Genomic DNA, 57,671 nt, shown 5'->3' with positions numbered 1-57,671 from the left:
GGTGGTCCCGTCAGAGGACGGGACGGCTGCGCTCGGCGTGGTGACGGTGGACTCGGCCTCGGCGACGGTGGCTGCGGAGACCGTCGCGCAGCTGCGCAGCGACCTCGACGCGGCCGTCCCGGAGGGTGTCACCGCCCAGGTCACCGGGCCGGCGGCCATCCAGGCCGACCTGGCGTCGGTCTTCGACGGCGCCGACATCACCCTGCTCGCGGTGACCGCGAGCGTGGTCGCGGTGCTGCTCATCCTGACCTACCGCAGCCCGGTGCTCTGGATCGTGCCGCTCGCGGTGGTCGGGGTGGCCGACCAGGTCGCCGCCGTCGCGGCCACGCACGTCCTGTGCCTCGCGGGCGTGCCGTGGGACGAGTCGACCATCGGCATCCTGTCCGTGCTCGTGTTCGGCGCCGGGACCAACTACGCGCTCCTGCTCATCTCCCGTTACCGGGACGAGCTGCGGACGCACGCCTCCCGGCACGAGGCGATGGCCGTCGCCCTGCGGCGCGCCTCCGAGGCGATCCTCGCCAGCGCCAGCACCGTCGTCGTGGGCGTGCTGTGCCTGCTGCTCTCCGTCTTCCCCACGACCCGCGGCCTGGGCCTGGCGTGCGCCGTGGGTGTGGTCGTCGCGGCGATCGGGGTGCTGGGTCTGCTGCCGGGGGCGCTGGTGGGGCTGGGGCGCTGGGTGTTCTGGCCGCTCGTGCCCCGGCAGGGTCAGGCTGTGCTCAGCGAGTCGCGCTCCGTCTGGCGCCGCGTGGGCGATGCCGTCGCCAAGGCGCCGGCGGCCTCCATCGCGGCGACCCTCCTCCTCCTGGCCGGTATGGCGTTCGGGCTCACCCAGTTGCGCAGCGGCCTCGCGCCCGAGGACCAGTTCCTCGACACCCCTGAGGCGATCTCCGCGGCGGAGCGGCTGGCCGAGTCCTTCCCGGCGGGCACCGCGGACCCGCTCCTGGTCGTGACGCGGTCCGACGACGTGGCCGAGGTCGAGCGCCTGGCGGCCACGCTCGGCGAGGTGGACGGCGTGACGTCGGCGAGCGCGGTCCCGCCGGTGGAGGGCATCGCGCAGGTGCGGCTGGTCCTCGGCGCCGAGCCCGGGAGCGAGGCGGCGGTGGCGACCGTCGAGGCCGTCCGTGCGTCGCTGGACGACGCCGACCTGGCCGCCGACGCCTACGTCACCGGCGGCGAGGCGTCAGCGCTCGACGCCGACGCGGGCAGCGTCCGGGACCGGTGGGTGGTCATGCCGCTCATCCTCGTGCTCGTGCTCGGGGCCCTGATGCTGCTCCTGCGGTCGGTGCTGGCGCCCCTCATCCTCGTGACCTCGGTCGTCGCGACCTTCGCCGCCGCGCTGGGCGTGTCATGGTGGCTCTTCACCGGGGTCTTCGGCTTCTCGGCGATCGACGCGAGCATGCCGCTGCTCGCCTTCCTCTTCCTCGTCGCCCTGGGCGTGGACTACAACATCTTCCTCATCACCCGGACCCTGGAGGAGGCGCGCGGTCACGGTACCCGGGACGGCGTGCTGCGCGCCCTCGGCGCCACCGGCGGCGTCATCACCAGCGCCGGCATCCTGCTGGCGGCGGTCTTCGCGGTGCTCGGCGTGCTGCCGCTCGTCGTGCTGGCCCAGATCGGCGTGGTGATCTGCATCGGCGTGCTGCTCGACACTCTCGTGGTCCGCACGATCCTCGTCCCGGCGATCGTGCGCGTGCTCGGCGAGCGTTTCTGGTGGCCACGGCGCGTCGGCTGACGTGGGCCTGAGGCTGTGAGGCTGTGAGGCAGTGAGGCTGTGAGGCGGTGAGGCGGTGAGGTTGTGAGGTTGTTGTGAGGCAGTGAGGCCGATCGGATGTTGTGCGCAAGCCACTCACCGGAGTGGCTCGTGCACGCCATACCCGGAGAACGCGTGCGTGTCGACGGCGCTCGAAAACTGAGCAGTTTCGGCGGTCGAAGAATGAGCAGGTTCAGTCTAGGGCTTCTTGCTCGGCCTTGATGCTGGGAAGGGTCTCGACGCCGCGGTCGCGGAGCCGGTAGGAGGCGCCTTTGAGGGCGATGACGTCGGCGTGGTGGACGATGCGGTCGATCATCGCGGCGGCGACGACCTGGTCGCCGAAGACGCCGGCCCAGGAGCTGAACGGCAGGTTGGACGTCAGGATGAGGGAGGCGTGCTCGTAGCGGGAGGAGACGAGCTGGAAGAAGAGGTTGGCGGCGTCCTGCTCGAAGGGTAGGTAGCCGACCTCGTCGACGATGATCAGCCCGTACCGGCGTAGCCGGGTGAGCTCGGCGGCCAGGCGGCCGCGGTCGTGGGCCTCGGACAGGCGGGTGACCCAGTCGGTGGCGGTGGCGAAGAGCACCCGGTGGCCTTGCCGGGCGGCGGCGACGCCGAGGGCGGTGGCGAGGTGGGTCTTGCCGGTGCCCGGTGGGCCGAGCAGGACGACGTTGCGGTGCTCGACCAGGTAGGCCCCGGAGGCGAGGGCCTGGATGGGGGTGCGGGCGGTGGGTTGGTGGTCGAAGTCGAAGTCGTCCAGGGTCTTGACCGCGCCGAAGCCGGCGGCGCGGATCCGTAGCCGGGCGCCGGAGGCGTTGCGGGCGGCGACCTCGCGTTCCAGGACCGCGGCCAGGTAGTCCTCGTGGGTCCATCCGGTGTCGCGTGCGTGGTCGGCCAGGCGGGCGGCGGCCTCGGTGATCCGCGGCGCCTTCAGCGCGGCGGCCAGGTGGGTGATCTGCTTCAGCGTCTCGGTCCCGGCCGAGGTCTTGGGTGTCATGGTTGGCTCACCTCGCCCAGCCCGAAGGCACGGTCGTAGTCGGCCAGGTCCCGCACCATGCCCTCATCCGTGGAGCCCGGTAGGGTGGGGTGCTGGTAGTCGTGCCGCAGCGCGGCGGCGGTCGCGACGTGGGCGGGGTCGGTCACCGTCATGCTCCGGGCCCAGCGGCGCGGGTGCTCGGCGACCAGCCGTCCGCCGTGGCGGACCCGGACGACCTCGAGGTCGGCGGCCACGTCAACGCGGGCGCCGATCGCACGAGGATCGACGGAGTAGTCGCAGGTGTCGACGCGCACGTAGTAGTCGCGGCCCAGGCGGACGTGGTTGCGCCAGCCCAGGTGCAGCACCGCCGGCGGCAGGGCCAGCATCGCCTCCTTGTCCGCCGCCAGCAGCTCGCTCGGGCGCGCCTTGATCGTGCGCACCACCCGGGCGTTGGCCGTGGTCAGCCAGTCGGTGAACTGGGCGTTGAAGTCCGCGGGTGACTCGAAGTGCCGACCGGGCATGAAGGAGGTCTCGAAGAAGCCGTTGCGCCGCTCGACGATGCCCTTGGACTCCGGATCCTTCGGCGGCAGCAGCACCACCTTCGTCGCCAGCGTCCCGGCGAACACCGCCACCGGCTCGGTGACCGTGCGGCGTCCGATGCCGGGCTCGTTGTCCCAGATCAACCGGCGCGGCACCCGCCCCAGCTCCTCCAGCAACGACCACGTGCCCAGGAGCAGGTCAGGTGTCTTACGGGTCGGGATCATCCGGGCGAGCATGAACCGCGAGTACCCGCACGTCATGACCAGCACCGGCAGCAGCGTGCGCGAACCGTCCTCGAGCAGGATCTTGCGAGGCGGGAACCACAGGTCGCACTGCGCCACGTCCCCGGCCGCCCACGTCAACCGGTCCGCCGGGTCGATCGGGCGATGGTCAGCCCGGATCCGGTTGACGTTGTCCCGGAACCAGCGGATCGAGCCGGTCCACCCGACCCGCTCGGCCAGCACCGTCGCGGGCATGTCCGGGGTGTCCGCCAGCAGCTGACGCACCCGAGCCTCGTACGGCGTGAACGACGTCGGGCCCCGCTTGCGTTCGTACTTCGGCGGACCCTCGGAGGCCACGGCCGCAGCCACCGTGTTCCTCGCGATGCCCAACCTCCTGGCGATCGCGGCCTTCGGCACGCCCTCGGCGGCCAGCCTCCTGATCAGCGCCCAGTCCTCCATGGTGATCACACTCCAATCGTCGAAGAGTGCTCACTTTTCGAGCGCCGTACCTGCTCAGTTTTCAAGCGCCGCCGACAAGGTTCCCGACTGAGCACGCCCCGACGTGGGTCGCCCCGGGGTTCGTCGGGGCGGCCCACTGCTGGCTGAAAGGAACTGCCATCACCACGACTGTCCGTCTCGAAGGCATCGAGGTTCGTCGCCACCGCTTCACCCTGGGTCCCGTGACGGCAGACCTCGGAGCTTCACGAGTGGGGCTGATCGGGCTCAACGGTGCGGGAAAGTCCACGCTGATCGAGTCCCTCGCCGGGCGCCTGACGTTTCGGGGCACTCTGCTCTTCGATGGTCGGCCGATGGCGCATCTGCCGCCGACGCTCACCGGCTACGTCCCGCAGCAGGTGGCTCACCCCGGCCTGGTCTCGGTCCGAGAGTGCGTGGCCGCGGCTGCCGATCTCAAGAAGGTCGCTCCGCAGCGTCGGGAGGAGTGGGTCTCCTCGGCCCTGGCGGCGGTCGACCTTGAAGGTGAGGCAGGACGGCGGGCGAGCAGGCTCTCCGGGGGTCAGAGTCGCAGGCTTGCCTGTGCCATGGCGCTCGTCCATCGTCCCGAGATCCTGCTTCTCGATGAACCCACGGCAGGTCTGGATCCGGTCCAGCGTCGCGGAATTCGTGACTTCCTGCACCAGCGACCCACCGGAACACTGACCGTGGTCAGCACGCACATCCTGGAGGACGTCGCCGACTGGGCAGAGCGCCTTCTCGTGCTCAGGTCGGGAGAACTCGTAGCGGATGTGGCATTGACGTCCATCCCCGCGGCGGAGCGGCTCGCGCAGGTGGATGCCCTACTGCAGTCACTGGCGGTGACGAGGCAGTGATCGCGAAGGCAAGGCGACACCCCGCGGCCCTGCTCCTCCTGCTCGCGGCAACGGCCGCGTTGACCGGGGGAGCGCTGTCACGTCCGGGTTCGATCAGCCAGGACGCCGTGTCCGTGCTCGACCAGGCCGCTTCGCTGCTCTATCTGGTGCTTCCCGTGCTTGCAGTCGTGACCACGTGGACGCTCCTGCACGTCCAACGGCCAGCAGTCCTGGAACATCTGGGCCCTGCGGAGCCCGTCCGGTGGCGCGCGAGGTGGGTCGCCGTCCTTCTGCTCGTCCCGCCGCTGGCACCGATCCTCATGTGCCTGGCGATCGTGCTCTGGACCCGAGACTGGGCCGCCGACCTGACGAGCCTCGCCGCGTACACCGCCGTCCAGGTTGCCTGGCTCTGGCTGACGGCCGGCATGTCGGTTGCCGTCGCGCGAACTGAGGTGGGGCCGCGCATCGCCCCGGTCCTCGCCGGGCTCCTCCTCCTGCTTCTCATCATCCTTGCGCCGTCAGCGCTGTATGCGCTCGGAGCCTCACTCGTGCTCGCGGGCACCACACCTGTAGAAGCCACGTGGACCTCCTCGCTGGCCACCGTGGTTCTCGCAAGCCTGGTCCTGGCCGGAACGACCGTCCTCGGACTCCAGGCGCGCCCGGGGCGATGGTCGCTCCTGGGCGTCTTGCTGGCGCTCGTCGTCGTCGCACAGGTGTTGCCGGGGCGCACTCTTCAGCAGGCGTCCCTGCCCACGGAGTGTGTCGCAACGGACCCGGTGGTCTGCAGCTTCCCCCAATACCCGCAGTGGCGCGATGTCACGGCAGGAGCCGCGGCGCGGATCAAGGCGCTGGCCACGGAGGAGAGGATACCGGTGGCGGTATCCAGGATCGAGCAGAACGCGGCTGACGTCGAGTCTGCGGATGATGGCGTTCTACGGGTGCGTCTCGCGACCCGCACCGCCGCGGCGAGCGGGGTTCCTCCGCTTGAACTCGCTGACGCGATGCTGGGGCCCTACACGTGCTACGAACAGGATCTGGCGGACAGCCCTGACATGGACGAGCGCCGGGCGGTTGCTCACTGGCTCGCGGCTGAGGCGAACGACGACGAGACTCTACGGCGGACACTGGGCCAGGCGTGGCCGCAGTACGCGAGTATGGACAGGCAGGAGTGGCAGTCGCTCGGCCAGCGCGTCGCGACCAAGATCACCTCATGCCTGGGCTGAGCCTCACGGGATTCTCCCTCCGGGCGTTGGCGGGGGAGCACGTTCTCCTTGGTGTGATGACGTGCGCCGCGGTTCTCACGGCCCATCTGCAGCTCCCCCTCCTGGGCGTGGTTGACGCACCCGTCACTGCTCAGGTGGCGTGGAGCTGTCTGCTGGGCAATTCGGTCGGCTTTGCCCTCGGACGGGTCCTACCGGGTCACGACGACGTAGCGTCCCCGAGCCATTTCAGCTGGTCGAGCACCCGCGCAGCTGTGGTCGTGGCTGTACCCACCGCGGCGGGGGTCCTGACCGTGCTCCTGGGTCACCTCGCCGGAGCGACGCTCGACGACGGCCTGCTCGCGCTGGTCAGGAACACGATGTCCGCCGTAGGGATCACCCTGACTCTTCGCGTCTTCACCTCGGCGCTGTGGGTTCTCGCGCCCTGGGTCTGGTTCGCCGCGTGCCTCACAGCTGGGACCGTCGACGGCCAACCCCGGCCCTGGGCCATCCTCCTGCGCGACTCGGCTGAAGCCTGGCCGCCGACGACCGCCTTGATCGCCGGCGGGTTGCTGGTGTTCATACTCGCTGACGGGAGCGGCAGGGTGTTCGTTCGTCGTGGGTAGGCCAGTGGCTCACAGGGCGCGGGCCATGCGCCTGACCGCCTCGGCCATCAGCTCCTCGCTCGTGCCGTAGTTGAGCCGGGCGAACCCTGACCCGCCAGCGCCGAACGCCGGCCCGGGAGAGAGCTGCACGCGCCCCCTCTCCAGGAAGGTCGCGGCCGGGTCGTCGCCGAGGCCGAGCTCGCGGCAGTCGAGCCAGGCGAGGTATGACGAGTGGCCGGGCCGGTAGCGCACGCCCGGCAGGTGCTCGGCAAGGAGGTCGGCCAGCCGGGTCGTGCGCTCCTGCAGCTGGCGGCGCACCTCGTCGAGCCAGTCGCGGCCGTCGGTGTAGGCGGCGATCGCGGCGTACTGCCCGAGGATCGAGGGCGCCCAGTCGACCTCCTCGCGAATCTGCGGCCAACGTCCCTCGACCGCGGTGATGCCGACCGCCAGCTTCAGGCCGGCGGTGTTCCAGGCCTTGGACGGAGAGTGGACCGCGATGCCGACCTGACGGGCCGCGTCCGACACGGACAGCCACGGCACGAAGCCCGTGGGGCTGCCGGGGTGGACGAGCGGCGCGTGGATCTCGTCGGCCACCACGACGGCCCCGTGCTCGAGCGCGAGCTCGGCCAGCGACGCGAGGTCCTCGCGCGGGTAGACGTGGCCCAGCGGGTTGTGCGGCGAGCACAGCAGGACCACGCGCGCGCCTGAGGTGAGGGCGCGCGCCATACCGTCGAGGTCGAGGCGACCGCCCGAGGCGACGTCCAGCATCGGGACCTCGAGCGGGGTCAGGCGCAGCCCGGCCAGCCAGGGGTAGAAGGAGAGGTAGACCGGCGGGTTGATGATCACCGGGTCGCCGGGCTGCGTGAGCGCGCCGAGGATCTCCTTGACCGCGTGCCCCACGTCGGAGAACAGCCGCATCCGGCCGCCGCCGTCGGCCGGGTCCCACCCCCAGGTGTCCCGGGCGAAGCCCGCGAAGGCCTGGGTCACCGGGGCCGGGTCGCCGGCGTAGCCGAAGTCGGACCGGCCGATCGCCAGCTGCAGCGCGTCGGCGACGGCCGGGGCCGTCCGCACGTCCATCTCGGCGGTCCAGGCCGGGAGGACGTCGGCCGGCACCCGGCTCCACTTGGCGGAGCGGTGCTCGCGCAGCTGCTCCAGGGTGAGGTCGAAGGGAGCGGTCATCGTGGGCATCAGGCCACGCGGCCGCTCGGGGCGTTCTCGGCGGTCCGGCCGGGGTCGCGCACGACCACGTCGCCGAGCGCCTCGTCGATCGCGGCCAGGGTGCCCGCGTCGAGCCTCACGCCGGCGGCCCTGACCGTGTCCTCGAGCTGCTCGGGGCGCGAGGCGCCGACCAGCGCGGCGGCGACGTTCGGGTTCTGCAGGACCCAGGCGATCGCCAGCTGCGGCATCGTCAGCCCGGCCTCGTCGGCGACGGGCCGCAGCTTCTGGACGGCCGTGAGGATCTCGTCCTTCATGAGGTCCGCCATCATCCGGCCGGCCTTCTCGTCGGCCGCGCGGCCCTCGGTGGGCGTCTGGCCCGGGAGGTACTTGCCCGTGAGCACGCCCTGGGCCATCGGGCTCCAGACGATCTGGGAGATGCCGAGCTCCTCGCACGCCGGCACGACCTCGGGCTCGATGACGCGCCAGAGCATGGAGTACTGCGGCTGGGAGGAGATCAGCTGGAAGCCCAGCTCCTTGCTCAGCCGGTGGCCCTCGCGGATCTGCTCGGCGGTCCACTCCGAGACGCCGATGTAGAGCGCCTTGCCCTGGCGCACGATGTCGGCGAAGGCCTGCATCGTCTCCTCGAGCGGCGTCTCGGTGTCGTAGCGGTGCGCCTGGTAGAGGTCGACGTAGTCGGTCTGCAGCCGCTTCAGCGACCCGTTGATCGACTCCATGACGTGCTTGCGGGACAGGCCGGTGTCGTTCTTGCCGCCCGGACCGGTCGGCCAGTAGACCTTGGTGAAGATCTCCAGGCTCTCGCGGCGCTCGCCCTTCAGCGCCTCACCGAGGACCGTCTCGGCCTTGGTGTTGGCGTAGACGTCGGCGGTGTCGAAGGTGCTGATGCCCAGGTCGAGGGCCTTGCGCACGCACTGGTGGGCGACCTCGTTCTCCACCTGGCTGCCGTGGGTGAGCCAGTTGCCGTAGGTGATCTCCGAGATCTTCAGACCGCTGTTGCCGAGGTATCGAAACTCCATGGCCCGACCCTACGTCCGGACCCCGACAACCCTCGCAGTCAGTCCTGCACCCGCCCCTGCCGGGGCGTGGGATCGCCGCCCCGGCGCCCGAGCTCGGCCGCTGCGCGGGCCAGGCCGCCGTGCTCCAGCCCCGCGAGGTATGACGTGCCGCTCCAGACCGCGCGCCCCCGCCGCGCCACCCGCACCTCCAGCCGCCCCGCGAGGTGCTCGAGAGCGCCAGGGGTGTTGCGACCCTGCGACGGCAGCGGCACCGGCAGGACGTGGGCGGCGGACAACGGAGCCCGGCCGTCCACCTCCACGCGCCAGCCCGGACGCGGTCCACCCCGTGCAGCAGCCAGCGCTCCTCGTCCACGCTCGCCCGCACGGGCGAGACCCCGGGATCGCCCAGGCGCAGGACCCGACCCGACGGGAGGCGGACGACGAGCGCGGTCACCTCGGTGCGCAACGGCATACCGAGGGGGTTGACCTGACCGCCCGCGAAGGCGACGGTCGCGCCCGGCTCGGCGAAGCCGTGCGCCTGCCCCCACCACCACGCGTCGGGGAAGCCCTCCGCACCCCAGTTCTTCTCGCCGTAGACGGCCGCGCCGTCGAGCAGCCAGCGGGTGTCGCCCAGCCGGACCACCCCGCTGGCGCGACCGGCCAGGAGCCACGGGTGCCAGTACTGGTTGAGCCGCGGCACCACCTGGAAGCCGCTGGACCCGCCCAGCGCCCGCCGCGGCCACGGCGACACCGGGTCGACGCGCAGGTCGACCGAGGCGCCGGGACCCAGGTCCACCGCCAGCCGGGTCGCAGACGCCGCGAAGCCGTCGCACCCCGCACCGAGCCCGTCCGTCGCCGCCCAGGCGCCCGGCCGCACGTCGGTGCGCAGGAAGCCGTCCGAGGACGCCAGCCCGACCGTCGCCCACGGGCCCTCCGCTCCCTGGTTGACGCCGATGAGCGCGACCAGCACGCGGCGGGTCGCTGGGTCCGTCACCCGCCAGTAGTAGCCCTCCATCGCCACGCCCGGGTGCGCGAGCGCCGGGTCCTGCCACGGCAGGTCGGCGCCGGTGCCTCGGTAGCGGGAGAGCAGGCCCACGGTCCAGACGCTACCGCCGGAGGGCCGGCCTGCACCCGTTGCGAGGTGCTGCTGTCCGGCTCGCCGCGTTACGGTGTCGGTATGACGCAGCACGGGGGAGAGCAGGAGCGCCGCGACTGGCTCGCGACGCCGTTCCAGGACCGGTCGGACGCGGCCTTCCAGCCGGTCCCGCCACCGATCCCCGGGCCGGAGACGCCCGGTGCCGGGCTGCCCGAGGTGGTGCCCCAGGCGTCCGTGCCGGTGTGGGCGGCCCAGCCGGCGCCCGCCCCGGCGCGGGTCCAGGGGGACCAGATCGTCGCGGTCTTCGGCGACACCCAGCGGACCGGCCTGTGGACGGCCGCGCAGCGCACCACGGTGCTGAGCGCCTTCGGCGACACGCGTCTGGACCTGCGCGAGGTGATCAGGCCGGGGGAGACCCTGGAGATCGAGTCCTGGACGCTGTTCGGTGACGTGCGCGTCGTCGTGCCGCCCGGCACCGAGGTGGTGGTCAGCGGCGGCACCCTCTTCGGCGACGTGAAGACCGAGCGAGACCCGCGCGAGAGCGTCGCACCCACCGGCGCGCGGCTGGTGCTCAAGGGCTACACCCTCTTCGGCGACGTGCGCGTCCGTGAGGCCGGCCCGGACACCGGCAAGCCGCCGCGTGGGTGGCGCTGGACCGCCCGCCGCTGATCCTCTCCCGCCGGCCTCGTCCCCCGGTCGTACCAGCACCGTCACCTCTCGCGACCGCGGTCCGACGACGTGCGCGGCCGCCCGCGACCACGGTGTGGGTATGTCGATCGCCCAGCTTCTCGCTCAGCTCCTCACCTCCCTGCTCACCGTCCTCGGGATGCTCCTGATGGTCGGCCTCGCCGTCGTGCCGCTCTGGCTCGAGCACGACCGCGGGCACGGAATGCCGCGGGGCCGCCGGCGCGTTGCCTGAGACCCGCCGACCAGGAGGTCCCGTGACCGCAGCCCCGCACGCCGACGTCTCGCCCGCCCTCACCCTTCCCCCTCTCACCACCCAGCACGAGCACCTCGTCTCGCTCGGGCTCGACCTGCCGGACCTGCCCCCGGCCTGGCGGGGGACCTGCTCGTGGTGCACCCACGGCATACCCCGCTCGCGGAGCTGGTGGCCCTCGTGCGCCTCGACGGCCGCCCCGGCTTCGTCGTGGAGGACCTGACCGACCTCGCCGACTTCGTCCCGGCGCCGGGTGAGGAGGTCCCCGACGCGGACCTGTATGCCGTGGTCGCGCCGGAGCGCGGGGACGAGTACGCCAACCTCAGCCCCGACGAGGTCGACCCACAGCTGCGCGCCCGCGGCCGAGGCCTGATGACCGCGGCCGAGGGCGTCGCGTGGGCGCTCCAGGTCCCCGAGGTCCTGCAGCGCAAACGGTGCTTCATGACGACCGGCTCCCGCAAGGCAGGGTCGCGACCGGGCCGGCTCGACCCACGCGTGCCCGCCCTCTGGATCAGCAACGGCACCGGCCGCGACGGCCGGGAGCGCCGGCACGCCCCCAAGCTCGGCTGGTGCTGGGCCGGCAACCGCCACACCTGGCTGGGGATCGCGTCGGTCGGCGGCCGCGCCGCCTGAGCGTCGCTCAGCCGGACAGCTCGGCCGGCAGACCGGCCTGCCGGAACGCCTCCTCCGAGAAGAAGCCGACCACCGCGGTGACCACGCCGTCGACGATGTCGAGCACGAGCAGCTGGAAGGGACGGTGCACCCCGTCCTCCCCGCGGAAGTACATCCCGGCCGCCGGCTGCCCGTTGGACACGGTGGGCACCATGAGCAGGTCCTGCGGGTTCTTCGCGGGGCACTGGGTGCTGATGAGCTGGGCGATCGCCTCCCGGCCGAGGTAGTAGCGGTCGAACGGCGGCATCTGCCAGGAGGCCTGGTCCGCCATCACGTCGACCACGGCGGGCACGTCATACCGCTCGAACGCCTCGCAGAAGCGCGCGAAGACCGCCTGTTCCTCGTCGGTGAGCTCGCTGACCCGGCGCCCGGCCCGGGAGGCGCCCTCGCCGATCGTGGCGCGCGCCCGCTGGAGAGCGGAGTTGGCGGCGGCCACCGTGGTGCCCAGCGCCTCGGCGGTCTCGGCCGCCGACATCTGCAGCACGTCGCGCAGCACCAGCGCCGCGCGCTGGCGGGGCGGGAGGTCCTGGAGCGCGGCGACGACGGCGAGCTGTATGCCCTCAGTCACCACCGCGACCTCCGCCGGGTCGGGCGCGGCCTCGCCCCAGACGAGGCGGTCGGGCAGCGGCTCGAGCCAGTCGCGCGAGCGGTCCTCGACGACCGGCGTGCTGGGATCCCCGGGCGGCTGGCCGATCCCGCTGGGCAGCGGCCGGCGGCCCTGCTTCTTCAGGGCGGTCAGGCAGGTGTTGGTGGCGATCGTGTACATCCAGGTGCGCACCGAGCTGCGGCCCTCGAAGGAGTGGAACGCTCGCCAGGCGCGCAGGTAGGTCTCCTGGACCATGTCCTCGGCCTCGCCGGCGGACCCGAGCATCTTGTAGCAGTGAGCGAGCAGCTCGCGCCGCAGCGGCGCCGTCAGCTCCTCGAACTGGGCGTCCGTGGTGGTGCTGGTCCTCGTGCCGGTCGTGGTGCTGGTCGTGCTGGTGGTGCCGGTCCCGCTCATGAGATCTCCTCGAGTGCTGCGGCCACGTCCATCCACATGATCTCCCAGACGTGGCCGTCGGGGTCGGCGTAGGAACGCCCGTACATGAAGCCCAGGTCCTGGGTGCGGACCCCGGTGCCTCCGGCGAGGACCGCCCGGTCGACGAGGTCGTCCACCTCCTCGCGCGAGTCGGCCGACAGGCAGAGCAGCGCGGACGCGGTCCCTGGAGGTGCCGTCGTCCCGTCGTGGAAGCGCCCGAAGTGCTCGCGCCGCAGCAGCATCGCCCAGCTCGTCGGCCCGAGCCGCAGCGACAGGGCGTCCTCGTCGCAGAAGTCCTCGTCGAAGCGGTAGCCGAGCCGGGTGAAGAAGGTCCGGCTGCGCGCGAGGTCGTCGACCGGCAGGTTGACGAAGACGAGGGGGTGCTCGGTGCTCATGACGGGTCCGACCGTCGGCCGGGGCAGAACTCATCGCCGTGCTAAGATGTATGCATCATGCAACTATCTGAGCAGCTGGCGCGAGCCTTCACGGCGATGGGCCGCGCGATCTCGCAGCTGGGGGGCGAGCTGCCCCGCGCCGACTTCGTCGTGCTGGTCCGGCTCGCCCAGACCTCGGACGCCGGCGACCCCTGCCGGCTGCGCGACCTCGCGCACGCCGAGGGCCTGGACCAGTCCACGATGAGCCGCCGGATCGCCTCTCTCGCCGAGCGCGGCCTCGTCGAGCGCCGCCCCGACCCTGACGACCGCCGCGCCCACCGGCTCCAGCTCACCGAGAGCGGGGCGGCGGCGCTCGCCGCCGAGCGCGCGCGCCGCGTCTCCCTCGTCACCGACGCCCTGGCGGGCTGGGACGAGTCCGACAAGGCCGAGCTCGCCCGCCTGCTCGGCAAGCTCACCGACACCCTCGACTCACGAAGGACACCATGGCGCCATACCGGATGAGCAAGGAGCACCAGCGCGTGTTCGTCGGGCTGATGCTCGGCATGCTCGTCGCCTCCATCTCCCAGACCATCGTCGGGCCGGGCCTGCCGCGCATCGTCGCCGAGCTCGGCGGGATGGAGCACTACAGCTGGGTCGCGACCGCGGCGATGCTGGTCAGCGCGGTCGCGGTGCCGATCGTCGGCAAGCTGTCCGACCTCTACGGCCGCAAGAGCTTCTACGTCGGCGGCATCGTCGTGTTCATGCTCGGCTCGGTCATCAGCGGCCTCGCGCCGAACTTCTGGACGCTGGTCGCCGGCCGCGCGGTCCAGGGGCTGGGCATGGGCACGCTCATGCCGCTGTCGCAGACGATCATCGGTGACATCGTGCCGCCCCGCGCCCGCGGCAAGTACCAGGGCCTCATGGGCGCCATCTTCGGCCTGACCTCGGTCGCGGGCCCGCTCGCCGGCGGCGTCATCACCGACCACCTGGGCTGGCGGTGGCTCTTCTTCGCGGCGCTGCCGTTCGGGCTGGCGACGCTCTTCTTCATCGTCCGCTTCTTACACCTGCCCCACACCCGCCGCGAGGCGAAGATCGACGTGGCCGGCATCGTGACGCTGACGATCGCGCTGGTCGCGATCCTGCTCGCCACCAGCTGGGGCGGCACCACCTACGCCTGGTCCTCGCCGACCATCCTCGGCCTGTATGCCGTGGGTGCGGTCTTCGTCGCGCTGTTCGTCCGCGCGGAGCTGCGGGCGGCCGAGCCGGTGCTGCCGCTGCGGCTTTTCCGTTCCCCGGTCATCTCGTGGGCGAGCGTCGCGGCCTTCGGGCTGGCGATGGTGATGTTCGGCGCGATCATCTACATCCCGGTCTACGCCCAGGGTGTCCTCGGGGTCGATGCGACCAACTCCGGCCTGATCCTCATGCCGATGATGGTGAGCTTCGTCGTCGTCGGCATCCTGGCCGGGCTGCTGGTCACGCGGACGGGGCGCTACAAGCCCTTCATGCTGGCCGGCGTCGTCGTGATGGGGGCGGGTCTGTGGCTGCTGACCCAGCTCGAGGTGGACTCGAGCCAGGGGGACATGACGGTCGCGATGGCGGTGCTCGGCCTGGGCCTGGGGTTGTGCATGCAGCTCTACACGCTCGTCGTGCAGAACGTCGTGGGCCCGGCCGACATGGGCGTGGCCACCGCGTCGACGCAGTTCTTCCGCAACGTCGGCTCCACGGTCGGCATCGCGATCTTCGGCACCGTGATGACCTCCGGCCTCGGCGCGGCCATCATGGGCCATCTGCCGCCGGAGGCCGCGGCCAAGGCGGGAGGCGCACTCAGCCATGCCGATGCCGGCTCCGCCCTCGACCCGGCCGCGATGGAGGGTATGCCGCCCGTCGTCCTGGCCGCCGTCCGCGCCGGGCTGGCCGACCGCCTGCACGAGGTGTTCCTGCTCGGGCTGCCGATCCTGGCCGTGGTGCTCGTCGCGACGGCGCTCATCCCGCACGTCCCGCTGCGCGAGACCGTGCACACCCGCGAGGACGCCGAGCGCGAGCTGCTCGACGCGATGGGCGACGCCGGGCGCTGAGCGCGAGCTGCGACACGATGGGCGACGCCGGGCGCTGAGCCGGCTCGGGCGGGTCATGGCCTAGGGCTGCTGCGCCCCGGGCTGCTGCGCCCCGGGCTGCTGCGCCCCGGGCTGCTGCGCCCCGGGGTCGCCGCGCCCTGGCGCCCGACGGCCCTCCGCTGGGCCATACGTCCCGGCGACACGCCCGTGCTGGTGCGGCTCAGGCGTGCACGTGCGCCGGTGAGCCGGTCCTCGTCGGCGCGCCGTCGGCACGGATCGACCGATCACACGGATCGACCGATCAGGCGGATGGACCGATCAGGCGGATGGACCGATCAGGCGCCGTTCGCCTCGACCCGCCGCGCGGTGAGGGCCACGCCCGCCGCCGAGAGCACCGCCACCGTCGCAACGTAGCCGGACAACGGAGGCTCGATCCGCAGGGTCCGACGGTCAGGCCCGCCACCTGCTTTGACCAGTGCCTCACGCGCCGTCCAGGCGAGGGCCTCCTGGGCCCCGCCATCGTCGCCGAACCGGTCGACCCGCTCGACGTCCACACCCACCGGCGCATCCCAGCAGGTGGCGACGACCACGAGGAGGCCGGCGTGCGCGACGGACAGGTGCGGCCCGCCGGCGACGACCGGGCGGCCGTGCTGCTTGCCGCACTCCTCGCACGTCCGGTCGATCTCGAACGGCCCGACGACCTGGTCCTCGCCCCGCCCGAGGACCTGGCCCCCGTCCAGCCCCCGCGCGGCGGCGACCGCCTCCTGCAGCAGCGCAGCAGCGACGAGGCGCCGGCCGCGGTCGCCCGGCCGTCCCGGCTCGAGGGCGCGGGCGCGCTCGACCGGTGGCAGCCGCTCGGCCAGCGCCACGTCGGCGGAGCGCAGGTCGGCCCACCACACGTCCACCCGGACGCCTGTGGGATCGGTCACGGAATTACTCCCAGATTTGGTCGCGATTTTGAGTGAGGCTAGCCTAAGTCGTGTGTCGACCCCCGTGCTGAGCGCGTCCGTCGCGCCCCGCACCGGAGCGCGACGCTCCCCGCTGCCCCCGGTCGGCTCCGTCGACCCCGGCGCCCCGGCGCTGCTGGCACCTGCGGGAGAGGTCGTCGACCACGGCACGCTGCGCGCGCGCGTGGAGGATCTCGCCGCCGGTCTGCCGGACGCGACCACCGGCCGCCGCCTCGTCCACGTCCCCCTCCGGGCGACCGTCGAGGACGTCGTCGGCTACCTCGCGGTCCTCGAGGCCGGGCACGTCGCGCTCGTCACCGCCGACGGTCCGAGCGGGCAGCGCGTCGCCGGTCACTGGGCCCCCGACCTTGTCGTCCAGGACGGCGAGGTCCGCCCGGGTGACGGCAGCGCCGACGCCTGCGCGCGGCATACCGGGAACGGGCCCCGCCACCTCCTCCACCCCGACCTCGCCCTCCTGCTCTCCACCTCCGGCAGCACCGGCTCGCCCAAGCTGGTGCGCCTCAGCCACGCCAACGTCACCTCCAACGCCGCCGCCATCGCGGCCGCCCTCGGCCTGACCGACGCCGACCGGGGCGTGACGAGCCTGCCGCTGCACTACTGCTTCGGGCTGTCGGTCCTGCACAGCCACCTCACCGTCGGCGCCTCCGTCGCGCTCACCGACGCCTCGGTCCTCGACGACGCGTTCTGGGCCACGGTCGACGGGCAGGGCGTCACGGACATCGCGGTGGTGCCGCACATGGTCGAGCTGATGGAGACCACCGGCGCCCTCGAGCGCCCCCACCCGAGCCTGCGCCTGCTCACCCAGGCCGGCGGGCGGATGGCGACCGACCGCATCGTGCGCACCGCCGCCCTCGGGGCCGAGCACGGCTGGGGCCTGTCGGTCATGTACGGCCAGACCGAGGCCACCGCCCGCATCGCCGTCCACGCGCCCGCCGACGTGCCCGCCGCCCCGGACGCGGTCGGCCGCCCCGTCCCCGGCACCGAGGTCGTCCTCGACGCCACCGTGCCCGAGGCCGACCCTGCCACCGGCGCGGGTGAGGTCGTCGTGCGCGGGCCGGGCGTCATGCTGGGCTACGCCGAGCACCCCGACGACCTGGCGCTCGGGCGGATGATCACCGAGCTGCGCACCGGCGACCTCGGCCGCCTCGACGAGCACGGCGTCCTGCGGATCGTCGGCCGCCGCTCGGGCTTCGTCAAGGTCCTCGGCCTGCGCATCGACCTCGCCCGCGTCGAGCGCGCCCTCGAGGGCGAGGGTCTCGTCGCGTGCGTCACCGGCGACGACGAAGGCCTGCGCGTCGCGGTCGAGCCCCGCGCCGGCACCCCGACCACCGATCTCTCCGGTATGGCGCGCCGCGCCGCCGCGCACGCGTCCGGCCTGGGCGTCGGTCACGTCCGGGTCGCGGTGCTGCCGCTGGCCCGGCTGGCCAACGGCAAGGTCGACCGCGCCGGGTGCGACGCGCTGGTGCGCGGCAGCGACCCCGACGAGTGCGTCGACGCCCGCCAGCAGCTGGACGCCCCGACCCTCGAGGTCCGCGTCGGCGCCGCGCTGGCGGAGGTGCTGGGGCTCGACGAGATCGGCGTCGATGTCGACCGGTCCTTCGTCGACCAGGGCGGCGACTCCCTCTCCCACGTGCAGGCCTCGGTCCGGCTGACCGCGCTGCTCGGCGAGCTGCCCCGCGACTGGCACCACCGGCCGCTGCGCGAGCTCGTGGAGAGCCCCGCCCCGACCCTCGCCGCGCCGGCGAAGGAGAGCTGGCTGCGCCGCCGCCTCGGCGCGCCGGTCCGGCTGGAGACGTCGGTCGTGCTCCGCGCGATCGCGGTGATCACGATCTGCGGCACCCATGCCGGACTGTTCCGGATCCTCGGCGGTGCCCACACGCTGCTCATCGTCGCCGGCTTCAACGCCGCGCTCTTCGCCCTGTCCGCCCCCGGCGTCGCCGCGCGCTGGCGCGGGACCGCTCGCGTGCTCGTCGGCATCGCGGTCCCGACCGTCGTGATGGCGCTGCTCGGGCTGACCTACGGCCGCTACGGCTGGGACAACGTCTTCCTCGCCAACTGGCTGGTCGGCGACATCGCCTACGGCAAGCACAACGAGCTGTGGTTCGTCGACGCTCTGGTGGCCAGCACGCTCTTCGTCACGGCCACGCTCTCGGTCCCGGCGGTCGCCCGCCGCTGGCGCGTCGACCCGTGGCCGGTCGCGTTCACGCTCGTCCTCCTCGCGCTGGTGCCCCGCTTCGCGATCCTCCACCTCTTCGAGGGGGTGCTGCGCGGGATGATGCCGACGGTCCTGTGGCTCTTCGCGATCGGGCTGGCCCTGGCCACCGCCCGCACGGCCGCCCGCCGCCGCTGGACGATGGCCGCCATGGTCGCCGGGATCGCGACCTTCTTCCCCGACGACCCGGTGCGCAACCTGACGATCCTCGCCGGCGCCGCCGTCCTGGCGTTCGTCCCGACCGTCGCCGTGCCCAGCCGTCTGGTGCCCGTCGTCGCCACCCTCGGCGCGGCCAGCCTGCACATCTACCTCGTGCAGTTCCACGTCCTCGACGTGGTGCCCTTCCCGCCGCTCGCGACCGTCGCGGCCATCGCCGCCGGCGTCCTCGTGTGGCGGCTCACCGACGCACCCGTGCGCCGGCTGCAGCAGCTCGTGACCCGTGACCCCTCCCGCGCACGGGTCGCGCGTGCACGGCATACCCTCGACCCCGCCCCCGCCCCCGAGAGGACCCCCGCGTGAGCCCCACCCTGTCCCGCCGCACGCTGCTGGCCGGCCTGCTGGCCTCCCCGTTCGTGCTCAACGCCTGCAGCAAGGGCGAGGAGTACGTCCCGGACCCGGAGAAGCTGCAGATCTACTCCAGCCAGCACCAGAACGTCACCGAGGCGTGGGCCAAGGCGTTCACCGAGGCGACCGGCATCGAGACCCAGGTGCGCGCGGGCAAGGACTCCTCGATGGGTCACCAGATCGTGCAGGAGGGTGACGCCTCCCCGGCCGACGTCTTCCTCACCGAGAACTCCCCGGCGATGACCGTCGTCGAGCGCGCCGGGCTGCTGGCGCCGGTCGACGAGGCGACGATCGGGCAGGTCCGCGAGGGCATGGCGCCCTCGAGCGGGCTGTGGACGGCGATCGCGGCCCGGTCGACCGTGCTCATCTACAACCCGTCCAAGATCACCGAGGCCGAGCTGCCGCAGTCGATGATGGACCTCGCCGACCCGGCGTGGGACGGCCGGTGGGGCTGCGCGCCGGGCGGGGCCGACTTCCAGGCCATCGTCGCCGGCATGCTCGCCGACCGCGGCGAGGCGGAGACGACCGCCTGGCTCGAGGGTCTGGAGCGGGGCGCGACCGTCTACCAGAACAACATCGCCACGATGAAGGCCGTCAACGCCGGCGAGGTGCCGGTCGGGATCATGTACCACTACTACTGGTACCGCGACCAGGCCGGCGACAAGGCGGGCTCGGGCAACACCCAGCTGCACTACTTCGGCAACCAGGACCCGGGCGCGTTCGTCTCGCTGTCCGCCGGCGGCGTGCTCGCCGGCAGCGACAAGGCCGAGCAGGCGCAGCAGTTCCTGGCGTTCGTCACCGGCCCGGAGGGCCAGGAGATCCTCGCCACCAGCAAGAGCATGGAGTATGCCGTGGGCGTGGACGTCGAGTCCGACCCGGCGCTCCCGCCGCTGGACGGGCTGGACGCCCCGCCGGTCGATCCCTTCACCCTCAACAGCGACCAGGTCACGGACCTGATGACGGATGCCGGCATCCTCTAGGAGCGCCTCCGGGCTGGGCAGCGCGCCGGCCGTCGTCACCCTGGCGGCGGCCGTGGCGCTGCTCACCCTCCTGCCGATCCTGGTCGTGCTGGGCCAGGCGGCGGCCGGCGGGGTCGCGGAGGCGCGGGACTACCTCCTGCGCCCGCGGATCGCCGAGCTGCTCGCCCACACCGGGTGGCTGATGCTGCTCACCGTGCCGCTGGCGACCGTGCTGGGGGTCGGTGCCGCGTGGCTGGTGGAGCGCACCGACCTGCCGCTGGCGTCGACGTGGCGGACGCTGATGCTCGCGCCGCTGGCTGTGCCGGCCTTCGTCAGCAGCTATGCCTGGATCTCCTGGCAGCCGGGGCTGGTCGGCCTGGGCGGGGCGGTGCTGGTGACCACGCTGTCCTACTTCCCCTTCGTCTTCCTGCCCGTCGCGGCGCTGCTGCGCACGCTGGACGCCGGAGAGGAGGAGGTCGCGCGCTCCCTGGGCGTCGGTCCCGTCGGCACCTTCGCCCGCACCGTGCTCCCGCGCCTGCGGCCGGCGATCAGCGGCGGTGCGCTGCTGGTCGCGCTGCACCTGCTCGCGGAGTACGGCGTGCTCGAGATGATGCGCTACCAGACCTTCACGACCGCGATCCTGCAGCAGTATGCCGTCGGGTTCAGCGACGTCCGTGGGTCGCTGCTCGCCTCGGTGCTGCTCGTCCTCTGCCTCGTGGTGCTCACGCTGGAGGTGGCGGCGCGCGGGCGGGCGAGGGTGTCGCGGCTCGGGTCCGGCGCGGGTGCGCGGGCGCTGCCCCAGCCGCTGGGCCGCTGGACGGTCCCATCCCTGCTGGGGCTGGCGCTCGTCGTCGCCCTGGCGGTCGTGGTGCCGGTGACGATGGTGCTCCGGTGGCTGCTCGCGGGCACGAGCCAGAGCGGGGCCGCGGGCCTGCCCGCCGACCTGCTGTGGGTCACCCTGAGCACCCTCGGCCTGGCACTCGGCGGCGGGCTGCTCGCGGTCCTGCTGGGGCTGCCGGGGGCGGTCCTGCTCGACCGGTCGCGCAGCTGGCTGGCGACGGCGCTGGAGCGCACCACGTTCGTCGCGAGCGCGCTGCCGGGCGTCGTCGTCGCCCTGGCGCTGGTCACCCTGTCGGTGCGCTGGGCCCCCGCGCTCTACCAGACGGTGCCCCTGATCCTGCTGGCCTACGCGATCCTCTTCCTGCCCCGCGCGATGGTGGCGCTGCGCTCGGGCCTGGCCGCCGCGCCGCCCGAGCTGTCCGAGGCCGCACGCGCCCTGGGGGCCGGCGGCTTCGGGGTGCTCGGCCGCGTCGTGCTCCCGCTGGCGGCGCCCTCGGTGCTGGCGGGCTTCGTGCTGGTGGCGCTCGCGATCTCGACCGAGCTGACCGCGACCCTCCTCCTCGCGCCGACCGGGACGCAGACCCTTGCGCTGGCCTTCTGGGGCGCGAGCGACGAGCTGGACTACGCTGCGGCGGCGCCGTACGCCGCGGTGATGATCGCCCTGTCCGTGCCGCTGACCGTGATGCTGCGTCGGCAGATCGTCACCGCCGGTGCCGAGGCGCCCACCCGCGGAGACGCGGCCGCGGACGACCCGGCCGCACGGCATACCCGCGACGTGCTCGAGCTGGTGGAACGATGAACAATGGAGCGGTGATCGAGGCAGTGGAGGCGCCCGTGAGCGTGGACCCGCCCGCGAGCAAGGTGATGCTGCGCGGCGTGCGGGCCGGCTACAACGGCGCGGAGATCCTGCACGGCGTGGACCTCACGGTGCCCGAGGGGCTCACGACGGCGGTGCTCGGCGACTCGGGGTCCGGCAAGACGACGCTGCTCAAGGTGATCTCCGGGTTCCTGCGGCCGGCTGACGGAGAGGTCGTCGTGGGCGGACGCACCGTCGCCGGGCCGGGAGCGTGGGTGGCTCCGGAGAGGCGGGGGATCGGCTACGTCCGCCAGGACGGCGGGCTGTTCCCGCACCTCAGCGTGGCCGGGAACATCGCCTTCGGGCTGCCGCGTCCCGTGCTCGGCCGCCGCGACCGTGCGCACCGGGCGCGCGTGCTCGAGCTCCTCGACCTGGTGGAGCTGCCGGCGGCGCTGGCCGACCGGCACCCCGACCAGCTGTCCGGCGGGCAGCAGCAGCGGGTGGCGCTCGCGCGGGCCCTCGCGCCCGAGCCCGACCTGGTCCTGCTCGACGAGCCGTTCTCGGCGCTGGACACCGCGCTGCGGACGGCCACCCGCGAGGCGACCGGCCGGGCCCTGCGCGCAGCTGGCGCCACGACGATCCTCGTGACCCACGACCAGCCGGAGGCGCTGTCCTTCGCGGACGAGGTCGCGGTGCTGCGCGAGGGCCACTTCTCGCAGATCGCGCCGCCCCGCACGGTCTACGGCGAGCCGGCGGACCCGCACGTGGCGGCCTTCCTCGGCGACGCTATCTATGTGCACGGGCTGGCCAACCAGACGCAGTTCCGGTGCGCGCTCGGCAACCTGCAGACCGCGGGCTTCGTGACGCGCGGTGCCGTCGAGGGCCTGCTGCGGCCCGAGCAGCTGGCGCTGGTGGCGCCCGGCGCAGGCTCGGTCGACGCCCGGGTGACCTCGGTGACCTACTTCGGCCACGACTCGGTCGCCGACCTCCAGCTCGTCAGCGGCGTGCCGGTCCGCGGCCTGCGGGCGCGCGTCGTCGGCCACCAGGTGCCGGACGTCGGTGACGTCGTCGGGCTGCAGGTGATCGGCCCGGTGCGGGTCTTCCCCAGTCCCTGAGGCCGGAGGCTCGGCCGACGCCCCTGCGGCCCTTCCTGCCGGACCGGACAGGCGTTCCTGCCGGACCGGACAGGCCGCAGTGCTGGCTCTTGCTATACCCTCCGGGGTATGACTCACGGTGACCACGGGCAGCACGTTCTCGACGGCCTGCGCGGGGAGGCGCGCGAGCTGCGCAACCGCATCCCCGACGTCTACGCGGGCTACTCCGCGACCCACAAGGCGGCGCTCTCGGCCGGCGAGCTCGACGTGGCGACCAAGGAGCTGATCGCGCTCGCGATCGGCGTCTCCAAGCAGTGCGACGGCTGTATCGCCAGCCATGCCCGCGGGGCCGCCCGTGCCGGCGCCACGGCACAGCAGGTCGCCGAGGCGCTCGGCGTCGCGATCCTCATGAACGGCGGACCCTCGACCGTCTACGGCCCGCGTGCGATGGACGCCTTCCTGGAGTTCTCCGGCGAGAACCCGGCCTGAGGCGACGTGTCCGCGCCGTGGCCCGGGTACTACTCGGACCACGACATACACCAACCACCGGCGCAGACACCCGCGACCAAGCCACACACTTCCGGCAAGGATTCGTGAGACGTAACCAACGAATCCTTGCCGGAAGTGTGTGCTTTGAAGCCGGGGACGACGGACGCGTGCGGTGCCGCAGGGCGTCGACCGAGCCTCCGGCGTCAGAGCGCCTGTCCGGTGTGACCGGAGCGCCTGTCCGGTCGGGGTGGTCGTAGGGTCGGGCCATGCCGGTCCAGGACGCCCTCCACCTGCCCACGGCCATCGTCGTGCTCGCCGTGGTGCTGGTGGGGCACGCGGTCTACTGGCTGCTGCGTCGCCGGGTCCGGCGCGGCTTCCTCTCCGAGACCGACCGGCTCACCTACGAGACTCTGCGGCTCGGCAGCCAGGCCGGCCGACAGCTCCGCACCGGCCTGACCAGCGACACCGCCTCCCGGGCCGCGCGCAACCTGCGCCTGATGCTCGCGGCCCGCGCGGTCGCGCTCACCGACACCCAGGCGCTGCTCGGCTGGGCGGGGCGGGCCGACCACCACGCGGACCAGGTGCTGGGCCACGCCCGGCGGGTCCTCGAGGGCGGCGACGTCGTCGTCCTCACCCGCGCCGACCTGCCGTGCGCCAACCCTGACTGCGAGATCCGGGCCGGCGTCGTCGCACCCCTGGTCGTCGACGACCGCGTGACCGGCGCGCTGGCGGCATACTCCGACCGTCCCTCCGCCGGGCTCGCCCGGGCGACCGAGGAGCTGGCGACCTGGGTCGGCGGGCAGCTCGAGCTGGGGGAGCTGGACCGCGAGCGCACCCGCGCGATGGAGGCCGAGCTGCGCAGCCTGCGCGCCCAGATCAGCCCGCACTTCGTCTACAACAGCCTCACCGCCATCGCCAGCTTCGTGCGCACCGACCCCGACCGGGCGCGCGAGCTGCTCCTCGAGTTCGCCGACTTCACCCGCTACGCGCTGCGCCGCGGCGGGGCCTTCACCCCGCTGGCCGACGAGCTGCGCAACGTCGAGCGCTACCTCGTCCTCGAGCAGGCCAGGTTCGGAGAGCGCCTGCGCGTCAACCTGCTCATCGCCCCGGAGGTGCTGCCGGTCGTCGTCCCCTACCTCGTCGTCCAGCCCCTGGTCGAGAACGCCGTCCGCCACGGACTGGCCGGCAAGGAGGGCGTCGGCACGGTGTCGATCACCGCGACGGACCTGGGCGACCTGGCCGAGATCGTCGTCGAGGACGACGGCGTCGGCACCGACCCCGAGCGCATCCGTCGCGCGCTCGACGGCGGCACCGAGGGCGGTCCGGCCGACTCGCTCGGCCTGGGCAACGTCGACGCGCGCCTGCGGCAGGTCTACGGCGACGACCACGGCCTCGTCGTGGAGACCGCCCCGGGTCTGGGCACCCGGGCCAGCTTCCGGGTGCCGAAGTTCGCGCCCGGCGTGCGGGCGTGACCGCCTGGCGGGCACGCGCCTCCTAGCATGGCTCCCATGCGCGCCCTCGTCGTCGACGACGAACCGCCCGCCCTCGCCGAGCTGACCTGGCTCCTGGAGCAGGACGGGCGGTTCAGCTCCGTGCAGCCGGCGTCCTCCGGCACCGACGCCCTGCGCGCCCTGGAGGAGGGTGCGGTCGACGTCGTCTTCTCCGACATCTCGATGCCAGGCCTCGACGGGATGGAGCTGGCGCGCGTCATCGCCCGCTTCGCCGACCGCCCGCAGGTCGTCTTCGTCACCGCTCACGAGGAGCACGCGGTCGACGCCTTCGCCGTCCAGGCCACCGACTACCTCCTCAAGCCGGTCTCTCGCGACCGCCTCACGCGCGCGGTCGACCGCGTCCTGGGAGGTATGCCGTACGCCGGCTCTCCCGCACCCGTCGCCCCGGGCGGGGGCCTGGCGGGTGCGGCGCCGGCTGACGCCGCGGAGCCTGCGGACGAGCGGATCGCCGTCGAGCTCGGCGGGGTGACGCGCTTCGTGCGGCGGTCGGACGTGCGCTACGTCCAGGCCCAGGGCGACTACGCCCGGTTGTTCACCCAGTCGGGCTCGCACCTGATCCGCGTCCCGCTGAGCACGCTCGAGGAGCGGTGGACGGACGCGGGGTTCGTGCGGATCCACCGCTCCACCCTCGTGGCGCTCGGTCACGTCGCCGAGGTGCGGCAGAGCCAGGGCAAGCTCAGCCTCGTGCTCTCCGGCGACGGCCCCGAGCTGGCCGTGGCCCGCCGCCACGCGCGCGAGGTCCGCCGCCTCGTCGTCGGCGAGTGAGGGCTGCTACGCCTGGACCACCCTGAAGGCCGCGCCGACCACCTCGTAGGCGCGCACCGCCCGACGGTCCAGCGTCAGCAGCTCTACCTCGTGCTCCAGGGCCGTCGCCGCGACCAGGGCGTCGTAGACCGCGCCGCCTCCCAGACCCACGCGAGCGAGCTGCCCGATCAGGTGGACGTGGCGCTCCGGGGGGAGCAGGAGCGGCCGTGCCTCCAGGGAGGCGAGCGCCGTGCGGGCGTCCGAGGGGGAGATCCGGTGAGGCGCGGGCAGGCGGGTCAGGACGCTGTAGGTCTCCAGGAGGACATGGCCGGGCAGGACCGTCAGTCCGCCCGCCAGGGCGGCGCGCGCCGCCGCGTGGTGCTGGTGCCAGGACAGGAGAGCCGGCACCAGGACACTGGTGTCGCAGGTGGCCGGACTCACCGCCGGGACGACTCGAGGGTGTCGCGGACGGTGCTGGAGGACAGCACGGGCAGGTCCTCCTTGGCCGTGAGGACGGGCAGCTCGCCGGGCGTCCCCGGATGCACCTCGACGTCGGCGGGGACGACCTCGATCACGAGCAGGCCGTCCGCGTAGGAGATGTCGATCTCGCGCCCGGCGCTCAGGTGCATGGCATCTCGGAGCGCCTTGGGCACGACGATCCGCCCCGCCTGGTCGATGGTGGTTCGCATGGCAGAAAAATACCATCACCGCAGCCATCGCCCAGGCTGGCGCTAGGGTTCCGGCATGAGCGACCCGGCGCCGCGGCCCACCCAGCGAGTGCGGGTCACCGCGTCGCGCAGCGCCGCCCGTCCGGCCCGCCGCCGCCGGACCCGGGTCGCGCTCGTGGAGCAGACCGGCGTCGGCGAGCTCTACCTGCAGGGGCTGCTGCGCGCGCAGCTGCGGCTGGCCCTCACCGTGCTCGGCGCCGTCGCCACGGTCCTCCTGGGTCTGCCCGTGGTCCTGGCCCTCGTCCCCGCCGCCCGCCAGGTCCACGTCGGCCCGCTGCCGCTGACCTGGCTCGGCCTCGGCGTCCTCGTCTACCCGGCAGCCGTCGCGGCCGCCTGGCTCTACCGGCGCAGCGCGGAGCGCCACGAGCGCCGGTTCGCCGAGTTCGTCGCCGGCGAGCAGCCGCCTGGGGAGGGCTACGCCCGCGGTCACGACCCCCGGGACCCGGCCCGGTGAGCGCGACCCTCTCCGGGGCCGCCGTGGCCCTCGTCTGCGTGGTCACCCTCGCGCTCAGCCTCTTCGCGCTCCGGCTGGCCCGCCGCACCTCGGACTTCTACGTCGCCGGCCGCGCGGTCACCCCGGGTCGCAACGCCGCGGCCATCGGCGGGGAGTACCTCTCGGCCGCGAGCTTCCTCGGCGTCGCGGGCCTGATCTACGACCAGGGCGTCGACGCGCTCTGGTACCCCGTCGGCTACACCGTCGGCTACCTCGTCCTCCTCGTGCTCGTCGCCGCGCCCCTGCGCCGCTCCGGCGCCTACACCCTGCCCGACTTCGCCGAGGGCCGGCTGGAGTCGCGCGGCGTCCGCCACCTCTCCTCGGTCCTCGTCGTGCTCATCGGCTGGCTCTACCTGGTCCCGCAGTTCCAGGGCGCCAGCTTCACCCTGCGCCTGGTCACCGGCGCGCCCGCCTGGCTCGGGGCGGCGGTCGTGGCGGTCGTGGTCGTGCTCGCGGTCGCGGCCGGCGGCATGCGCTCGATCACCCTGGTCCAGGCGGTCCAGTACTGGCTCAAGCTGAGCGCCCTCGCCATACCCGCAGGCATGATCGTCGCCGCCTGGTGGGCGGCGCAAGCCCCGCCGCCGGACGTCAGCCACAGCTGGGCGCAGCCGTTCACCGGGCGCGACCCCGACGAGCACCACCTCTACCGGACCTTCTCCCTGATCGTCGCGCTGGCGCTCGGCACGACCGGCCTGCCCCACGTCGTCGTGCGCTACTACACCAACCCCGACGGCACGGCGGCGCGCCGCACGACGGTGCGGGTGCTGGCCCTGCTCGGCGCCTTCTACGTCGTGACCGTCGTGTATGGCGTGCTCGGCCGGGTCTACCTGCCCGTGCTCGCCCCGGGGGACCGCGCCGACACGGTCGTGCTGCGGCTGCCGGGCGAGGTCTTCACCGGCGGCGGAGCCGAGATCCTGACCGCGGCGCTCGCGGGCGGCGCCTTCGCCGCCTTCCTCTCCACGAGCTCCGGGCTGGCGGTCGCGGTCACCGGCGTGCTCAACCAGGACCTCGTCCGACCACGCCTGGCCCGCCTGACCGCCGGCGACCACTCCGAGGTCACCGGCTTCCGCCTGGCCACGGTGCTCGCGGTCCTGGTCCCGTATGCCGTCTCGCTCGTCTTCCCGCAGGTGCCGCTCGCGGCGTTCGTGACCCTGGCCTTCGTCGTCGCCGCCTCGACCTTCTTCCCGCTCCTGGCCCTGGGGGTGTGGTGGCCCCGGCTGAGCGTCCCGGGTGCGGCCGCGGGGCTGGTCGTCGGAGCGGTGCTCGCGGTGGGGGCGCTGGGACTCACCGTCCGCTCCGGCGCCCGGGACGGGTGGGCGGCGGCCCTGCTGGCCCAGCCGGCGGCCTGGACCGTGCCGGCCGCCTTCGCGGTGATGGTGACGGTCTCGCTCGCGACGCCCCGCGGCATACCTCGCGGTGCCCGACGGACGCTGGTGCGGCTGCACACCCCCGAGGAGATCACCGCCCAGACGACCCGGTGAGCGCGTCCCACCGCGTCACCGCACCACGCCGCTCGTCGTCCCCCGCCGACCGTTCGCCGCAGCGGGGGACCGTCCGCCGAGAAGGTGTCCTGGGTCACTTCCGCGCCCACCGGGCCCGCGCCCACAGTGGTCCCACCCACGGCGCGTCCGCGCCGCCCGACCCTTGTGGAGGACACCGTGACCGAGTCACGACACGAGAGCAGGGACGAGGTCGCCGACACCGGTGTCGACCCCTACGTCCAGCTCCAGCGCACCGAGGAGTTCCAGGACCTGCGCCGCAGGTTCCGCAGCTTCGTCTTCCCGATGACCGCCTTCTTCCTGGCGTGGTACTTCCTCTACGTCCTGGCGGCCAGCTACGCGCCCGGCTTCATGTCGACCAAGGTGTGGGGCAACATCAACATCGGCCTGATCTTCGGCCTGCTCCAGTTCGTCACCACCTTCGCGATCACCTTCATCTACGCCCGCTGGGCCAACCGTGAGTTCGACCCCCGCGCCGAGGCCCTCGGCCAGCGCATGGAGCAGATCGGAGGGACCGGGCGATGAGCAGCATCCTCACCGCGCCGCTGGCGCTCCCGGCCGCCGCGGCCGTCCAGGTGGGCAGCCCGGCGCTCAACATCGGCGTCTTCGCCGCCTTCGTCATCGTCACCCTGGCGATCGTCATCCGCGTGGCCGGCGGCAAGAAGACCGCCGCGCAGTACTACACCGGCGGCGCCGCCTTCTCCGGCCGGCAGAACGGCCTGGCCATCGCCGGCGACTACCTCTCGGCCGCGTCCTTCCTGGGCATCGCCGGCGCCATCGCGCTGCAGGGCTACGACGGCTTCCTCTACTCGATCGGCTTCCTCGTCGCCTGGCTCGTGGCGCTCCTGCTCGTCGCCGAGCTGATGCGCAACACCGGCCGCTTCACCATGGCCGACGTGCTGTCCTACCGCCTGCGGCAGAAGCCGGTCCGGATCGCGGCCGCCACCTCCACGCTGGCGGTCTCCTTCTTCTACCTGCTCGCCCAGATGGCGGGCGCCGGAGGCCTCGTCGCGCTGCTCCTCGGCCTGAACTCGCTCTGGGCGCAGTACGTCGTCATCGCCGTCGTGGGCGCGGTCATGCTCGCCTACGTGATGATCGGCGGGATGAAGGGCACCACCTGGGTGCAGATGATCAAGGCCGTCCTGCTCATCAGCGCGACCGCGATCATCACCGTCTGGGTCCTCGGTAGGTACGGCTTCAACCTCTCCGGCCTCCTCCAGGCCGCCGTCGACAACTCCCCGGACGCCGGTGAGAAGCTGCTCGACCCGGGCCTGAAGTACGGCGTCTCCGACCTGACCAAGATCGACTTCATCAGCCTGTCGCTGGCGCTGGTGCTGGGCACCGCGGGTCTGCCGCACGTGCTCGTCCGCTTCTACACGGTCCCGACCTCCCAGCAGGCCCGCAAGTCGGTCGAGTGGGCGATCTGGCTCATCGGCGGCTTCTACCTGCTGTCCCTGGTCGTCGGCTACGGCGCGGCCGCCCTGGTCGGACCGGACACCATCACCTCGGCCCCCGGCAAGGCCAACTCCGCGGCCCCGCTGCTGGCCTTCGAGCTGGGCGGCTCGGTGCTGCTCGGCGTCGTCTCCGGCATCGCCTTCGCCACGATCCTCGCGGTGGTCGCGGGCCTGACGATCGCCAGCTCGGCGACCTTCGCGCACGACCTCTACAACTACGTGATCAAGGACGGCAAGGCGACCCCCGAGCAGGAGGTGCGTGTCGCCCGCTGGGCCGCCGTCGGCATCGGCGTCGTCGCGATCCTGGGCGGCATCCTCGCCTACGGCCAGAACATCGCCTTCCTCGTCGCCCTGGCCTTCGCGGTCGCGGCCAGCGCCAACCTCCCGACGATCCTCTACAGCCTCTTCTGGAGCCGCTTCAACACCCGCGGTGCGCTGTGGAGCATCTACGGCGGCCTCGCCTCGGCCATCCTGCTCATCGTCTTCTCCCCGGTCGTCTCCGGCTCGGAGACGGCGATGATCACCAACCCGGAGGTGGACTTCTCCTTCTTCCCGCTCGCGAACCCCGGGATCATCTCGATCCCGATGGGCTTCTTCCTGGGCTGGCTGGGCACGGTGACCAGCCCGGAGCGCAACGAGCAGAAGTGGGCCGAGGTCGAGGTCCGCAGCCTCACCGGTCACGGCGTCGCCGAGGCCATCGACCACTGACCCCGACGGGTATGCCGCGCGTCGCACCCGGGTGCGGCGCGCGGCATACTCGACAACGACCCGACGACGCAAGGAGAGACACGGATGTCCACCACGCCCACCGAGGGGATCGAGGCCCTGCTCCACGAGCAGCGCACCTTCGCACCGAGCCCGGATTTCGTCGCGCAGGCCAACGCCGGCGCCGAGCTGTTCGAGCAGGCCGCCGCCGACCGGGAAGGCTTCTGGGCCGACCAGGCCAGGAAGTACGTGCAGTGGGAGACCGACTTCGGGCAGGTCCTCGACTGGAGCGAGGCGCCCTTCGCGAAGTGGTTCGTCGGCGGACGTCTCAACGCGTGCGTCAACGCGGTCGACCGGCACGTCGAGGCCGGCCACGGTGACCGCGTCGCGATCCACTGGGTCGGGGAGCCCGAGGGCGACACCCGCGACATCACCTACGCCGAGCTGCACGGCATGGTGCAGCGGGCCGCGAACGCCCTGGCCGACCTCGGCGTGGGTGAGGGTGACGCCGTCGCGATCTACCTGCCGATGATCCCCGAGGCCGCGGTCGCGATGCTGGCCTGCGCCCGGCTCGGGGCGCCGCACTCCGTCGTCTTCGGTGGCTTCTCGGCCGAGGCGCTGCACAGCCGCATCGAGGACGCCGGCGCGAAGGTGGTCATCACCTCCGACGGCGGCTACCGCCGCGGCAAGCCCTCCGGCCTCAAGCCCGCGGTCGACGCGGCGCTCGCGGTCGGCGAGACGTCCGTCCAGCACGTGCTCGTGGTGCAGCGCACCGGCCAGGACGTGGAGTGGACCGAGGGCCGCGACGTGTGGTGGCACGAGGCGCTGGAGGCGGCGGCCGAGACCCACGAGGCGCAGGCCTTCGACGCCGAGCACCCGCTCTTCATCCTCTACACCTCCGGCACGACCGGGAAGCCGAAGGGCATCTTCCACGCCACCGGCGGCTACCTCGTGCAGTGCGCCTACACCAACCACGTGGTCCACGACGTGCACCCGGAGACCGACGTCTACTGGTGCACCGCCGACATCGGCTGGGTGACCGGGCACTCCTACATCGTCTACGGGCCGATGACCCTCGGGGCCACCCAGGTCATGTACGAAGGAACGCCGGACACCCCGCACCAGGGTCGCTTCTGGGAGATCGTCCAGGACAAGAAGGTCACGATCCTCTACACCGCGCCGACCGCGATCCGCACCTTCATGAAGTGGGGCCGCGAGATCCCGGACAGGTACGACATGTCCAGCCTCAAGCTGCTCGGCTCGGTCGGTGAGCCGATCAACCCCGAGGCGTGGATGTGGTACCGCGAGGTCATCGGCGGCGAGCGGTGCCCGATCGTGGACACCTGGTGGCAGACCGAGACCGGCGCGATCATGATCAGCCCGGTGCCGGGCGTGACCGAGACGCGCCCCGGCTCGGCGCAGCACCCCATCCCCGGCATTGTCGCGAAGGTCGTGGACGACATGGGCCAGGAGGTGGCGAAGGGCTCCGGCGGCTACCTCGTGCTCACCGAGCCGTGGCCCTCGATGCTCCGGGGCATCTGGGGCGACCCGGCGCGGTACAAGGAGACCTACTGGAGCCGCTTCGAGGGCATGTACTTCGCCGGCGACGGCGCCAAGCTCGACGAGGACGGCAACATCTGGGTGCTGGGCCGCGTCGACGACGTGATGAACGTGTCCGGCCACCGGATGTCGACGGCCGAGATCGAGTCGGCGCTCGTCTCCCACCCCAAGGTCGCCGAGGCGGCGGTCGTGGGCGCGGCCGACGAGACGACCGGACAGGCGATCTGCGCGTTCGTCATCCTGCGGCAGGAGGCCGTGGGCGAGGCCGACGAGGCGGGCGAGGGCCAGGACCTGGTGGCCGAGCTGCGCAACCACGTCGCCAAGGAGATCGGCCCGATCGCCAAGCCGCGGCAGATCATGATCGTCCCCGAGCTGCCCAAGACCCGCTCCGGCAAGATCATGCGCCGCCTCCTCAAGGACGTGGCCGAGAACCGCGAGGTCGGCGACGTCACCACGCTGGCCGACTCCTCGGTCATGAGCCTGATCAGCGAGGGCCTCAAGCACGGCGACTGACCGGACAGGCGTTACTGCCCGACCGGACAGGCGTTACTGCCCGACCGGACCGGCGTTACTGCCAGCACCGCTGCTCCCCACCGACCACCGCGCCCGTCCTGGCCGACCAGGACGGGCGCGGTGCCGTGCGCGGCCGGACGTCCCGGCTCCCGCCCGGTGCGCGTCAGGCGTTGGTGACGATGACCTTGAGCGCCCTCTCCTCCGTCGCGCGGGAGAAGGTGTCGTAAGCCTTCTCCCACTCCTCGAAGGTGAACCGGTGGGTGACGAACTTCTCCGGCGCGATCTTCCCGGCCATGATGTCCTCCAGCAACTGGGGGGCGGTCGTGGCGTTGACCAGACCGGTCGTGATCGTGATGTTGTTGATCCAGTCCCGCTCGATCGGGAAGCTCACCGGCTTGCCGTGCACCCCGGCGTTGGCCACCCGGCCCCCGGGACGGATCGCGTCCAGGCACATCGCGAAGGTCTCGGGGAGGCCGACGGCCTCGATGGCCACGTCGACGCCGGCGCCCTTGCGGCCCAGGGCGCGGACCTGCTCCAACGCCTCCGGCCCCGCCAGCACGGTGTCGGTGGCGCCGAAGTCGCGGGCCGCCTCGAGCCGGAAGGCGTTGCCGTCCACCGCGATGACCTTGGCCGCACCGCTTGAGCGCGCCGTCATCACGGCGGCCAGGCCGACCGGTCCGGCGCCGACCACCAGCACGACATCACCCTCGGAGACGTCGCCGTACCGGACCCCGATCTCGAAGCCGGTGGGCAGGATGTCGGAGAGCATCGTGCCCTGCTCGGGCGTGACGCCCTCGGGCAGCGGGATGAGCCCGTTGTCGGCGAACGGCACCCGGACGTACTCGGCCTGCGTCCCGTCGATGAGGTGCCCGAAGATCCAGCCGATACCGCCCAGGGTCTCGCAGTGCGAGGTGAGCCCCTCGCGGCAGTAGTCGCACTCCATGCACTTGCTGATGCACGAGATGATCACGCGGTCGCCGACCTTGACGCGGCTCACAGCGTCGCCGACCTCGGTCACCACGCCGACGCCCTCGTGACCGAGGATGCGGCCGTCGGTGACCGCGGGCACGTCGCCCTTGAGGATGTGCAGGTCCGTCCCGCAGATCGTGGTCGTCTCGATCTTGACGACCGCGTCGGTCGGCTCCTGCAGCGTCGGGTCCGGGACCTCCTCCCAGGTCGCCGTGCCGGGTCCGTGGTAGACCATGGCCTTCATCGAGACGCACCTTCCCTTCCGGTGTCCCTCGGGCGACTCCCGGGGGAGCACCTCCAGCCTACTACTATGACCCGTCGTTGTGACTGGGGGCGGCCGGGTGGTTGCGCCACGCCTCGGGGCTGGCGGTGAGCCGCCGCACCACCTCGGGCAGCTCCCCCGTGCGCAGCTGGACGACCGAGGTGCCGTCGAGCACCTCCCGCAGGGCGGCGCGCACGCCGACCCACAGGGTCGGCAGGTGCTCCGCCTCGCCCTGGTATGCCGTCTCGTGCGGCCGCAGGCCACGCACCTCGGCGAGCGGGCCGTCGACGGCGCGGATGATGTCGCCCACCGAGATGGCCTCCTCGGGGCGGGCCAGGAGGTAGCCGCCGGCGGCGCCGCGCCGGCTCACCACCAGGCCGGCGCGCCGCAGGTCGGCCAGGATGCCCTCGAGGAACTTGCGCGGCAGCTGCTGGACCGTCACGAGCCGCTCGACGGACACGGGTATTGCCGCACCGTCCCCCGTGCCTCCGTCCCCCGTGCCGCCCGGCCCCGCCTGCGCCGCCGCGATCGCGAGGACGGCGCGGACGGCATACTCCGAGCGCGCCGTGATGTTCATGGGGGCCAGTCTGACCTATGCCCACCGGACCGAACGAAGACTTATCCCTGCCAGTAGGTTGACTAATCTCTACTGAGCCAGCAGGATATCCCGCATGCGTCAGCTCGTGCTCCTCGCCCTCGTCGGACTCGCCGCCCAGCTCGTGGACGGCGGCCTCGGCATGGCCTACGGCGTGACGACCACGACGCTGCTGCTCCTCATCGGCGCCAACCCCGCCGCCGCGTCGGCCACCGTGCACCTCGCCGAGATCGGCACCTCGCTCGCGTCCGGCCTGAGCCACTGGCGCTTCGACAACGTCGACTGGCGGGTCGTGCTGCGCATCGGGGTGCCCGGGGCGATCGGCGCCTTCGCCGGTGCCACGGTGCTGAGCAGCATCGACACGGAGGTGGCGCGCCCGCTCACGAGCGGCGTGCTGCTGGTGCTGGGCCTCTACATCCTGGTGCGCTTCACGACGACGCAGCTGCGCACCGACCGGCTCGGCCAGCCCCTGCGCCGGCGCTTCCTGGCGCCGCTCGGCCTCGTGGCGGGCTTCCTCGACGCGACCGGGGGCGGTGGCTGGGGGCCGGTCGGCACGCCGGCGCTGCTGGCCAGCGGGCGGCTGGAGCCGCGCCGGGTGGTCGGCTCGATCGACACCGCCGAGTTCCTGGTCGCGGTGTCCGCGAGCCTGGGCTTCCTCGTCGGCCTCAGCCACCAGGGCATCCACGTCGGCTGGGTCCTGGCGCTCCTCGGCGGCGGCGTGGTCGCGGCGCCGCTCGCGGCCTACCTCGTCCGCGTCGTCCCGCCGCGGGTCCTGGGCGCCGGCGTGGGCGGGCTCATCCTGCTGACCAACGCCCGCACGCTGCTGCGCAGCGAGGTCGTCGACGCCGGCGAGGGTCTCCGCCAGCTCGTCTACGGCCTGATCATCCTCGCCTGGGTCCTGGCCGTCGGGTATGTCGTGACCGACCTCCTGCGCGCGCGGCGCCCCGCGGTCGCCGACCACTCGGAGCTCGAGCCGGTCGACGTCTGAGCCGCCCGCGGTAGGGGACAATCTCCCGGTGACCGTTGCCCTGCCCGTGCCCCCGCCGCTGCTGGCCGGCGACCGCGCGACGGCGCCGCGGACCCTGGTCGACGTCTTCCTGGCGAGCGTCGCGTCCGCCCCCGACGTGCTCGCCGTCGACAGCGGCGTGCAGACCCTCACCTACGCCGAGCTCGAGTCCGCCGCCCGCGAGGTGGCGGCCCGGCTTGCCGAGGTCGGCGTCGGTCGCGGCGGCCGGGTGGGGGTGCGCGTGCGCTCGGGCACCACCGAGCTCTACACCGCCATCCTCGGGATCCTGCTCGCCGGCGCGTCCTACGTCCCGGTCGACGCCGACGACCCGGACGAGCGGGCCCGCGTCGTCTTCGCCGAGGCCGGCGTGGCGGCCGTCGTCAGCCACGACCTGGCGATCACCCCGCGGGCGGGCGGCCACCGCGGCGTGCCCGGCGAGGAGCCGACCCCCGAGGACGACGCCTGGGTGATCTTCACCTCCGGCTCGACCGGGACGCCCAAGGGCGTGGCCGTCACCCACCACAACGCGGCCGCCTTCGTCGACGCGGAGTCGCGCCTGTTCCTGCAGGGCCACCCGATCGGTCCCGCCGACAGGGTGATGGCGGGGCTGTCGGTGGCCTTCGACGCGAGCTGCGAGGAGATGTGGCTGGCCTGGGCGCACGGCGCCTGCCTGGTCCCGGCGCCGCGGTCGCTCGTGCGCGCCGGGGTCGACGTGGGCCCGTGGCTGGTCGCCAACGACATCACGGTGGTCTCCACCGTCCCCACGCTCGTCGCGCTGTGGCCCGCCTCCTCCCTCGCCCGCGTGCGCCTGCTGATCCTGGGCGGCGAGGCCTGCCCGCCCGAGCTCGCGGCCCGCCTCCAGGCCCCGGGCCGCGAGGTGTGGAACACCTACGGCCCCACCGAGGCCACCGTCGTCGCCTGCGCCGCGGTGCTCGACGGGACGTCGCCGGTCCGCATCGGGCTGCCGCTGGACGGCTGGGACCTCGCCGTCGTCGACGAGCAGGAGCAGCCGGTCCCCGAGGGTGCGTCGGGCCAGCTGATCATCGGCGGCGTGGGGCTGGCCCGCTACCTCGACCCGGCCAAGGACGCCGAGAAGTACGCCCCGATGCCCTCGCTCGGCTGGGACCGCGCCTACCGTTCCGGCGACATCGTCGTCAACGACCCCGCCGGGCTGCTCTTCGGCGGTCGGGCCGACGACCAGATCAAGCTCGGCGGCCGCCGCATCGAGCTCGGCGAGATCGACGGTCAGCTGCTGCGCCTGCCCGGCGTGGCCGGGGCCGCCGCCGCGGTCCGCCGCACCGCCTCCGGCAACCAGCTGCTCGTGGGCTACCTCGCCGTCGACGAGACCTACGAGCCCGACACCGCCCAGGCGCTGCTGCGCGAGCGGATGCCGGCCGCCCTGGTGCCCCGCCTGGCCGTGGTCCCGGACATCCCGACCCGCACCTCCGGCAAGGTCGACCGGGACGCGCTGCCCTGGCCGCTGCCCTCGGCCCCCCGCGCCGACGCCTCCGGGCTGACCCCGCTCGAGGCCTGGATCGGCCAGATCTGGGCCGAGGTGCTCGGCGCCGACATCACCGCACCGGAGGATGACTTCTTCGACCTCGGTGGTGGCTCGCTCATGGCCGCGCAGATCGTGGGCCGGCTGCGGGAGCGCTACCCGGAGGTGGCCGTCGGTGACCTCTACAACCACCCCCGCGTCGGCTCGCTCGCCGAGGCCCTGGACGAGCTGGGCACCGGCGGCAGCGCCCGCTCGGACCGGACGGTCTACCCCATACGCCCCAAGACCCAGGTCGGCCAGCTGCTCGCGCTCGTGCCGCTGCGCACGCTGGCGGCCGGCCGCTGGGCGGCCTGGCTCATGCTCGGCTCGACCGCCGCGCACCACCTCCTGGGTATGCCGTTCCTGCCCCCCTTCCCCCGGGCGGTCGCCGTCCTCACCGCCGTGCTCTTCCTCGTGCCGCCGGTGCGCATGGGCCTCGCGGCGCTGCTGATCCGGGCCGTGCTCGACGGCGGCATCGCCCCCGGCACCTACCCGCGCGGGGGCAAGGTCCACCTGCGCCTCTGGCTCGCGACGCGGATCCAGGACGAGCTGGCCGCCATCTCCACGGCCGGCGCGCCCTGGCTGCAGCGCTACGCGCGCGCTCTCGGCTCGGACATCGGCCCCGGGGTCGACCTCCACGCGCTCCCGCCGGTGACCGGGCTGCTGACGCTCGGCGCCCGGTCGGCGGTCGAGCCGGAGGTGGACCTCGGCGGCTACTGGATCGACGGTGACCGGCTCCATGTCGGGCGCGTCCGCGTCGGCGCGCACGCCCGCGTCGGCGCGCGCAGCACCCTCGGTCCGGGCGCCGACGTCGGGGAGGGGGCGGACGTCGCCCCTGGCTCCTGCGTCCTCGGCCCGATCCCTGGTGGGGAGCACTGGGCCGGCTCGCCGGCCGAACGCGTCTCGCGCCGGGCCCCCGGTCCCTGGGCGGCCGCGCCGCCGCCCCCCGGGCGCGGCTGGTGGCTCGGCTACGCCGCCTCGGCGCTCCTCCTCGCCGCGCTGCCCGTGATGGGGGTGCTGGCCGGGCTCGCCGTCGTCGCGCCGCGCGTCGCCGGGGCGGCCGACCTGGCCACCGCGCTGCGGACGGCCCTCCCGTGGCTGCCGCTCGCCGCCCTCGTCGGGTATGCCGTGCTCGCCCTCCTCGTCCTGCTGGTCGTCCGCGGCTGCGCTCCGTGGGTCCGGGCGGGTCACGTGCCGACGCACTCGTGGTCGGGCCTGTGCCTGTGGACCACCTTCCGCGTGCTCGACGAGGCCCGGACCTGGCTGTTCCCGATCTACTCGGCCGCCCTGACCCCGGTGTGGCTGCGCCTGCTGGGCGCGCGCGTCGGCCGCGGCGTCGAGGCATCGACCGTGCTGCTCGTCCCGTCGATGGTCCAGGTCAACGACCATGCCTTCCTCGCCGACGACACGCTCGTCGGCTGCTACGAGCTGGCCGGCGGGTGGATCCGCGTCGAGCCGGTGAAGATCGGCAAGCGCGCCTTCGTCGGCAACTCCGGCATGGTCTCGGCCGGGCGCAAGGTCTCCAAGGAGTCGCTGGTCGCCGTCCTGTCCGCCACCCCGCTGACCCGCAAGGTCAAGGCCGGCACCTCCTGGCTCGGCAGCCCGCCCACCAAGCTGCGGCGCGCCGCGAGCGAGGTCGACCAGAGCCGCACCTACGACCCGCCCACCCGCCTGAAGGTCTACCGCGCCCTGCTGGAGACGGGGAGACTGGCGGCCCTGCTCCTGGCCGTGCTGCTGCATACCTCCGTCGCGGTGACCCTCCTGCTCCTGCTGCGCTGGGACGTCCCCGCCGCCCTGGCGCTCGGCGGTGTCGTCCTGCTCGTGGCCGGTGTCCTGGCCGCGCTGGTCGCCTGGGCGGCCAAGTGGACGATCGTCGGCCGGCACCGGGTCGAGGATCACCCGCTGTGGTCCGGCTTCGTGTGGCGCAACGAGCTGGCCGACACCTTCACCGAGGTGCTCGCCGCGCCGTGGTTCGCCTCCGTGACCCAGGGCACGGTGCTGCTCAACGTGTGGCTGCGGATGCTCGGCGCGACGATCGGGCGTGGAGTGTGGTGCGACACCTACTGGCTGCCCGAGACCGACCTCGTCGAGCTGCGGGCCGGGGCCACCGTCAACCACGGTTGCGTCGTGCAGACCCACCTCTTCCACGACCGCGTGCTGTCCATGGACCGGGTGACGCTGAAGGAGGGCGCCACGCTGGGTCCCAACAGCGTGATCCTGCCCGCCGCGACCATCGGTCGGCACGCGACGGTCGGGCCGGTCTCGCTGGTGATGCGCGGGGAGGCCGTGCCGTCGCAGACCCGCTGGCTGGGCAACCCCATCGGACCGTGGGACGACGTCGACCACCACCGCAGCGACGACAACGAGGAGGACCGGTGAAGGGTGCCGACCCCTACGTGGCCGGGCACGGCGACCTGTCCTTCGACGTGCTCCACCACGACCTGACGCTGACCTACAGCGTGCCCAGCAACAAGCTCGAGGGCGAGGCGGTGCTGCGCTGCCGGGCGACCGAGCGGCTGACCCAGCTGCGCCTGGACCTGCGCCTCGCGCCCTCCCGGGTCACGCTCGGCGGGCGGGCGGCGAAGCGGTTCACGGTCTCCGGCGGCAAGCTGGTGATCACCCTGCCGACGCCTCTGGAAGCGGGTGAGGAGGTCCTCGTCGGCGTCCGCTACTCCGGCAACCCGCGACCGATCGCCAAGCGCGGCCTCGACGCGGCCGGCTGGGAGGAGCTGGCCGACGGCGTCATCGTGGCCTCCCAGCCGCACGGTGCCCCCTCGTGGTTCCCCTGCAACGACCGGCCCTCCGCCAAGGGCACCTACGCGCTGACGTTCACCACCGCGGCCGACTACCACGTGGAGTTCAGCGGCGAGCCGGTCACCGAGCGGCGGCGCGGGGCCACCCGCACCTGGACCTTCCGGCAGACCGAGCCGATCCCGCCCTACCTGGCGACCGTGCAGGTCGGCCGCTACCAGGTCCTGCAGCAGAAGGCCGTCGTCCCGATGCGGGTCGTCGGTCCGGCGGACGTCCGCCGCAACGGCTTCTCGGCCTCCTTCGGCAGGCAGCCGGAGATGATGGCCTTCTTCGTCGACCGCTTCGGCGCCTACCCGTACGCCGGGTACACCGCCGTCATCACCGACGACGCGCTGGAGATCCCGCTGGAGTCGGCCTCGCTGTCGACCTTCGGGCGCAACTTCGCCTCCGCGGACTGGGACAGCGTCCGTCTCGTCGCGCACGAGATGGCCCACCAGTGGTTCGGCAACTCGGTCACGGGGGCCCGCTGGCAGGACATCTGGCTGCACGAGGGCTTCGCCTGCTACGCCGAGTGGCTGTGGTCGGAGGAGTCGGGCGGCAGGAGGGCCCACGAGTGGGCCAGGCACCACCACAAGAAGCTCTCGGACGAGGACCAGCCCGCGCCGCTCGCGGACCCGGGGCCGGACCACATGTTCGACGACTGGGTCTACAAGCGCGGCGCGCTCACCCTGCACGCGCTGCGGCGCGACGTCGGCGACGACCGGTTCTTCGACCTGCTGCGCTCCTGGACGGCCCGCCACCGCGGTGGCTCGGTGAGCACCGAGGACTTCCTCGCCCACTGCACCGAGACCCTGGGGCGCGACGTCACCCCGCTGCTCACCCCGTGGCTGCACCAGACGGCGCTGCCGCCGCTGCGCTGAGGCTCAGCCGCGCTCGGGGAGCATGTGCCGCCAGGGGCGGGCGAGGTGGAACTCGCGGCCGCTGATCTCCTCGACCCGGATCGAGACGACGTTGAACTTCTCCTCGCTGACCCACGGCCGCAAGCGCAGGTTGTCGGTGTCACGCGCCTCGTGACCCTCGAGGATGTGCGCCCGGCCGCGGGCGACGACGCTCCAGGCGGTCTCCTCCTCGTCGCGGATCTCGTCGATCTCGAAGGCGACGTCCTCGTTCATCACCACCCCGAGGAGCTTGGACCCCTCCGCGGTGCGGAAGAGCACGTGGCCCCCCTCGACGGCGTAGTTGACCGGGGCGATGTGGACCTCGTCGGCCAGGTGGTAGGCCATCCGCCCGAACTCCTTGGCCTCCAGCCTGGACCAGCACTCGGCCTCCGACAGGATCCGCAGCGCCTGACGCTCCTCGGACATGTCGACTCCTTCCTACGACGCTGTCAGGCCAGTCTATGACGGGGCGTCGTAGTCGCGCTCGGCGCGCGGTGGGACTCAGGCGCCGATGAACTTCTCCACGGCGTTCTGGATCTGGGTCACGGCCAGCCAGGCGAAGAGCGCCGCGCAGATGGCCATGAGCACGTTGACGACCGGTCCGTTGCGCCACTCCGCAGGCGTGCGGGCGGTGTTGAGGATCCACAGCAGGGTCACGGCCATGAACGGCATGAAGAAGGCGCCGAGCACGCCATACGCGAGGATCAGCCAGACCGGCTGCCCCACGAAGAGCATGATCATCGGGGGGAAGGTCAGCCACAGGATGTAGGCCTTGTACCACTTGCCGCCCAGACGGGTGTCCGGGTGGTCGTCCCCGTGTCCCAGCCGGTGACCGACGAAGTCGGCGAACATCATCGAGACGCCGTTCCAGACGCCGACGAGCGAGGACATGGCGGCGGCCCAGAAGCCGACAAGGAAGAGCTTGCCGGCCCACACGCCGTAGCGGTCGCTCAGGACGGTGGAGAGGTCGAGCAGGCCCTCGTCGCCGGTCTTGACCGCGATGCTGGCGGAGTAGAGCAGCTCGGCGCCGACGATGAGCGTGGAGATGACGAAGATGCCGGTCACGGTGTAGGCGACGGCGTTGTCGAAGCGCATGACGCTCATGTGCTCCGGGCGCGTCCAGCCCTTCTCCCGGATCCAGTAGCCGTAGGCGGCCAGCGTGATCGTGCCGCCGACGCCGCCGGCGACCGAGAGCACGTTGAGCAGGCCGCCCTCGGGGACGACCGGGACGAGACCGGAGAGGATGTCGAGCAGGTTCGGCACCGTCAGGGCCGCCGCGACCACCATGGTGACGAACATGATGCCGACGAGCGCGGCGCAGACCTTCTCGAAGAAGCTGTACTGCCCGAACCAGACCAGCGCCAGCCCGACCAGGCCGGAGATGATGCCCCACCAGGTGACCGAGAGTGCGGGGAAGAGGCTGTGCAGGGGCAGGCCCGTGCCGGCCATCGCGGCGGCGCCGTAGACGAAGCCCCAGATGACGATGTAGGGGCCGAAGTACCAGGTGGTCCACTTCCCGAGGCTGGCCCAGCCCTCGTAGATCGTGTTGCCCGTGGCCAGCGAGTAACGGCCGGCGCCCTCGACGAGGACGACCTTCATGATGCAGCCGACGATGACCGCCCACAGCAGCGCGTAGCCGAACTTCTGGCCGGCGATCACGGTGGCGACGAGGTCGGCGGCACCGACGCCGGTGGCGGCGACGACGAGGCCGGGGCCGATGAGGGACCAGCGCGGTCGACGGGTCGGGGAGTCGGTGGAAGTGGTCACGGGGACGTGGATATCACGGGACGGCCCGGTGGGGGAGCGAGTGAGCGGGTGCTTTGCCAGATCGTGACCTCGGGCCGGTGGGGTCCGGCGTGGTGGACTACGGTGGGATGCGTCACACCGGCACGGCACGTGGAGGACAGATGGCTGGCAACGGATCGTCGTTCCTCGGCTGGCCCGTGCTCCGCCAGCTGGCGAGCGGTGACCTGCTCGGGCGGGGCGCCGCGGTCACGTCGCGGCGGACGCGGGAGACCGAGCCGCGCACCTCGACGGCGGACCGGGTGGTCCAGAGCGTCTGCCCCTACTGCGCCGTGGGCTGCGGGCAGAGGGTGTTCGTCAAGGACGAGAAGGTCGTGCAGATCGAGGGCGACCCCGACTCCCCGGTCAGCCGTGGCCGACTGTGCCCCAAGGGGGCTGCGAGCGAGCAGCTGGTCAACTCCCCGTCCCGCCAGACCGAGGTGCTCTACCGCGCACCCGGCGCCACAGAGTGGCAGCGGATCGACCGGGACACCGCCATCGACATGATCGCCGAGCGCTATCTGGAGTCGCGTCGCAACACCTGGCAGGAGCTCGACGACAAGGGCCGTCGGGTCCGCCGCACCATGGGCATCGCCTCGCTCGGGGGAGCCACCCTCGACAACGAGGAGAACTACCTCATGAAGAAGTTGTACACGGCGACGGGGGCGATCCAGATCGAGAACCAGGCCCGCATTTGACACAGCTCCACGGTTCCCAGTCTGGGAGCCTCGTTCGGGCGTGGCGGCGCCACGCAGTCCCTGCAGGACATGGCCAACGCCGACTGCATCGTCATCCAGGGGTCCAACATGGCCGAGTGCCACCCGGTGGGCTTCCAGTGGGTGGCGGAGGCCAAGGCCAGGGGTGCCCGGGTCATCCACATCGACCCCCGGTTCACGCGCACGTCGGCGATCGCTGACACGCACGTCCCCGTGCGTGCGGGCACCGACGTCGTGCTGCTCGGCGCGATCATCAACCACGTCCTGAGCAACGACCTCTACTTCCACGACTACGTCGTCGCCTACACCAACGCCGCGACGCTCGTCAGCGAGGACTTCGTCGACACCGAGGACCTCGACGGAGTGTTCTCCGGCTACGACCCGCGCACGGGCGCCTACGACAGCGAGTCCTGGGCCTATCAGTCCCGTGCCGAGCCTCAGGTCCCGGACCAGGAGGGCGGGATCCAGGGTCCGACCGGGGACGAGCCGGACGCGAAGACCCGGGCCCACGCCGGCGGCCACACGCTGGGTGCCTCCGGTGCCGCGCTCGAGCACGCCCAGGTGGTGCGCGACGAGACGCTCCAGCACCCCCGCACGGTGTTCCAGATCCTCCGGCGGCACTACCGGCGCTACACGCCGGAGATGGTCCGCGACGTGTGCGGCATACCCGTCGAGCAGTTCCACGAGGTCGCCCGGGCGATCGTGGAGAACTCCGGCCGGGAGCGGACGACGTGCTTCGCCTACGCGCTGGGCTGGACGCAGCACAGCCTGGGGGCACAGTTCATCCGGGCCGCAGCCATCCTGCAGCTGCTGATGGGCAACATGGGCCGTCCGGGTGGCGGGATCATGGCGCTGCGCGGGCACGCCTGCATCCAGGGGTCGACCGACATCCCGACGTTGTTCAACATCCTGCCCGGCTACCTGCCGATGCCCGTCGCCGGCGAGCACGACACCCTCGAGGACTACCTCGCCTCGATCGCCTCCCCGCTGCAGAAGGGGTACTGGACCGAGGCCCCGGCCTACACGGCGAGCCTGCTCAAGGCCTGGTTCGGCGACGCCGCGACACCGGACAACGACTTCTGCTACGACTACCTGCCCCGGCTCACCGGCGCCCACGGCACCTACCAGACGGTGATGGAGATGCTCGACGGCAAGGTCGAGGGCTACTTCGTCGTGGGGCAGAACCCGGCGGTCGGCTCGGCGCACGCCCGGATGCAGAGGCTCGCGCTCGGGCAGCTCAGGTGGCTCGTGGTGCGCGACCTGCAGCTCATCGAGACGGCCACGTTCTGGAAGGACTCGCCCGAGATCGCCACCGGTGAGCTGCGCACCGAGGACATCCGGACGGAGGTCTTCTTCATGCCGGCTGCCACGCACGTGGAGAAGGCGGGGACCTTCACCCAGACCCAGCGGATGCTGCAGTGGCGCCACCAGGCGGTGACCCCGCCGGGCCAGGCGCAGAGCGAGCTGGACTTCTACTACGAGCTGGGCCGGAGGATGCGCGAACGGCTGGCCGGTTCCACCGACGAGCGCGACCGTCCCCTCCTCGACCTGACCTGGGACTACCCCCAGGACGAGCACGGTGAGGTGGACGGCGAGGCGGTCCTGCGCGAGATCAACGGCTACCACCTCACCGGTGACCGGGCGGGCGAGCTGCTGAGCTCGTTCACCGAGATGAGGGCCGACGGCTCCACGTCGGGCGGCTGCTGGATCTACACCGGCGTCTTCGCCGGCGGTGTCAACCGCTCCGCCAACCGGGTCCCGCGCGACCAGCAGGACGAGACCGCCGCGGAGTGGGGGTGGGCCTGGCCGATGAACCGCCGGATCCTCTACAACCGGGCCTCCGCCGACCCCCAGGGTCGACCGTGGAGCGAGCGCAAGAAGTACGTCTGGTGGGACGAGGAGGCCGGCCGGTGGGTCGGCAAGGACGTGCCCGACTTCCCGGCCGACCGCGACCCGTCCTACCGTCCGGCGCCGGACCAGGGCGGCCCTGCGGCGATCTCCGGCGACGACCCGTTCATCATGCAGTCGGACGGCAAGGGCTGGCTGTTCGCGCCCAAGGGCATGGTCGACGGGCCGCTGCCGACCCACTACGAGGCCCAGGAGTCCCCAGTCCGCAACCCGCTCTACACCCAGCAGCGCAACCCCGGTCGGCTGGTCTACCCCCGCAAGGACAACCTGTGGAGCCCTTCGGGCGACGAGCCGGGCAGCGACGTCTACCCCTACGTCTTCACCACCTACCGCCTCACCGAGCACCACACCGCGGGCGGGATGAGCCGGTGGCTGCCCTATCTCTCGGAGCTGCAGCCGGAGATGTTCTGCGAGGTCAGCCCGGAGCTGGCCGCGGAGGTGGGCCTGGAGAACGGCGGCTGGGCCACGATCGTCTCGGCGCGCAGCGCCATCGAGGCCCGGGTGCTGGTCACCGACCGGGTGCGGCCGCTGACCGTCAAGGGCCGGACCCTGCACCAGATCGGCCTTCCCTACCACTGGGGCATCGGCCGGGACGCCGTGGTCGAGGGCGACTCGGCCAACGACCTGCTCGGGCTGGTGCTCGACCCCAACGTGCACATCCAGGAGTCGAAGGTCGCCGCGTGCGACATACGGCCGGGGCGCCGACCCCACGGTGATGCGCTGCTGCGCCTCGTGGAGGAGTACCAGTCGCGGGCGGGCATCACCGCCGTCACCGGCAACGAGCGCCTCGACGAGGTGACACCCGAGATGGCCGCCCGCCGCGCCGCCGCCGGGTCCGGCCAGCAGGCCCCCGCCCCGGACGAGACCGAAGGAGAAGGCTGATGGGTTACCTCGCGCGCCAGCTCGCGGGCCCGACCGACCCCGCGCCGGACGCCGGCTGGACCGAGGCCCCCGAGCGCAAGGGCTTCTTCACCGACACCTCGATCTGCATCGGCTGCAAGGCCTGCGAGGTCGCCTGCAAGGAGTGGAACGCCCTGCCGCTGGACGGGCTGAGCCTGAGCGCCAACTCCTACGACAACACCGGCGGCCTGGGCGCGAGCACCTGGCGGCACGTCGCCTTCGTCGAGCAGAGCCAGGACCGGATCGCGCAGGCTCGGGAGTCCGGCCGGCGCCTCGTGGAGCTCGGGATGCCGGGCGTGGGTGCCCCACCCGCGCGCCGCGAGGCGATGCCTCCCGCGCCGGTGGACGGGCACGGCCCAGACCTGCGGGACATGCTGGCCGCGGCGAACGCCACGACCGTCGAGGGGACGCCGGTGGTGGGTCCGTTGCCGGACTTCCGGTGGCTCATGGCCTCCGACGTCTGCAAGCACTGCACCCACGCGGGCTGCCTCGACGTCTGCCCCACGGGAGCCCTCTTCCGCAGCGAGCACGGCACCGTCGTGGTCCAGGCGGACGTCTGCAACGGCTGCGGCTACTGCGTCGGCGCGTGCCCGTTCGGCGTCATCGAGCGCCGCAGCGACTCGGCCGTCTCCGTGCGTGGTGACGGCCACGTCCCCGACGTGGGCGTCGCCCAGAAGTGCACGCTGTGCTACGACCGGCTCACCGACGACCAGACGCCCGCCTGCGCGCAGACCTGCCCGACGACCTCGATCCGGTTCGGCACCCGCGAGGAGATGGTCGCCATCGCCCGGGAACGCGTCGCCCAGCTTCACCAGCAGGGGTTCACCGAGGCCCGGCTCTACGGCGCCAACGACGACGACGGCGTCGGCGGCACCGGCTCCGTCTTCCTGCTGCTCGACGAGCCCGAGGTCTACGGCCTGCCGCCCGACCCGGTGGTGCCGACCGCCAAGCTCCCCGAGATGTTCCGCACGGCAGGCCTGGCCGGCGTCGGCCTGCTGGGCGCCGCCGCCGTGGCCTTCCTGGGGGGCCGCCGGTGACCACCTCGCCCTTCGACAGCTACCGCCCGCCCGAGGAGGGGAGGCGACGTCGCCGACCCTCCGTCGGGAGCCAGGCGACCGACGCCGCCCGCGACCTGGCCCGCACCGGCCGCACCTGGCTCAACCGCGACGGGGGAGGGCGCCGGGAGGCCCCGGCCGTCCCCGACGCCGAGTTCACCGACTACTACGGCCACCCCGTCATCAAGCCGGTGCCGTGGAAGCACGAGATCCCGGCCTACCTCTTCATCGGCGGCGTCGCTGCGGGCTCCGGACTCATCGCGGCCGGTGCCGCGGCCACCGACCGGCCCGTGCTGCTCCGCAACAGCCGCTACACCGCGATGACGGCGGTCGCCCTGAGCGGCGCGGCGCTCGTCGCTGACCTCGGCCGGCCCGAGCGCTTCCTCAACATGCTGCGCACGGTCAAGCTCACCTCGCCCATGTCGGTGGGCACCTGGATCCTGTCCGGGTATGCCGCTTTCGCCGGCGTGACCACGGCTGCGGAGGCGGCCCGCGCGGTCCGTCTGCCGCGGCGCGGCGCGCTCGCCACCGTGCAGCGGACGCTCGAGATCCTCGACACCCCGGCCACGGTCGGGCAGGCGCTCTTTGGGCCGCCGCTGGCCGCCTACACCGCGGTCCTCCTCTCCGACACGGTGACGCCCGTGTGGTTCGAGAGCCGCTCGCACCTGCCCTTCGTCTTCGTGGCGTCGGCCGCGATGGCCTCGGGCGGCGTGCAGATGGTGCTCGGCCCGACCTCCGAGACCGGCCCGGTCCGCCGCTTCGCGCTCCTGGGGGTGGGCACCGACCTGCTCGCCATGCACCGTCTCGAGCAGCACCTCGACGGGCTCGACCTGCGCGAACCTCTGGAGACCGGCGCGGCCGGGCGCAAGCTGCGTCTGGCCAAGCTCCTGACCGTCGCCGGTGGCGTGGGGACCCTGGTCGCCGGCCGGAGCCGCACGGTGTCCGTCGTCTCCGGGGTCGCGCTCGCCGCAGCCTCGGCTCTGACCCGGTTCGGCATCGTCGAGGCGGGCATCGAGTCCGCGAAGGACCCGCGCTACACGGTGGCCCCCCAGAAGAGGCGCCTCGAGGAACGCCGGCGCCAGGGCAACGTGCACGACAGCATCGTCACCGTCCGGTAGGACGGCCTTCGGCCTGCGTGCCTGCGGCCTGCGTGCTTCGGCCCTTCGGGACAGACCGCTGGAGGTCTCCGATGCCTCGGTGCGGCTCACACCACCTCGAGGAGCACCCCGGCGCCGAACGACCCGGCAGGGAGCGTCTCACCGACGACCGGCGCACCGGGCACCTCGCCGACGACGAGGAGCCCGCCTGAGGTCTGGGCGTCGGCGAGCAGCAGCAGCTCGCCCTCGTCGACGCCCGGGGCCGTCGTCAGGTGCGGGCGGACCCAGTCCAGGTTGCGCCTCGACCCGCCCGGGACGTGCCCGGAGGCGAGCGCCGGACGTGCGCCGTCGAGGTAGGGGACGGCCGCCGCGTCGATCCGTGCCGTCACGCCCGAGGCGCGGCACATCTTGTAGAGGTGCCCCAGCAGACCGAAACCGGTGACGTCAGTGGCCGAGCGCACCCCGGCCGCGAGCGCGGCGAGCGAGGCGTCCCGGTTGAGGGACGCCATACTCTCCACGGCCTCCTGGCTCACCTCGCCGGTGGACTTGGCGCGGTTGTTGAGGACGCCCACCCCCAGCGGCTTGGTGAGGCTGATCGGGAGTCCCGGCTGCGCCGCGTCGTTGCGCATCAAGCGCTCAGGATCAGCGGTGCCGGTCACCGCCATCCCGTAGATCGGCTCCGGCGCGTCGATGCTGTGCCCGCCGATCACCGGGCACCCAGCGGACGTGGCGACGTCGCGACCGCCGCGCAGCACCTCGCGCAGCAGGTCCGTGCTGATGACGTCGCGTGGCCACCCGACGAGGTTGATGGCCATGACGGGGGTGCCGCCCATCGCGTAGATGTCCGACAGCGCGTTGGCGGCGGCGATCCGTCCCCAGTCGTAGGGGTCGTCCACGACGGGCGTGAAGAAGTCCGCGGTGGACAGCACCGCCACGCCCCCGTCGATGCGGACCGCTGCCGCGTCGTCGCCGTCGTCGAGGCCGACGAGCACCTCCGCGTCGGGCAGGGGCTGCGCGCCCGGCAGGGGCTGCGCGGCCCGAAGACCGGCCACGATCTGCTCGAGCTCGCCGGCGGGGATCTTGCACGCGCAGCCTCCGCCCTTGGCGAACTGCGTCAGTCGGATGGGCTCCACGGCCACACTCTAGGCGTGTGTCTAGGCTGTGCTGTGGAGGCGTCTGGGTTCCTGGTGGGCCCCCCGGTCTTCAACACCGGTGAGGCCGAGCATCTCGGCCTGGCGGGTTCGATTCCCGTCCGCCTCCGCCAGCTAACCGCGGGTGACCTTCCCCGCGTGCGGAAGGGAGCACGAGCGTGAGCCAGACCGACCCGCGTCGCGCGGTGCCGCGCACCGACACGCTGCTCGCGAGCCCACCGCTCGCGGCCGCCGCGCAGCGCCTCGGCCGTCCCTGGGTGCGCGCGGCGGTCACGGCGGCGCAGGACCGCGCGCGACGCGGGGAGATCGCGCCGGACGAGGTCGCCGAGGCGGCCCTGCGCGCCCTGCCTGCGCGAGCCTCGTCGCTGTCCTCGGTCCTCAACGCGACCGGCGTCGTGGTGCACACCAACCTCGGCCGTGCGCCCCTGTCCGACGCCGCCGTCGACGCCGTCGTCGACGCCGCGGGCTACGTCGACGTCGAGCTGGACCTGGACACCGGGCTGCGCGGCCGCCGGGGCGCCGGGGTGCTCGCGGCGCTCGGCGAGGCCGTGCCGTCGGCGGGCGGTGCGCTCGTGGTCAACAACGGTGCAGCCGCTCTGCTGCTGGCCACGACGACGCTCGCTGCCGGACGCGAGGTCGTCGTCTCCCGCGGCGAGCTGGTCGAGATCGGGGACGGGTTTCGTCTCCCCGACCTGATCGCCTCGACCGGCGCGCGGCTGCGGGAGGTCGGGACCACCAACCGCACCCACCTCCGCGACTACACCGACGCGGTCGGTCCCGAGACCGGCTGCGTGCTCAAGGTGCACCCGAGCAACTTCCGCGTCGACGGTTTCGTCTCCTCCGTGGGCGTGGAGAGCCTTCGGGACCTGCGCCGTCCTGACGGCAGCCACGTGCCCCTGGTCGCCGACATCGGCTCCGGGCTGCTGGCCCCCGACCCGGCCCTGCCCGACGAGCCGGACGCGTCCACCGTCCTGCGTGCCGGGGCCACCATCGTCACGGCGAGCGGTGACAAGCTGCTGGGCGGACCGCAGGCGGGACTCATCCTGGGTGACGCGGACGTCGTGGAGCGCCTGCGGCGGCACCCGCTCGCGCGCGCGCTGCGGGTCGACAAGCTCACGCTGGCGGCGCTGGAGGCGACCGTGCGCGGCCCCGCCACCCCGGTCCACGACGCGCTGCACGCCTCGGCCGACAGCCTGCGGGCGCGGGCTGAGCGGCTCGCCGTCGCCCTGGGGCGCGAGGTGGTGGCGGTCAGCGGACGCGTCGGAGGTGGCGGGGCGCCCGGCGTGCCGCTGCCCGGGTGGGCCGTGGAGATCCCGGTCGCCGCTGTCGAGCGGCTCCGTCGGCCGGCGGGTCGGCTGCCCGTCGTCCTCGCTCGCGTGGACGACGGACAGGGACTGGTGGACGTGCGCTGCATACCCCCCTCCCGGGACGGCGACCTCCGGAAGGCGCTGGAGGCCGCGCTCGGCGGCGACGAGCTCCCCTCGCAGACGCCATGAGGCGCGTGCTCGCCACCGCGGGGCACGTCGACCACGGCAAGTCCACTCTCGTCCGCGCGCTGACGGGGCGGGACCCGGACCGGTTGGCCGAGGAGAAGGCGCGTGGCCTGACGATCGAGCTGGGGTTCGCGTGGACGCGGTTGCCGGGGGGTGCCGACGTCGCGTTCGTGGACGTCCCGGGTCATCAACGGTTCGTGGGGACGATGCTCGCCGGGCTCGGCCCGGCGCCGGCCGTGGTCTTCGTCGTGGCCGCCGACCAGGGGTGGCAGGCGCAGAGCTCGGAACACCTGGCTGCCGTCCAGGCTCTCGGCATCACGGACGGTGTCCTCGTCATCACCCGCTGCGACCTGGCTGAACCCGGACGTCCGGCGGAGGTGCTGGCCGATGCCGCTGAGCGGCTGGCGGGGGCCGGGCTCGAGGCACCGGCGGTCGGCGTGTCGGCCACGACAGGGGAGGGCATGGCGGCGCTGCGATCGGCCCTGGACGAGCTGGTGACCAGGACGCCCAGCCCCGACCCCGGCGCGCCGGTGCGGCTGTGGTGCGACAGGTCGTTCACGGTGGCGGGGGCGGGCACCGTCGTGACCGGCACCCTCGGCGCCGGCATCCTGAGGACCGGTGACCACCTCACCCTGCTCTCCGGCGGCCAGGCCGGCGGGGTCGTCGTCCGCGCGCTGCACAGCCAGGACGTCGCTCACGACGCGGTCGGGCCGGTCTCCCGCGTCGCCGTGAACCTGCGCCGCCTCCCGTCCCCCAGTCCCGGGCGGGGCGCCGTGCTGCTGACGCCCGGGGCCTTCGCGGTGGCCGAGGTCGTCGACACGACGATCGAGCCGGTGGGTCACACGACGGCAGCCCCCGCCCAGGCCATGCTGCACGTCGGGTCGGCCGACCACCCGGTGCACGTCCGGCCGCTCGGCTCTCGGCACGCCCGCCTGAGCCTCCGCTCCCCGCTGCCCTGGCACGCGGGGGACCGGGCGATCGTCCGCGACCCCGGGACCCACCGCCTGTGGTCCGTGCAGGTGGTGGACGTGGATCCTCTTCCGCTGCGGCGGCGTGGCGCGGCGCTCCGGCGCGCCGGCGACCTCGAGGGCGGCCATCTCGAGGGCGGCCATGTCGAGGGCGGCCATGTCGAGGGCGGCCATCTCGTGGGCGGCCATCTCGTGGGCGGCCATCTGGAGGGCGGCCACCTCGAGGGCGGCCATCTCGAGGGCGGCCACCTCGAGGGCGGCCATCTCCCGGCGAAGGTCACCCCCGCGGCTGTCGCCCTGTCGGACGTCCGGCTACGGTCCCGCGGCGCGGAGCACGCCACGACCTTCGCGCGCCTGGGCCTGCCGACCCCGACGGTGGGCACCCGGCTGGAGGGGTGGTGGGTCGACGACGAGGTGCTCGCCGCGTGGACAGCGCAGGTAGGTGAGCGGGTCCGGGCACACCACCGGGACCACCCGCTCAGCCAGGGGATGACGCTCGCGGAGGTCGCCCACCTCATCGACCTGCCTCATCATCTGCGGCATCACCTGCGCGATCATCTGCGGCGGCCCGTGGCGGGTGGCGGCGGGCTGCCCGCGGACGTCCCTGCGCTCGTGCCGGCCCTCGTGCGGCGGCTCGTCGACGAGGCAGGGCTGGCCGTGACCGAGGGCCGCGTCCTGCCGCCGGACACCGGTGGGCTGGGCCCCGCGGAGCGAGCCGTCGCCACCCTTGAGGCGCGGCTGCGTAAGGCGCCCTTCGATGCCCCGGAACGGGATGAGCTGCGTGAGCTGGGGCTGGGTCCCGTCGAGCTGGCCGCCGCCGTGCGCCTCGGCCGTCTGGTGCGCGTGTCGGAGGACATCGTGCTCCTGCCCGACGCCCCCGCTCGCGCGATGCGTGAGCTGGCGAGCCTGGACCAACCCTTCACGCTGGGCGAGGCCCGCCAGGCGCTCGGCACCACCCGCCGGGTGGCAGTCCCGCTGCTCGAGCACCTGGACGCCCGCGGGTGGACCAGACGGATCGACTCTCAGCTGCGCAGCGTCGTCCGCTGAGTCCCAAGAAGATCCGCAGGACCTCTCCGAGCCAGGCCCGACTGAGGCCGGTGGGCAGCCGTGACCGGCCACCGTGCAGGTGACGGACCCGAGGCGGAGGGCAACGGCATACCGACGCTGCCAAAGACCGCCTGAGCCTCAACCGCGCGCTCCGACCCCTCAGCCGCGCGCTCCGACCTCTCTGCCGCGTGCTCCGACGGCTCAACCGCGCGGCTGGGTGCCTCTGTCAACTGTGAATGCTCGCACTTCGGCGCCCAGTGACCTAGTGTCGCGGCGGTCCCCTTTCACCTGCGGGTCGGGGCACGCCAACGGAGGCGTGCCGACGGTGGGGACCCTGACGGAAGGTAGCTGCAGTGACGTCACGTAACTCCCGGTCTCTCGTGATGGCCGGACTCCTCTCGCTCGCCCTGGCCGGTTCGGGCCTGGCCTCCGCCGGGGCGGCCGGGTCGGCCGCAGGCAACCCGAACACCGACGGCTCGACCAGCGCGCCCGGCCAGGACCGGACGAGCGCAATCGTCGTCCTCACCGGTGCTCCGCTGGCGACCGCGAGCCACGTCGACCGCGACACCAACGGGAAGATCCGCCTCGACGCGAGGAACACGCGCGCGACCCGCGCCGAGCTGAACGCTGAGAAGAACGCCTTCCGGAAGTGGCTCCGGGTCAACGCCCCGAAGGCGCAGGTGACGAGCAGCTACGACATCTCGCTGAACGCCGTGGCGGTGCAGCTCAACGGCACTCCGCTGGAGACCCTGCGCACCGCGCCCGGCGTGACGGCCGCGGACTACCAGGGGATCTACCACGCCACCGCGCACGAGGACCCGGACCTGGCCCTGATCGACACGCTGGAGGGCTGGGCGGTGGCCGGCGCCACCGCGGTCGGCGGCGACCCGTCCACCTGGGCGGGCCACGGCATCAAGGTCGGCATCATCGACACCGGCATCGACCCCGACCACCCGTGCTTCGACGACTCCCTCTACCCGGCGGCCGCCCAGACGGGTGACCCGGCGCTCACGAACAACAAGGTCATCGTCGCGAAGATCTTCCACCACAAGGCCAAGCAGCTGGGCTTCACCGCCGCTGACCACGAGGGTCACGGCACGCACGTCGCCGGCACGGTCGGCTGCAACCCGCACACCCCGGCCGTGGTCGGTGGCGCCGAGATCGGCTACGACCCCACCGGCGTGGCGCCGGGCGTGCTGCTCGGCAACTACAACGTGCTGCCCAACGGCAACGGCAGCAGCGAGGACATCCTCAACGGTATGGAGGCCGCCGTCGCCGACGGCATGGACGTGCTGAACATGTCGCTCGGTGGTGGCTACTCGGGCGTGCAGGACCTGATGGCCATGGCCGTCGACAACATCGACCGGGCCGGGGTCGTCGTCGCGGTGGCCGCGGGCAACGACGGTCCGGGTGCCTCGACGACCGGGTCGCCGGGTCGTGCGGAGCGTGCGCTCACCGTGGGTGCCTCGACCGTGGGCCAGTTCGTGGGCGTGCCGGTCAGCTCCGGTGGCGCGCAGGTCAGCGTCGCCGCCGTGGGTGAGTTCCCCGTGCCGGCGACCGACCTGACCGCCCCGCTCGGCGTCGTGGACGCCGTCGCGGGTGCGACCAACCCGCTGGGTCTGGGTTGTGGGCCCATCGCGGAGGACCTCACCGGCCAGATCGCGCTGATCAGCCGCGGGTCGTGCTCGTTCGGCACGAAGGTCGCCAACGCGGAGGCCAGGGGCGCGGTCGCCGCGATCATCGTGAACAACATCCCCGGAGACCCGATCTCGATGGCCGGTGACCCGGCTGCTCCCAGCACCATCCCGGCCGTCCAGTCCGGCCTGGGCGACCGTGACGCGCTGATGGCGCTCGACGGTCAGGACGTGGTGATCGGCAGCCAGAGCACCTACACCCAGACCGGCTTCGACAACATCCTCGCCGGATTCTCGTCCTGGGGCCCGACCCGGGTGGACCACCTGGTCAAGCCCGACGTCGTCGCGCCCGGCGTCAACGTCCTGTCGGCGCAGCCGCTGTCCTTCTGCGCCGAGGACGCCTGGGTCGACGCCGAGGGCTGCTGGGCGTTCTACCAGGGCACGTCGATGGCCACCCCGCACGTCGCCGGCATGGCCGCCGTGGTGCGCGCTGTCCACGCTGACTGGGATGCCTGGCAGGTCCGCTCGGCGATCGCCAACACGGCCAAGATCGACGGGGTGACCCAGACCAACGCGATCACCCAGGTCGAGACGAACGTGCAGAAGGTCGGCAACGGTCTGGCCGACCTCGACGCCGCAGTCACCGCGCCGCTCGCCTTCAGCCAGACCACGCTGTCCTTCGGTGCGGTTCCTTCGGGCAGCGGCAAGGCCACGAGCACGACGGTCACCGTGTCGAACCTGTCCGGTGCGGACGCCACCTTCCCGGTGTCGGTGTCGGGTGCCGGCTTCACGGCCGACGTCGAGTCGGTCACCGTCCCGGCGGACGGCTCCGCAACCATCACGGTCACGTTCGCCCCGGTCAAGGGCGAGGTGGCCGGTGCCAAGCAGGCTCACCTGTATGTCGGTGACTCCCACCTCGCGATGTTCGCCCTCGTGCAGTGAGCCATCCGGGTGGGCCGGGTCTACCTGCCGAGAGCTGCCTCTCTCCTGACTGATCCGCACCACCTGAGCAACGCGGTCCGCCCGTCCCCCGGACCGCCTGCCGACGCGGTTTCCCCTGAGCCGCGCGTAGCCCCCGCCAGCTCGTGCTGGCGGGGGCTCTCGGCGTCTCGGCGGCCTAGCCTCGGCGGGTCTCGGAGCCTCGGCGGGTCTCGGGGCCTCCGCGGGTCTCGGGGTCTCGGCGTCTCGGGACTGGGAACCAGGTGCGGCGCTCAGAACGGCGGCGGGTCGGTGGTGGATGCGGGGTCCTCGCTCGGGTCGCTGGCTTTCTCGCCCGGGTCGCTGGCTTTCTCGCTCGGGTCGCCGCCTTTCTCGCTCGGGTCGCCCGATTCCTCGGGCCGGGTGAACGGGTCCGTCCAGTGCGTCGAGTCGAGCATCGTGCTGGCGGGCGTAGCGACGATGTCCTCCGGCGAAGGGGTGGCGGGGTGCGAGCCCGAGATCTTGGCGCCGTCCCGGAGCCGGGTGTGGCGGAGCCAGATGACCGGGTGAGGGCCGGTGAGATAGCTGGTGTCGCTGTCCGGGTCGTCGTCCGGCGCCTCGAGACGCTCGCCGCGCTGCCGGGCGGTGAGTGCGGCATACGTGAGCAGGCTGGCCAGGTGACGTCGGTCCCCGGGACCGAGCGGCGTGAGCTCGGGTCCGTCCGGATCGTCGGTCGATCGGGCCTGGGCCGGGATGCCTGAGGTGAGGTACTGCCGGTAGTCGTGGGCGCGGGTGCGGTAGACCCGCTGCCAGAAGGTCGTCCACGTGACGTCCCGGCGACCGTTGATCACGGCATCCCAGTCGCCCGCGGTCTTGGCGTGGTGCGTTGCGGTGTCGAGGGCCTGCAGGTTGCCTTCGGCCGTCGCCCCTCCGGACCCGTAAGGACGGACGTGGTCGAGCTGGCTGTCGCGTGCCGGTGCCGCGGCGCCTGGGCCCCGGGAGAGGACGTCCGCCGCGATGATCTGCTCGCGCATCGCGGCATCAGGTCGATAGCGTGCGACGGACCGCTCGATGCAGCGACCGTCGGCGTGGTCGAAGAGGATGCGCGACAGAGTGGTCCCGGGCGCCAGGGCAGCAGCGCGCAGCTGCGGTCCGGTGAGGAACAGGGGATGTCGCCCCAGCACCCGACCGATGCCTTCACGCACGGAGGGTCCTGTGTCGTTCTCGCCGACGCCAGGGCTCCGGAGCACTGGCCGCCCGGTGAGGGCGTCCCACGGGACGATCACCTGCAGGTGGTAGGCGGGGGTCCCGTTGACCACCTGGGCGATACGCGACAGGTCGGCCGGGCTCAGGAGGTCCCAGTCCGGCTCGTTGAGGCGCGGGTCCCGGGCGTTCGCCGGGCCCTCGTCCGCCGCATGGTGAGGACCTTCGCCGGTGGAACCAGAGGTCGTGCCGCTCGTGCCGCTCGTCTCGGGTCTTGCTCCCGTGTGCGACGGCAGATCGATGCGGCCGTGGAGCAGCAAGGCCCGGGCGACGTCTGAACGTAGCTGTGCCTCGGTGCGCGGGTCGCCCGTCGCACGCAACCGCTTGGCCATGGAGGCAAGGTGATCCAGGCAAGCCGTCGTGCTCGCGGCATCCCCGGTGATGACGATCTGGCCGGTGCCGTCATCGTCGACGATGCCGTAGGCGTCGCGGGCGTCGTGCGCTGCCGACGGCTCCCGACGCCGACGATCGGGATCGTCGGCGTGGTGGCGGGCGATCTCCTGGGCGAGTGCCTGGTGGTACTGCTGGGCGGGCCACGGCGTGGTGCGGAGCGCCCCGTCAGGGTCGAGCCGGTCGGCGTGAGCCTGCTCGGGCTCGATGTCCGTGGCGAGCAAGGTGTTCGCGACAGCGGCCGCTCCCTCCGGCGTCAGGCGACGCGCAGCCCGCCAGTAGGCCTCCACCTGAGCCCAGGTCACGATGGCGGCCTGCAGCCCCTGCACGACCGCAGCGCGCACCGGCGCCGGGGCCAGCGCGATGGCGACGAGCTCGCGCGAACGCCCCCGGCCCCATCCCGTCAGCGTCGCCACCTCGCCGGCGGTCACCGACTTGGCCCGGGCGCGCCACCGGTCGCGTCGGGTCTTGGACAGCTCGCCAGGCTCAGAGACACCCTCGAGCTCGAGCAGCTTCTCTGCCGTGCGCGCGGCGAGCTCTCCGGCCGCTCGTAGGCGGGCGGCGTCGAGCTGGCAGGTGAGCGTGTGCAGGGCAGCCACCGCGCCGAGGCACTCTTCACCTGGTCGCTCCACGGCCCCCCGGGCGGGTGTGCCCTCGTGATCACGGTCAGGCGCTGCTGCGTGGGGTACGAAGTGGCGCGCTCGACCCAGCAGGTCCGCGGGCGTCCGCTCTGCGAGGGGCCGCTCCGCGGGGTGGTCCTGAGACGGTTCTGCATGCCGGACCCGGTCGGGCAGGCGGCGCAGGGCTGCGGCGTCGATGCGGACCACTCCATCCAGACCGACGGAGGTCCCGTGATGCCAGCGCGCGGGCACGAACTCCCGCACGACCAGAGTGTCGTCTCGCCGCGCCTGCTCCAGCACCGGTGCCAGCAACGCCAGCCGTGCGTCGTCCCTGGCGGGCAGTGCCTCCGCGGTCTCGTCGGGTGTCCCCTCCATGGCCATCCCTCCCTCGGCCTGTCGATGGACCCAGTTTAGAACAAGCGTCTGATCCTGGCTCGCTGAACACGCCGATTCTGTGGACAAACATTCGATGTCGCGCCATGTCCGCCTGCGTCTCGCCCTCGCGCGGTTATCGCGTCAGGAGGCGAGGGTGACGTAGACGGGGAGGCGTCTCTCCGTGACGAGATGGCGGCCGGCCGGAGATGGCGACGGTGCCTGACGGAGGTGGCGAGGGGGTCCGTGTCCG

General features: G+C 72.9%; 46 protein-coding genes, 1 tRNA gene and 1 pseudogene (1 of these 48 running past the window's edge). 31 read left to right on the top strand and 17 right to left on the bottom strand.

Features of this window, described 5'->3' with window-relative positions:
• A protein-coding gene (locus tag IEV65_RS15150; RefSeq protein ID WP_188432234.1) for an MMPL family transporter crosses the window boundary here: on the top strand, nt 1-1,732 show its 3' portion. Its footprint begins 299 nt before the window's first position; only the last 1,732 of its 2,031 coding nucleotides appear in the window; its start codon lies off the left edge, out of view; it ends in the stop codon at nt 1,730-1,732.
• Between the two features lie 211 nt (nt 1,733-1,943).
• On the opposite strand, the gene istB is transcribed toward IEV65_RS15150, so the two are convergent.
• Entirely contained in the window at nt 1,944-2,744 is an 801-nt protein-coding gene (gene istB, locus IEV65_RS15145; RefSeq protein WP_188432232.1) for an IS21-like element helper ATPase IstB, read from the bottom strand.
• A complete protein-coding gene (gene istA, locus IEV65_RS15140; RefSeq protein WP_188432230.1) occupies nt 2,741-3,952 on the bottom strand; it encodes an IS21 family transposase in 1,212 nt (403 codons plus the stop codon). The genes istB and istA overlap by 4 nt, the downstream gene beginning before the upstream one ends.
• Before the next feature lie 212 nt (nt 3,953-4,164).
• Here istA and IEV65_RS15135 point away from each other — a divergent pair, with 212 nt between their 5' ends.
• The 3 genes from IEV65_RS15135 to IEV65_RS15810 all read left to right on the top strand — a co-directional run bounded on the left by IEV65_RS15135 (nt 4,165) and on the right by IEV65_RS15810 (nt 6,616).
• Nucleotides 4,165-4,812: an ATP-binding cassette domain-containing protein gene (locus tag IEV65_RS15135; protein WP_188432228.1), complete on the top strand. Its 648-nt coding sequence runs from the start codon at nt 4,165-4,167 to the stop codon at nt 4,810-4,812.
• Nucleotides 4,813-4,919: 107 nt separating this feature from the next.
• The gene (locus IEV65_RS15130) at nt 4,920-6,014 is read left to right on the top strand and encodes a hypothetical protein (RefSeq protein WP_188432226.1); all 1,095 of its coding nucleotides are present in this window, start codon (nt 4,920-4,922) and stop codon (nt 6,012-6,014) included.
• Nucleotides 6,002-6,616 (top strand): hypothetical protein, encoded by a 615-nt coding sequence (locus IEV65_RS15810; RefSeq protein WP_229735338.1) that lies wholly within the window; start codon nt 6,002-6,004, stop codon nt 6,614-6,616. Before IEV65_RS15130 ends, IEV65_RS15810 begins: the two co-directional genes overlap by 13 nt.
• A 9-nt stretch (nt 6,617-6,625) precedes the next feature.
• Here the strand turns inward: IEV65_RS15810 and IEV65_RS15120 are convergent, their stop codons facing one another.
• From IEV65_RS15120 to IEV65_RS15800, 4 genes and pseudogenes are all read right to left on the bottom strand, one after another.
• A complete protein-coding gene (locus IEV65_RS15120; protein ID WP_188432222.1) occupies nt 6,626-7,774 on the bottom strand; it encodes a MalY/PatB family protein in 1,149 nt (382 codons plus the stop codon).
• Nucleotides 7,775-7,782: 8 nt separating this feature from the next.
• Nucleotides 7,783-8,787, bottom strand: a complete 1,005-nt coding sequence (locus tag IEV65_RS15115; RefSeq protein ID WP_188432220.1) for an aldo/keto reductase family protein — start codon at nt 8,785-8,787, stop codon at nt 7,783-7,785.
• 38 nt (nt 8,788-8,825) lie between these two features.
• The gene (locus IEV65_RS15805) at nt 8,826-9,086 is read right to left on the bottom strand and encodes a hypothetical protein (RefSeq protein WP_229735345.1); all 261 of its coding nucleotides are present in this window, start codon (nt 9,084-9,086) and stop codon (nt 8,826-8,828) included.
• 146 nt (nt 9,087-9,232) lie between these two features.
• Nucleotides 9,233-9,781 (bottom strand): annotated as a pseudogene (locus IEV65_RS15800) (tocopherol cyclase family protein); the annotation flags it as partial.
• A gap of 162 nt (nt 9,782-9,943) precedes the next feature.
• On the opposite strand from IEV65_RS15800, the gene IEV65_RS15105 reads away from it, so the two are divergent.
• The 3 genes from IEV65_RS15105 (at nt 9,944) to IEV65_RS15095 (ending at nt 11,432) form a co-directional block, all read left to right on the top strand.
• The gene (locus tag IEV65_RS15105) at nt 9,944-10,531 is read left to right on the top strand and encodes a LiaF domain-containing protein (protein ID WP_188432217.1); all 588 of its coding nucleotides are present in this window, start codon (nt 9,944-9,946) and stop codon (nt 10,529-10,531) included.
• Nucleotides 10,532-10,631: 100 nt separating this feature from the next.
• Nucleotides 10,632-10,781 (top strand): hypothetical protein, encoded by a 150-nt coding sequence (locus IEV65_RS15100; RefSeq protein WP_188432215.1) that lies wholly within the window; start codon nt 10,632-10,634, stop codon nt 10,779-10,781.
• 153 nt (nt 10,782-10,934) lie between these two features.
• Nucleotides 10,935-11,432, top strand: coding sequence for a DUF5701 family protein (locus IEV65_RS15095; RefSeq protein ID WP_229735337.1), 498 nt, complete (start codon nt 10,935-10,937; stop codon nt 11,430-11,432).
• Between the two features lie 7 nt (nt 11,433-11,439).
• On the opposite strand, the gene IEV65_RS15090 is transcribed toward IEV65_RS15095, so the two are convergent.
• Nucleotides 11,440-12,471: a sigma-70 family RNA polymerase sigma factor gene (locus tag IEV65_RS15090; protein WP_188432213.1), complete on the bottom strand. Its 1,032-nt coding sequence runs from the start codon at nt 12,469-12,471 to the stop codon at nt 11,440-11,442.
• Nucleotides 12,468-12,884, bottom strand: coding sequence for a VOC family protein (locus IEV65_RS15085; protein WP_188432212.1), 417 nt, complete (start codon nt 12,882-12,884; stop codon nt 12,468-12,470). The genes IEV65_RS15090 and IEV65_RS15085 overlap by 4 nt, the downstream gene beginning before the upstream one ends.
• A 57-nt stretch (nt 12,885-12,941) precedes the next feature.
• On the opposite strand from IEV65_RS15085, the gene IEV65_RS15080 reads away from it, so the two are divergent.
• Nucleotides 12,942-13,385, top strand: coding sequence for a MarR family winged helix-turn-helix transcriptional regulator (locus tag IEV65_RS15080; protein WP_188432210.1), 444 nt, complete (start codon nt 12,942-12,944; stop codon nt 13,383-13,385).
• Nucleotides 13,367-14,938 carry an MDR family MFS transporter gene (locus IEV65_RS15075; protein WP_188432208.1) on the top strand — a complete coding sequence of 524 codons (1,572 nt, stop codon included), beginning with the start codon at nt 13,367-13,369 and terminating at the stop codon, nt 14,936-14,938. Before IEV65_RS15080 ends, IEV65_RS15075 begins: the two co-directional genes overlap by 19 nt.
• A gap of 314 nt (nt 14,939-15,252) precedes the next feature.
• On the opposite strand, the gene IEV65_RS15070 is transcribed toward IEV65_RS15075, so the two are convergent.
• Nucleotides 15,253-15,846, bottom strand: a complete 594-nt coding sequence (locus IEV65_RS15070; RefSeq protein WP_188432206.1) for a 4'-phosphopantetheinyl transferase family protein — start codon at nt 15,844-15,846, stop codon at nt 15,253-15,255.
• 52 nt (nt 15,847-15,898) lie between these two features.
• Here IEV65_RS15070 and IEV65_RS15065 point away from each other — a divergent pair, with 52 nt between their 5' ends.
• The 7 genes from IEV65_RS15065 (at nt 15,899) to IEV65_RS15035 (ending at nt 25,115) form a co-directional block, all read left to right on the top strand.
• Nucleotides 15,899-18,616 (top strand): AMP-binding protein, encoded by a 2,718-nt coding sequence (locus IEV65_RS15065; RefSeq protein WP_188432205.1) that lies wholly within the window; start codon nt 15,899-15,901, stop codon nt 18,614-18,616.
• On the top strand, nt 18,613-19,641 hold the full coding sequence (locus tag IEV65_RS15060; protein WP_188432203.1) for an iron ABC transporter substrate-binding protein: 1,029 nt from the start codon (nt 18,613-18,615) through the stop codon (nt 19,639-19,641). Before IEV65_RS15065 ends, IEV65_RS15060 begins: the two co-directional genes overlap by 4 nt.
• Nucleotides 19,625-21,259 (top strand): ABC transporter permease, encoded by a 1,635-nt coding sequence (locus tag IEV65_RS15055; protein ID WP_188432201.1) that lies wholly within the window; start codon nt 19,625-19,627, stop codon nt 21,257-21,259. The genes IEV65_RS15060 and IEV65_RS15055 overlap by 17 nt, the downstream gene beginning before the upstream one ends.
• An 11-nt stretch (nt 21,260-21,270) precedes the next feature.
• Nucleotides 21,271-22,371, top strand: coding sequence for an ABC transporter ATP-binding protein (locus tag IEV65_RS15050; protein ID WP_229735336.1), 1,101 nt, complete (start codon nt 21,271-21,273; stop codon nt 22,369-22,371).
• 108 nt (nt 22,372-22,479) lie between these two features.
• Nucleotides 22,480-22,839, top strand: coding sequence for a carboxymuconolactone decarboxylase family protein (locus IEV65_RS15045; RefSeq protein ID WP_188432200.1), 360 nt, complete (start codon nt 22,480-22,482; stop codon nt 22,837-22,839).
• 266 nt (nt 22,840-23,105) lie between these two features.
• Nucleotides 23,106-24,311 (top strand): sensor histidine kinase, encoded by a 1,206-nt coding sequence (locus tag IEV65_RS15040; protein ID WP_188432197.1) that lies wholly within the window; start codon nt 23,106-23,108, stop codon nt 24,309-24,311.
• 36 nt (nt 24,312-24,347) lie between these two features.
• Nucleotides 24,348-25,115: a LytR/AlgR family response regulator transcription factor gene (locus tag IEV65_RS15035; protein WP_188432195.1), complete on the top strand. Its 768-nt coding sequence runs from the start codon at nt 24,348-24,350 to the stop codon at nt 25,113-25,115.
• Nucleotides 25,116-25,121: 6 nt separating this feature from the next.
• Here IEV65_RS15035 and IEV65_RS15030 read toward each other — a convergent pair whose 3' ends face one another.
• On the bottom strand, nt 25,122-25,535 hold the full coding sequence (locus IEV65_RS15030) for a PIN domain-containing protein (RefSeq protein ID WP_188432193.1): 414 nt from the start codon (nt 25,533-25,535) through the stop codon (nt 25,122-25,124).
• Entirely contained in the window at nt 25,532-25,783 is a 252-nt protein-coding gene (locus tag IEV65_RS15025) for an AbrB/MazE/SpoVT family DNA-binding domain-containing protein (protein ID WP_188432191.1), read from the bottom strand. Before IEV65_RS15025 ends, IEV65_RS15030 begins: the two co-directional genes overlap by 4 nt.
• A 55-nt stretch (nt 25,784-25,838) precedes the next feature.
• Here IEV65_RS15025 and IEV65_RS15020 point away from each other — a divergent pair, with 55 nt between their 5' ends.
• The 5 genes from IEV65_RS15020 to acs all read left to right on the top strand — a co-directional run bounded on the left by IEV65_RS15020 (nt 25,839) and on the right by acs (nt 32,046).
• The gene (locus IEV65_RS15020) at nt 25,839-26,276 is read left to right on the top strand and encodes a hypothetical protein (protein ID WP_188432189.1); all 438 of its coding nucleotides are present in this window, start codon (nt 25,839-25,841) and stop codon (nt 26,274-26,276) included.
• The gene (locus IEV65_RS15015; RefSeq protein WP_188432187.1) at nt 26,273-27,796 is read left to right on the top strand and encodes a sodium/solute symporter; all 1,524 of its coding nucleotides are present in this window, start codon (nt 26,273-26,275) and stop codon (nt 27,794-27,796) included. The genes IEV65_RS15020 and IEV65_RS15015 overlap by 4 nt, the downstream gene beginning before the upstream one ends.
• 177 nt (nt 27,797-27,973) lie before the next feature.
• Nucleotides 27,974-28,339 (top strand): DUF485 domain-containing protein, encoded by a 366-nt coding sequence (locus IEV65_RS15010; protein ID WP_188432185.1) that lies wholly within the window; start codon nt 27,974-27,976, stop codon nt 28,337-28,339.
• Complete coding sequence (locus IEV65_RS15005; RefSeq protein WP_188432183.1) at nt 28,336-29,976, top strand: monocarboxylic acid transporter; 1,641 nt, start codon at nt 28,336-28,338, stop codon at nt 29,974-29,976. The genes IEV65_RS15010 and IEV65_RS15005 overlap by 4 nt, the downstream gene beginning before the upstream one ends.
• An 84-nt stretch (nt 29,977-30,060) precedes the next feature.
• The gene (gene acs / locus IEV65_RS15000; protein ID WP_188432181.1) at nt 30,061-32,046 is read left to right on the top strand and encodes an acetate--CoA ligase; all 1,986 of its coding nucleotides are present in this window, start codon (nt 30,061-30,063) and stop codon (nt 32,044-32,046) included.
• Between the two features lie 163 nt (nt 32,047-32,209).
• Here acs and IEV65_RS14995 read toward each other — a convergent pair whose 3' ends face one another.
• Complete coding sequence (locus IEV65_RS14995; RefSeq protein WP_188432180.1) at nt 32,210-33,259, bottom strand: zinc-dependent alcohol dehydrogenase family protein; 1,050 nt, start codon at nt 33,257-33,259, stop codon at nt 32,210-32,212.
• Nucleotides 33,260-33,323: 64 nt separating this feature from the next.
• Nucleotides 33,324-33,854, bottom strand: coding sequence for an RrF2 family transcriptional regulator (locus tag IEV65_RS14990; RefSeq protein ID WP_188432178.1), 531 nt, complete (start codon nt 33,852-33,854; stop codon nt 33,324-33,326).
• 94 nt (nt 33,855-33,948) lie between these two features.
• On the opposite strand from IEV65_RS14990, the gene IEV65_RS14985 reads away from it, so the two are divergent.
• Genes IEV65_RS14985 through IEV65_RS14975 form a run of 3 tightly spaced genes read left to right on the top strand, consistent with a single transcriptional unit; the run spans nt 33,949 to nt 40,086 of the window.
• Complete coding sequence (locus tag IEV65_RS14985; RefSeq protein ID WP_188432176.1) at nt 33,949-34,860, top strand: sulfite exporter TauE/SafE family protein; 912 nt, start codon at nt 33,949-33,951, stop codon at nt 34,858-34,860.
• A gap of 28 nt (nt 34,861-34,888) precedes the next feature.
• On the top strand, nt 34,889-38,794 hold the full coding sequence (locus IEV65_RS14980) for a Pls/PosA family non-ribosomal peptide synthetase (RefSeq protein ID WP_188432174.1): 3,906 nt from the start codon (nt 34,889-34,891) through the stop codon (nt 38,792-38,794).
• Nucleotides 38,791-40,086 (top strand): M1 family metallopeptidase, encoded by a 1,296-nt coding sequence (locus tag IEV65_RS14975; protein ID WP_188432172.1) that lies wholly within the window; start codon nt 38,791-38,793, stop codon nt 40,084-40,086. The genes IEV65_RS14980 and IEV65_RS14975 overlap by 4 nt, the downstream gene beginning before the upstream one ends.
• 3 nt (nt 40,087-40,089) lie before the next feature.
• Here IEV65_RS14975 and IEV65_RS14970 read toward each other — a convergent pair whose 3' ends face one another.
• Together IEV65_RS14970 and IEV65_RS14965 are read right to left on the bottom strand one after the other, a co-directional pair.
• Nucleotides 40,090-40,530, bottom strand: a complete 441-nt coding sequence (locus tag IEV65_RS14970; RefSeq protein WP_188432171.1) for a pyridoxamine 5'-phosphate oxidase family protein — start codon at nt 40,528-40,530, stop codon at nt 40,090-40,092.
• Nucleotides 40,531-40,605: 75 nt separating this feature from the next.
• Nucleotides 40,606-41,871 (bottom strand): Nramp family divalent metal transporter, encoded by a 1,266-nt coding sequence (locus IEV65_RS14965; protein WP_188432169.1) that lies wholly within the window; start codon nt 41,869-41,871, stop codon nt 40,606-40,608.
• A 140-nt stretch (nt 41,872-42,011) separates the two neighbouring features.
• On the opposite strand from IEV65_RS14965, the gene fdh reads away from it, so the two are divergent.
• From fdh to nrfD, 3 genes are read left to right on the top strand one after another with little or no spacing between them, the layout of a single operon-like run.
• A complete protein-coding gene (fdh, locus tag IEV65_RS14960) occupies nt 42,012-45,392 on the top strand; it encodes a formate dehydrogenase (RefSeq protein WP_188432167.1) in 3,381 nt (1,126 codons plus the stop codon).
• Complete coding sequence (locus IEV65_RS14955; RefSeq protein WP_188432165.1) at nt 45,392-46,447, top strand: 4Fe-4S dicluster domain-containing protein; 1,056 nt, start codon at nt 45,392-45,394, stop codon at nt 46,445-46,447. Before fdh ends, IEV65_RS14955 begins: the two co-directional genes overlap by 1 nt.
• On the top strand, nt 46,444-47,583 hold the full coding sequence (gene nrfD, locus IEV65_RS14950) for an NrfD/PsrC family molybdoenzyme membrane anchor subunit (RefSeq protein ID WP_188432163.1): 1,140 nt from the start codon (nt 46,444-46,446) through the stop codon (nt 47,581-47,583). Before IEV65_RS14955 ends, nrfD begins: the two co-directional genes overlap by 4 nt.
• 86 nt (nt 47,584-47,669) lie before the next feature.
• On the opposite strand, the gene selD is transcribed toward nrfD, so the two are convergent.
• The gene (selD, locus tag IEV65_RS14945; RefSeq protein ID WP_371870172.1) at nt 47,670-48,701 is read right to left on the bottom strand and encodes a selenide, water dikinase SelD; all 1,032 of its coding nucleotides are present in this window, start codon (nt 48,699-48,701) and stop codon (nt 47,670-47,672) included.
• Between the two features lie 29 nt (nt 48,702-48,730).
• Between selD and IEV65_RS14940 the strand changes: the two genes are divergently transcribed.
• The 4 genes from IEV65_RS14940 to IEV65_RS14920 all read left to right on the top strand — a co-directional run bounded on the left by IEV65_RS14940 (nt 48,731) and on the right by IEV65_RS14920 (nt 54,797).
• Nucleotides 48,731-48,826, top strand: a tRNA-Sec gene (locus IEV65_RS14940).
• A gap of 45 nt (nt 48,827-48,871) precedes the next feature.
• Nucleotides 48,872-50,209, top strand: coding sequence for an L-seryl-tRNA(Sec) selenium transferase (gene selA / locus IEV65_RS14935; protein WP_188432159.1), 1,338 nt, complete (start codon nt 48,872-48,874; stop codon nt 50,207-50,209).
• Complete coding sequence (locus IEV65_RS15795) at nt 50,206-52,221, top strand: SelB domain-containing protein (RefSeq protein WP_229735334.1); 2,016 nt, start codon at nt 50,206-50,208, stop codon at nt 52,219-52,221. The genes selA and IEV65_RS15795 overlap by 4 nt, the downstream gene beginning before the upstream one ends.
• 383 nt (nt 52,222-52,604) lie before the next feature.
• The gene (locus tag IEV65_RS14920; RefSeq protein ID WP_188432157.1) at nt 52,605-54,797 is read left to right on the top strand and encodes a S8 family serine peptidase; all 2,193 of its coding nucleotides are present in this window, start codon (nt 52,605-52,607) and stop codon (nt 54,795-54,797) included.
• A 269-nt stretch (nt 54,798-55,066) separates the two neighbouring features.
• Here the strand turns inward: IEV65_RS14920 and IEV65_RS14915 are convergent, their stop codons facing one another.
• The gene (locus tag IEV65_RS14915) at nt 55,067-57,025 is read right to left on the bottom strand and encodes an HNH endonuclease signature motif containing protein (RefSeq protein ID WP_188432155.1); all 1,959 of its coding nucleotides are present in this window, start codon (nt 57,023-57,025) and stop codon (nt 55,067-55,069) included.
• Nucleotides 57,026-57,671: the final 646 nt, after the last annotated feature.

The organism is Ornithinimicrobium tianjinense (assembly GCF_014636495.1).
GTDB lineage: Bacteria > Actinomycetota > Actinomycetes > Actinomycetales > Dermatophilaceae > Ornithinicoccus > Ornithinicoccus tianjinensis.
The sequence above is the reverse complement of the archived record's forward strand: the minus strand, read 5'-3'. Positions and strand labels throughout refer to the sequence as shown.

What these genes read in the sequence shown, in the direction of transcription:
- IEV65_RS15115 (WP_188432220.1), bottom strand. Translation starts at nt 8,787, where the DNA reads ATGGAGTTTCGATACCTCGGCAACAGCGGTCTGAAGATCTCGGAGATC.
- IEV65_RS15055 (WP_188432201.1), top strand. Translation starts at nt 19,625, where the DNA reads ATGCCGGCATCCTCTAGGAGCGCCTCCGGGCTGGGCAGCGCGCCGGCC.
- IEV65_RS15085 (WP_188432212.1), bottom strand. Translation starts at nt 12,884, where the DNA reads ATGAGCACCGAGCACCCCCTCGTCTTCGTCAACCTGCCGGTCGACGAC.
- IEV65_RS14990 (WP_188432178.1), bottom strand. Translation starts at nt 33,854, where the DNA reads ATGAACATCACGGCGCGCTCGGAGTATGCCGTCCGCGCCGTCCTCGCG.
- IEV65_RS15795 (WP_229735334.1), top strand. Translation starts at nt 50,206, where the DNA reads ATGAGGCGCGTGCTCGCCACCGCGGGGCACGTCGACCACGGCAAGTCC.
- IEV65_RS15080 (WP_188432210.1), top strand. Translation starts at nt 12,942, where the DNA reads ATGCAACTATCTGAGCAGCTGGCGCGAGCCTTCACGGCGATGGGCCGC.
- IEV65_RS15040 (WP_188432197.1), top strand. Translation starts at nt 23,106, where the DNA reads ATGCCGGTCCAGGACGCCCTCCACCTGCCCACGGCCATCGTCGTGCTC.
- IEV65_RS14985 (WP_188432176.1), top strand. Translation starts at nt 33,949, where the DNA reads ATGCGTCAGCTCGTGCTCCTCGCCCTCGTCGGACTCGCCGCCCAGCTC.
- IEV65_RS15105 (WP_188432217.1), top strand. Translation starts at nt 9,944, where the DNA reads ATGACGCAGCACGGGGGAGAGCAGGAGCGCCGCGACTGGCTCGCGACG.
- IEV65_RS15090 (WP_188432213.1), bottom strand. Translation starts at nt 12,471, where the DNA reads ATGAGCGGGACCGGCACCACCAGCACGACCAGCACCACGACCGGCACG.
- IEV65_RS15120 (WP_188432222.1), bottom strand. Translation starts at nt 7,774, where the DNA reads ATGACCGCTCCCTTCGACCTCACCCTGGAGCAGCTGCGCGAGCACCGC.
- IEV65_RS14955 (WP_188432165.1), top strand. Translation starts at nt 45,392, where the DNA reads ATGGGTTACCTCGCGCGCCAGCTCGCGGGCCCGACCGACCCCGCGCCG.
- IEV65_RS15045 (WP_188432200.1), top strand. Translation starts at nt 22,480, where the DNA reads ATGACTCACGGTGACCACGGGCAGCACGTTCTCGACGGCCTGCGCGGG.
- IEV65_RS14995 (WP_188432180.1), bottom strand. Translation starts at nt 33,259, where the DNA reads ATGAAGGCCATGGTCTACCACGGACCCGGCACGGCGACCTGGGAGGAG.
- IEV65_RS15035 (WP_188432195.1), top strand. Translation starts at nt 24,348, where the DNA reads ATGCGCGCCCTCGTCGTCGACGACGAACCGCCCGCCCTCGCCGAGCTG.
- IEV65_RS15025 (WP_188432191.1), bottom strand. Translation starts at nt 25,783, where the DNA reads ATGCGAACCACCATCGACCAGGCGGGGCGGATCGTCGTGCCCAAGGCG.
- acs (WP_188432181.1), top strand. Translation starts at nt 30,061, where the DNA reads ATGTCCACCACGCCCACCGAGGGGATCGAGGCCCTGCTCCACGAGCAG.
- IEV65_RS15100 (WP_188432215.1), top strand. Translation starts at nt 10,632, where the DNA reads ATGTCGATCGCCCAGCTTCTCGCTCAGCTCCTCACCTCCCTGCTCACC.
- IEV65_RS14970 (WP_188432171.1), bottom strand. Translation starts at nt 40,530, where the DNA reads ATGTCCGAGGAGCGTCAGGCGCTGCGGATCCTGTCGGAGGCCGAGTGC.
- IEV65_RS15020 (WP_188432189.1), top strand. Translation starts at nt 25,839, where the DNA reads ATGAGCGACCCGGCGCCGCGGCCCACCCAGCGAGTGCGGGTCACCGCG.
- IEV65_RS14920 (WP_188432157.1), top strand. Translation starts at nt 52,605, where the DNA reads ATGGCCGGACTCCTCTCGCTCGCCCTGGCCGGTTCGGGCCTGGCCTCC.
- IEV65_RS15005 (WP_188432183.1), top strand. Translation starts at nt 28,336, where the DNA reads ATGAGCAGCATCCTCACCGCGCCGCTGGCGCTCCCGGCCGCCGCGGCC.
- IEV65_RS15075 (WP_188432208.1), top strand. Translation starts at nt 13,367, where the DNA reads ATGGCGCCATACCGGATGAGCAAGGAGCACCAGCGCGTGTTCGTCGGG.
- IEV65_RS15810 (WP_229735338.1), top strand. Translation starts at nt 6,002, where the DNA reads ATGCCTGGGCTGAGCCTCACGGGATTCTCCCTCCGGGCGTTGGCGGGG.
- istB (WP_188432232.1), bottom strand. Translation starts at nt 2,744, where the DNA reads ATGACACCCAAGACCTCGGCCGGGACCGAGACGCTGAAGCAGATCACC.